The organism is Actinophytocola xanthii (assembly GCF_001921205.1).
In the GTDB taxonomy this organism is placed as follows: Bacteria; Actinomycetota; Actinomycetes; order Mycobacteriales; family Pseudonocardiaceae; genus Actinophytocola; species Actinophytocola xanthii.
Genome location: NZ_MSIE01000041.1, coordinates 1 through 55,822, shown reverse-complemented (window position 1 = coordinate 55,822; position 55,822 = coordinate 1). Strand labels below are relative to the sequence as shown.

53 protein-coding genes and 1 pseudogene (1 of these 54 cut by a window edge) are annotated in these 55,822 nt (G+C 71.4%); 29 read left to right on the top strand and 25 right to left on the bottom strand.

Going from position 1 to position 55,822, the window contains the following annotated elements:
- On the bottom strand, positions 1–100 hold the 5' end (the start) of the coding sequence (locus BU204_RS22065; RefSeq protein WP_075127629.1) for a dihydrofolate reductase family protein. It extends 518 nt beyond the left edge of the window; 100 of the gene's 618 nt are visible here — the first part of the coding sequence; its start codon is at positions 98–100; the stop codon falls past the left edge of the window.
- Between the two features lie 112 nt (positions 101–212).
- Between BU204_RS22065 and BU204_RS22060 the strand changes: the two genes are divergently transcribed.
- Positions 213–1,106 (top strand): LysR family transcriptional regulator, encoded by an 894-nt coding sequence (locus BU204_RS22060; protein WP_075127628.1) that lies wholly within the window; start codon positions 213–215, stop codon positions 1,104–1,106.
- Here the strand turns inward: BU204_RS22060 and BU204_RS22055 are convergent.
- From BU204_RS22055 to BU204_RS22010, 10 genes are all read right to left on the bottom strand, one after another.
- Positions 1,084–2,238: an alkaline phosphatase PhoX gene (locus BU204_RS22055; RefSeq protein WP_075127627.1), complete on the bottom strand. Its 1,155-nt coding sequence runs from the start codon at positions 2,236–2,238 to the stop codon at positions 1,084–1,086. The two genes, BU204_RS22060 and BU204_RS22055, sit on opposite strands and share 23 nt — an antisense overlap.
- A gap of 63 nt (positions 2,239–2,301) precedes the next feature.
- A complete protein-coding gene (locus BU204_RS22050) occupies positions 2,302–3,192 on the bottom strand; it encodes an alpha/beta fold hydrolase (RefSeq protein ID WP_075127626.1) in 891 nt (296 codons plus the stop codon).
- Between the two features lie 28 nt (positions 3,193–3,220).
- Positions 3,221–3,808, bottom strand: coding sequence for a TetR/AcrR family transcriptional regulator (locus BU204_RS22045; protein WP_075127625.1), 588 nt, complete (start codon positions 3,806–3,808; stop codon positions 3,221–3,223).
- 39 nt (positions 3,809–3,847) lie between these two features.
- Complete coding sequence (locus BU204_RS22040; RefSeq protein ID WP_075127624.1) at positions 3,848–4,963, bottom strand: 5-methyltetrahydropteroyltriglutamate--homocysteine S-methyltransferase; 1,116 nt, start codon at positions 4,961–4,963, stop codon at positions 3,848–3,850.
- A complete protein-coding gene (locus BU204_RS22035) occupies positions 4,960–6,150 on the bottom strand; it encodes a 4-hydroxybenzoate 3-monooxygenase (protein WP_075127623.1) in 1,191 nt (396 codons plus the stop codon). The genes BU204_RS22040 and BU204_RS22035 overlap by 4 nt, the downstream gene beginning before the upstream one ends.
- Complete coding sequence (locus BU204_RS22030) at positions 6,150–7,610, bottom strand: aldehyde dehydrogenase family protein (protein ID WP_075127622.1); 1,461 nt, start codon at positions 7,608–7,610, stop codon at positions 6,150–6,152. The genes BU204_RS22035 and BU204_RS22030 overlap by 1 nt, the downstream gene beginning before the upstream one ends.
- Positions 7,607–8,386 carry an ABC transporter ATP-binding protein gene (locus tag BU204_RS22025; protein WP_075127621.1) on the bottom strand — a complete coding sequence of 260 codons (780 nt, stop codon included), beginning with the start codon at positions 8,384–8,386 and terminating at the stop codon, positions 7,607–7,609. The genes BU204_RS22030 and BU204_RS22025 overlap by 4 nt, the downstream gene beginning before the upstream one ends.
- The gene (locus BU204_RS22020) at positions 8,386–9,162 is read right to left on the bottom strand and encodes an ABC transporter permease (protein WP_075127620.1); all 777 of its coding nucleotides are present in this window, start codon (positions 9,160–9,162) and stop codon (positions 8,386–8,388) included. Before BU204_RS22020 ends, BU204_RS22025 begins: the two co-directional genes overlap by 1 nt.
- Positions 9,159–9,923: an ABC transporter permease gene (locus BU204_RS22015; protein WP_075127619.1), complete on the bottom strand. Its 765-nt coding sequence runs from the start codon at positions 9,921–9,923 to the stop codon at positions 9,159–9,161. Before BU204_RS22015 ends, BU204_RS22020 begins: the two co-directional genes overlap by 4 nt.
- Entirely contained in the window at positions 9,920–10,876 is a 957-nt protein-coding gene (locus BU204_RS22010; protein WP_075127618.1) for an ABC transporter substrate-binding protein, read from the bottom strand. The genes BU204_RS22015 and BU204_RS22010 overlap by 4 nt, the downstream gene beginning before the upstream one ends.
- A 165-nt stretch (positions 10,877–11,041) precedes the next feature.
- Between BU204_RS22010 and BU204_RS22005 the strand changes: the two genes are divergently transcribed.
- From BU204_RS22005 to BU204_RS21975, 7 genes are all read left to right on the top strand, one after another.
- Positions 11,042–11,854: a CoA transferase subunit A gene (locus BU204_RS22005; protein ID WP_075127617.1), complete on the top strand. Its 813-nt coding sequence runs from the start codon at positions 11,042–11,044 to the stop codon at positions 11,852–11,854.
- Positions 11,851–12,606 carry a CoA-transferase subunit beta gene (locus tag BU204_RS22000; RefSeq protein WP_075127616.1) on the top strand — a complete coding sequence of 252 codons (756 nt, stop codon included), beginning with the start codon at positions 11,851–11,853 and terminating at the stop codon, positions 12,604–12,606. Before BU204_RS22005 ends, BU204_RS22000 begins: the two co-directional genes overlap by 4 nt.
- The gene (gene pcaH, locus BU204_RS21995) at positions 12,603–13,313 is read left to right on the top strand and encodes a protocatechuate 3,4-dioxygenase subunit beta (protein ID WP_075127615.1); all 711 of its coding nucleotides are present in this window, start codon (positions 12,603–12,605) and stop codon (positions 13,311–13,313) included. Before BU204_RS22000 ends, pcaH begins: the two co-directional genes overlap by 4 nt.
- A complete protein-coding gene (pcaG, locus tag BU204_RS21990; protein WP_075127614.1) occupies positions 13,310–13,861 on the top strand; it encodes a protocatechuate 3,4-dioxygenase subunit alpha in 552 nt (183 codons plus the stop codon). The genes pcaH and pcaG overlap by 4 nt, the downstream gene beginning before the upstream one ends.
- Positions 13,862–13,885: 24 nt before the next feature.
- The gene (locus BU204_RS21985; RefSeq protein ID WP_075127613.1) at positions 13,886–14,668 is read left to right on the top strand and encodes an IclR family transcriptional regulator domain-containing protein; all 783 of its coding nucleotides are present in this window, start codon (positions 13,886–13,888) and stop codon (positions 14,666–14,668) included.
- 95 nt (positions 14,669–14,763) lie between these two features.
- On the top strand, positions 14,764–15,261 hold the full coding sequence (locus BU204_RS21980; protein WP_075127612.1) for a DUF1801 domain-containing protein: 498 nt from the start codon (positions 14,764–14,766) through the stop codon (positions 15,259–15,261).
- Positions 15,262–15,370: 109 nt separating this feature from the next.
- On the top strand, positions 15,371–16,969 hold the full coding sequence (locus BU204_RS21975) for a methyl-accepting chemotaxis protein (RefSeq protein ID WP_075127611.1): 1,599 nt from the start codon (positions 15,371–15,373) through the stop codon (positions 16,967–16,969).
- A 111-nt stretch (positions 16,970–17,080) separates the two neighbouring features.
- Here BU204_RS21975 and BU204_RS21970 read toward each other — a convergent pair whose 3' ends face one another.
- Genes BU204_RS21970 through BU204_RS21960 form a run of 3 tightly spaced genes read right to left on the bottom strand, consistent with a single transcriptional unit; the run spans position 17,081 to position 22,740 of the window.
- Positions 17,081–17,395: a hypothetical protein gene (locus BU204_RS21970; protein ID WP_075127610.1), complete on the bottom strand. Its 315-nt coding sequence runs from the start codon at positions 17,393–17,395 to the stop codon at positions 17,081–17,083.
- 57 nt (positions 17,396–17,452) lie between these two features.
- Positions 17,453–21,775, bottom strand: a complete 4,323-nt coding sequence (locus tag BU204_RS21965) for an AAA domain-containing protein (protein ID WP_075127609.1) — start codon at positions 21,773–21,775, stop codon at positions 17,453–17,455.
- A 23-nt stretch (positions 21,776–21,798) separates the two neighbouring features.
- Positions 21,799–22,740: an MBL fold metallo-hydrolase gene (locus BU204_RS21960; RefSeq protein ID WP_075127608.1), complete on the bottom strand. Its 942-nt coding sequence runs from the start codon at positions 22,738–22,740 to the stop codon at positions 21,799–21,801.
- A 95-nt stretch (positions 22,741–22,835) separates the two neighbouring features.
- Here BU204_RS21960 and BU204_RS21955 point away from each other — a divergent pair, with 95 nt between their 5' ends.
- The 8 genes and pseudogenes from BU204_RS21955 (at position 22,836) to BU204_RS21920 (ending at position 29,547) form a co-directional block, all read left to right on the top strand.
- Entirely contained in the window at positions 22,836–23,750 is a 915-nt protein-coding gene (locus BU204_RS21955) for an ABC transporter ATP-binding protein (protein ID WP_075127607.1), read from the top strand.
- On the top strand, positions 23,747–24,511 hold the full coding sequence (locus BU204_RS21950) for a hypothetical protein (protein ID WP_075127606.1): 765 nt from the start codon (positions 23,747–23,749) through the stop codon (positions 24,509–24,511). The genes BU204_RS21955 and BU204_RS21950 overlap by 4 nt, the downstream gene beginning before the upstream one ends.
- Complete coding sequence (locus tag BU204_RS21945; protein WP_075127605.1) at positions 24,504–25,712, top strand: sensor histidine kinase; 1,209 nt, start codon at positions 24,504–24,506, stop codon at positions 25,710–25,712. Before BU204_RS21950 ends, BU204_RS21945 begins: the two co-directional genes overlap by 8 nt.
- A pseudogene (locus BU204_RS21940) lies at positions 25,709–26,378 on the top strand (response regulator). The gene BU204_RS21945 and the pseudogene BU204_RS21940 overlap by 4 nt, the downstream one beginning before the upstream one ends.
- Positions 26,379–26,511: 133 nt before the next feature.
- Positions 26,512–27,639 (top strand): S1 family peptidase, encoded by a 1,128-nt coding sequence (locus BU204_RS21935; RefSeq protein ID WP_075127604.1) that lies wholly within the window; start codon positions 26,512–26,514, stop codon positions 27,637–27,639.
- 136 nt (positions 27,640–27,775) lie between these two features.
- Positions 27,776–28,681 carry a helix-turn-helix domain-containing protein gene (locus BU204_RS21930; protein WP_083661516.1) on the top strand — a complete coding sequence of 302 codons (906 nt, stop codon included), beginning with the start codon at positions 27,776–27,778 and terminating at the stop codon, positions 28,679–28,681.
- Positions 28,682–28,843: 162 nt separating this feature from the next.
- On the top strand, positions 28,844–29,137 hold the full coding sequence (locus BU204_RS21925; protein WP_408608031.1) for a DUF397 domain-containing protein: 294 nt from the start codon (positions 28,844–28,846) through the stop codon (positions 29,135–29,137).
- A complete protein-coding gene (locus tag BU204_RS21920) occupies positions 29,137–29,547 on the top strand; it encodes a hypothetical protein (protein ID WP_198942954.1) in 411 nt (136 codons plus the stop codon). The genes BU204_RS21925 and BU204_RS21920 overlap by 1 nt, the downstream gene beginning before the upstream one ends.
- A gap of 39 nt (positions 29,548–29,586) precedes the next feature.
- On the opposite strand, the gene BU204_RS21915 is transcribed toward BU204_RS21920, so the two are convergent.
- Together BU204_RS21915 and BU204_RS21910 are read right to left on the bottom strand one after the other, a co-directional pair.
- Positions 29,587–30,003 (bottom strand): YkvA family protein, encoded by a 417-nt coding sequence (locus BU204_RS21915; RefSeq protein WP_075127603.1) that lies wholly within the window; start codon positions 30,001–30,003, stop codon positions 29,587–29,589.
- 94 nt (positions 30,004–30,097) lie between these two features.
- Positions 30,098–30,772, bottom strand: coding sequence for an SDR family NAD(P)-dependent oxidoreductase (locus tag BU204_RS21910; RefSeq protein ID WP_075127602.1), 675 nt, complete (start codon positions 30,770–30,772; stop codon positions 30,098–30,100).
- A gap of 135 nt (positions 30,773–30,907) precedes the next feature.
- On the opposite strand from BU204_RS21910, the gene BU204_RS21905 reads away from it, so the two are divergent.
- The gene (locus BU204_RS21905) at positions 30,908–34,048 is read left to right on the top strand and encodes an ATP-binding protein (RefSeq protein WP_075127601.1); all 3,141 of its coding nucleotides are present in this window, start codon (positions 30,908–30,910) and stop codon (positions 34,046–34,048) included.
- 3 nt (positions 34,049–34,051) lie between these two features.
- Here BU204_RS21905 and BU204_RS21900 read toward each other — a convergent pair whose 3' ends face one another.
- Together BU204_RS21900 and BU204_RS21895 are read right to left on the bottom strand one after the other, a co-directional pair.
- On the bottom strand, positions 34,052–35,047 hold the full coding sequence (locus BU204_RS21900; protein WP_075127600.1) for a HEAT repeat domain-containing protein: 996 nt from the start codon (positions 35,045–35,047) through the stop codon (positions 34,052–34,054).
- A 46-nt stretch (positions 35,048–35,093) separates the two neighbouring features.
- Positions 35,094–36,158 (bottom strand): serine hydrolase domain-containing protein, encoded by a 1,065-nt coding sequence (locus tag BU204_RS21895; protein ID WP_075127599.1) that lies wholly within the window; start codon positions 36,156–36,158, stop codon positions 35,094–35,096.
- 98 nt (positions 36,159–36,256) lie between these two features.
- Between BU204_RS21895 and BU204_RS21890 the strand changes: the two genes are divergently transcribed.
- A complete protein-coding gene (locus BU204_RS21890) occupies positions 36,257–36,694 on the top strand; it encodes a helix-turn-helix domain-containing protein (RefSeq protein WP_143229645.1) in 438 nt (145 codons plus the stop codon).
- Between the two features lie 10 nt (positions 36,695–36,704).
- Here BU204_RS21890 and BU204_RS21885 read toward each other — a convergent pair whose 3' ends face one another.
- A complete protein-coding gene (locus BU204_RS21885) occupies positions 36,705–37,481 on the bottom strand; it encodes a hypothetical protein (RefSeq protein ID WP_075127597.1) in 777 nt (258 codons plus the stop codon).
- Positions 37,482–37,636: 155 nt separating this feature from the next.
- On the opposite strand from BU204_RS21885, the gene BU204_RS21880 reads away from it, so the two are divergent.
- The 4 genes from BU204_RS21880 (at position 37,637) to BU204_RS21865 (ending at position 41,305) form a co-directional block, all read left to right on the top strand.
- Positions 37,637–38,194 (top strand): NADPH-dependent FMN reductase, encoded by a 558-nt coding sequence (locus tag BU204_RS21880; RefSeq protein ID WP_075127596.1) that lies wholly within the window; start codon positions 37,637–37,639, stop codon positions 38,192–38,194.
- A 14-nt stretch (positions 38,195–38,208) separates the two neighbouring features.
- Positions 38,209–39,189: an ATP-binding cassette domain-containing protein gene (locus BU204_RS21875; protein ID WP_075127595.1), complete on the top strand. Its 981-nt coding sequence runs from the start codon at positions 38,209–38,211 to the stop codon at positions 39,187–39,189.
- On the top strand, positions 39,186–40,034 hold the full coding sequence (locus BU204_RS21870; protein WP_075127594.1) for an ABC transporter permease: 849 nt from the start codon (positions 39,186–39,188) through the stop codon (positions 40,032–40,034). The genes BU204_RS21875 and BU204_RS21870 overlap by 4 nt, the downstream gene beginning before the upstream one ends.
- An 80-nt stretch (positions 40,035–40,114) precedes the next feature.
- Positions 40,115–41,305: a helix-turn-helix domain-containing protein gene (locus BU204_RS21865; RefSeq protein ID WP_075127593.1), complete on the top strand. Its 1,191-nt coding sequence runs from the start codon at positions 40,115–40,117 to the stop codon at positions 41,303–41,305.
- Between the two features lie 201 nt (positions 41,306–41,506).
- Here the strand turns inward: BU204_RS21865 and BU204_RS21860 are convergent, their stop codons facing one another.
- A complete protein-coding gene (locus BU204_RS21860; RefSeq protein ID WP_075127592.1) occupies positions 41,507–42,487 on the bottom strand; it encodes a 2-dehydropantoate 2-reductase in 981 nt (326 codons plus the stop codon).
- 271 nt (positions 42,488–42,758) lie between these two features.
- Between BU204_RS21860 and BU204_RS21855 the strand changes: the two genes are divergently transcribed.
- The 6 genes from BU204_RS21855 (at position 42,759) to BU204_RS21830 (ending at position 51,246) form a co-directional block, all read left to right on the top strand.
- Positions 42,759–44,474 carry a thiamine pyrophosphate-binding protein gene (locus BU204_RS21855; RefSeq protein WP_075127591.1) on the top strand — a complete coding sequence of 572 codons (1,716 nt, stop codon included), beginning with the start codon at positions 42,759–42,761 and terminating at the stop codon, positions 44,472–44,474.
- Positions 44,475–44,485: 11 nt separating this feature from the next.
- Positions 44,486–45,715 (top strand): formyl-CoA transferase, encoded by a 1,230-nt coding sequence (frc, locus tag BU204_RS21850; RefSeq protein WP_075127590.1) that lies wholly within the window; start codon positions 44,486–44,488, stop codon positions 45,713–45,715.
- Between the two features lie 4 nt (positions 45,716–45,719).
- On the top strand, positions 45,720–47,858 hold the full coding sequence (locus tag BU204_RS21845) for an acetate--CoA ligase family protein (protein WP_075127589.1): 2,139 nt from the start codon (positions 45,720–45,722) through the stop codon (positions 47,856–47,858).
- Positions 47,859–48,005: 147 nt separating this feature from the next.
- Entirely contained in the window at positions 48,006–49,475 is a 1,470-nt protein-coding gene (locus tag BU204_RS21840) for an Nramp family divalent metal transporter (protein ID WP_233160454.1), read from the top strand.
- A 16-nt stretch (positions 49,476–49,491) separates the two neighbouring features.
- Positions 49,492–50,130 (top strand): hypothetical protein, encoded by a 639-nt coding sequence (locus tag BU204_RS21835; RefSeq protein WP_075127587.1) that lies wholly within the window; start codon positions 49,492–49,494, stop codon positions 50,128–50,130.
- A 108-nt stretch (positions 50,131–50,238) separates the two neighbouring features.
- A complete protein-coding gene (locus BU204_RS21830; RefSeq protein ID WP_075127586.1) occupies positions 50,239–51,246 on the top strand; it encodes a TerC family protein in 1,008 nt (335 codons plus the stop codon).
- Positions 51,247–51,495: 249 nt separating this feature from the next.
- Here BU204_RS21830 and BU204_RS21825 read toward each other — a convergent pair whose 3' ends face one another.
- The 5 genes from BU204_RS21825 to BU204_RS21810 form a co-directional block, all read right to left on the bottom strand.
- A complete protein-coding gene (locus BU204_RS21825; protein ID WP_198942953.1) occupies positions 51,496–52,410 on the bottom strand; it encodes an endonuclease/exonuclease/phosphatase family protein in 915 nt (304 codons plus the stop codon).
- Between the two features lie 48 nt (positions 52,411–52,458).
- Positions 52,459–52,641, bottom strand: coding sequence for a hypothetical protein (locus BU204_RS21820; protein WP_075127585.1), 183 nt, complete (start codon positions 52,639–52,641; stop codon positions 52,459–52,461).
- A gap of 90 nt (positions 52,642–52,731) precedes the next feature.
- Positions 52,732–52,899, bottom strand: a complete 168-nt coding sequence (locus BU204_RS40825; protein ID WP_198942952.1) for a hypothetical protein — start codon at positions 52,897–52,899, stop codon at positions 52,732–52,734.
- 109 nt (positions 52,900–53,008) lie between these two features.
- Positions 53,009–53,755: a GntR family transcriptional regulator gene (locus BU204_RS21815; RefSeq protein WP_075127631.1), complete on the bottom strand. Its 747-nt coding sequence runs from the start codon at positions 53,753–53,755 to the stop codon at positions 53,009–53,011.
- A 344-nt stretch (positions 53,756–54,099) separates the two neighbouring features.
- A complete protein-coding gene (locus tag BU204_RS21810) occupies positions 54,100–55,458 on the bottom strand; it encodes an MFS transporter (protein WP_075127584.1) in 1,359 nt (452 codons plus the stop codon).
- 107 nt (positions 55,459–55,565) lie between these two features.
- On the opposite strand from BU204_RS21810, the gene BU204_RS21805 reads away from it, so the two are divergent.
- On the top strand, positions 55,566–55,822 hold a 257-nt coding region (locus BU204_RS21805; protein WP_198942951.1), incomplete at its 3' end, for an ATP-grasp domain-containing protein.

Genomic DNA, 55,822 nt, shown 5'->3' with positions numbered 1-55,822 from the left:
CGTCGCCGAACGGGCGCTGCTCGGTCTGGTCGAGCCCGGCGGAGTACCCGTCGAGCGAGATCGACAGGTCGCAGGTGACCGTGCCCGTGCGTGTGGTCATGTCGGCTGCCCTCCTCGTGGCGACCTGGTGTCGCCGTCGGAACCAGCCTTCTGTAGTTGGGACATGACGTCTAATGCCAGTTTCGTCGAGAACCCATTGATACTGTTGATGGGTGCTCAGCCTGGTGCACCTGAGGGTTCTGGTCGCGGTGGCCCGACACGTCTCGGTGACCGAGGCGGCGAGGGAGTTGCACTACTCCCAACCGTCGGTGAGCCACCACCTGTCCCGACTCGAGACCGCCACCGGCGTGAAGCTCGTCCAGCGGGTGGGCCGCGGCATCCGGCTGACGCCGGAAGGACAGCTGCTGGCCGACCGGGCCGCCGAGATCCTGGGGCGGGTCGACGCGGCGGCCAACGAGCTGGCGGCTCAGGTCGGCCTGCGGGCGGGACGGGTCCGGCTGGCGGCCAACGCGTCCACACTGAGCACGATCGTGCCCGAGGTGGCCGCCGCGTTGGCCGAGGCGCATCCGGGCCTCCAGCTGAGCCTGGTCGACCGCCACCCGGCCGAGGCGCTCCAGCTGCTGCGACACGGCGAGATCGACGTCGCCATCGTCTTCCACAACGCCGGTGTCCCGTTCGAGGAGCAGGGAGTCCGCCTCCTCCACCTCCGCGACGACCCGCTCTACCTGATCAGCCGGCGGCCGGAGGACAGCCTGGCCAACCACGGCGACTCCGCCTGGATCGGCGGGTGCGCGCGGTGCCGGGACGAGCTGGACGCCGCGTGCCGGCGCGCGGGCTTCACCCCGCGCATCGCCTCGCACAGCGACGACATGGTCGTCGTCCAGGCCCTCGTCGCCGCGGGCGCGGGCGTCGCCCTCCTCCCGGGACTCGCCCTCCAGGCCCATCGCCGTTCCGACATCCACGCGACCGAGCTCGAGGGCCTCCACCGCCGGATCTACGCGGCCACCTACGGGGACCCGCCCGACCCGCCCGGCGTCGCCGCCGTACTGGCCGCGCTCACCGAGCGGGCGGGCGTCCCCGTGCTCAGGTCCGGAATGGACCGGTGACCTCGAAGGTGATGCCGCCGCTCGACGAGCCGCTCGTCCCGCGCTGGGAGGAGAAGTACAGGCGGTTCCCCGCCGGGGTGAACGCGGGTCCGGTGATCTCCGATCCGCTGTGCCCGCTCAGCCGCAGGAACGGGGCCACGATGTCGTCGGGGGTGATCACACAGATCTCCATGTTCCCGCCGTCCTCGGCGATGTAGAGGTCACCGGCCGAGGAGCCCGTCACGTTGTCCACCCCGGTCAGGGGCGGGCTCCCGGGGCTCACCAGCGAGTCGTCGTAGGCCAGTTCGTAGGTGTCGTTCAGCAGGTTCAGCTGCCAGACCCGGTTGTCGCCCTTGGTGGTGAACCACGCCGTGTCGTTGGCGTAGTGCAGGCCCTCCCCGCCGTTGAAGCGCTTCGCCCCCGACACCTGGTCCCGGGTGGGGGTCGGTGAACCGTCGGGGTCGGGAACGGTCGCCCAGGTGAAGCTGCCCGACGTCGCGGTACCGGCGACCAGTACCTGCAGGGTCCCTGCCGACAGGTCCCCCCAGCTGCTCGGCACGAACCGGTAGAAGCAGCCGTTGCTGGTGTCCTCGGTCATGTACACCACCTGGCGGACGGGGTCGGCCGCCGCGGCCTCGTGGACGAACCGGCCCATCGCCGGGCGCTGCACCGAGCTGCCGCCCCAGGGGTTGGTCTCGTACACGAAGCCCCCGGTGACCTCCTCGCACGACAGCCAGGTCGACCACGGCATCGCGCCGCCGGCGCAGTTCTGCCTGGTGTTGCTGAGGATCCGGTAGGCGTCGGTGATGGCGCCCGCAGCGTCGAAGCGGATCGCGCTCGCGCCGCCGCCGGGATTGATCTCGGAGTTGGACACGTAGATCCAGCCGGTCCCGTCGGCGAACACCGCGCCCCCGTCGGGCGCGTTGTGCCAGCGGTAGGTCGTCGGGCCCACCGGCTGGCCGGACCGGGCGACGATCCGGCTGGTGAAGCCGGCGGGCAGCGCCACCCCGTTGGCGTCGGCGGCCAGCAGCGGGCCGTACGGGCTGGGCCCGTTCTGCGCGGGGGCCGCCATCGCCGAGGGGGTGAGGGTGTTGCCGAACGCCGTGACTCCGGTGCCGATCACGGCCGCGCGTAGGAAGTTCCGTCGTTTCACGCTGTGCCTCCGCAGGGTGGTGGGGGACCAGCCTACGAGCGGAGGGTGAACAGGGGAACACGCTCAGCTCGCGGCGGCGCGATCGGCGGCCCCCGCGGTGATGAACGCGACCGCCCGCGCGACGGTGTCCGTGTCGTGCAGCAGCCGCCAGTGGCCGAGGTCGCGCACGGTGTGCAGGGTCGCGCCGGGCCAGGCCTTGGCCAGCGCGACGCTGTCGGCGTACCGGGTCTCCCGGTCGCCCGGGTCGTGCACGGTGAGCAGCGGCGGCGGGGTGATCTCGGCGACCCGGCTGGGGAGGTCGAAGGCCGACCACGGGCTGCCGACCATCCGGGCGACCCGCTCCACCATGCGCGTCCGGATGCGCGTGTCGAACCCCAGCGTGGCACCGAAGATCGCCGTGTACGGCACGGGCTGGGTCATCGGCGCGAGGAACACCAGCCGGTCCGCCCGGACGCCCTCGGTCAGCGCGAGGAACGCGGCGTTGCAGCCGAGCGAGTGGGCGATGACCGCATGCGCCGGCCCGTGCGCCTCGACCACTGCCGCGAAAGCCTCGGCCATCTCGGGAATGCAGGCTCGTCCCGGGCCGAGCCGGCCGGGGTCGGACGCGCCGTGGCTCGGCGCGTCGTAGGTGACGACCCGGTACCCCGCGTCGAGCAGCGGTTCGAGATACGTACGCAGCTGCGAGCCGATCCCGCCCCAGCCGTGCACCAGGTACACCGCGGGGCCACTGCCCCAGGTCCTTCCGTGCACCCGCCGGCCGGCAACGGTCACGGTGAACGGCTCGCCGGGCGGGAACACCGCCGGTCTGGGTCTGCCGCGGTACACCGGCACGGTCAGCCAGCGCCGCGCGGCCCACCGGGCACCCAGTCCAGGTGCGACCCGTTCCAGCAGTCCGAACGCCGCCCGGAGAGCGGTCAGATTGATACGAACGATCGTGCTTTTTTTGGGATACACGTGATTCCTCTTCCCGATGATGGCGTGGCTAACGGGCTTCTCGGACGGAGTCCAGCAGGGTCTCGAACGCGCGACGGGCCCGCGCCTCGGCCGTCTCGTCGCCGAGCAGCCGCTTGAACGAGTGGTAGCTGAACATGATGCCGTCGAGCTCGAAGGCGAACTGCTCGGGATCCGCGTCGGCGCGGAAGTGCCCCTCGGTGCGTCCGGTGTGGAACACGGTGGCGAGCGTGTCCAGCCAGTCGCGCTGGTCACGCACCACGCGGTCGCGCACCGGGCCCGGCCGGTCGTCCAGCTCCATCGCCGAGGAGGTGAAGATGCACCCGCCGGGCTGGGCATTCCACCGCAACTTCGCGTCGAACAGGGCGCGCACCCTCGGCTCGCCGCGCGCCGCGGCCAGGGCCGGGGAGACCACCTCGGCGACGAACCGCCCCTTGGCGTGCTCGAGCACCTGCAGCTGGAGCGCCTCCTTGGAGCGGAAGTGGGCGTAGAGCCCGCTCTTGGACAGCTCCGTGCTCGCGGCGAGCGTTCCGATGGTCATGCCGGACAGGCCGACCGTCCTGGCCAGCCGGCTCGCCGCGTCGAGGATGGTCTCGCGGGTCGCCTCTCCCTTACCCACCGGGAGAGATTAGCACGATCGTTCGGTCCGACCCAGGGGTTATCCCCAGACCTCGCTCGCGACCTCCACGATCAGCGCCAACTTCGCCACCTGCTCGTCGTAGGTCAGGCTGTTGCCGTCCACGGTGGAGGAGAAGCCGCACTGCGGGGACAGACAGAGCTGCTCGAGCGGCACGTACCGCGAGGCCTCCTCGATCCGGCGCTTGAGGTCGTCCTTGGACTCCAGCTCGCCGCGCTTGGTGGTCACCAGCCCCAGCACCACCATCTTCCCCGGCGGCACGAACCGCAGCGGGGCGAACGAGCCCGAGCGCGGGTCGTCGTACTCGAGGAAGAACCCGTCCACGGCCAGCTCGGAGAACAGGGCCTCGGCGACGAAGTCGTAGCCGCCCTCGGCCGCCCAGGACGAGCGGAAGTTGCCCCGGCACATGTGCGTGGTCACCCGCAGCCCGTCCGGGCGCGCGGCCAGCGCGGTGTTGATCTGCCTGATGTAGCGCAGGTGCTGGTGCTCGGCGTCGTCGCCGCGGGCGGCGAGCTCGGCGCGCTGCTGCGGGTCGTTGAGGTAGGCGAGGCTCGTGTCGTCGAGCTGGAGGTAGGTGCAGCCCAGCTCGGCCACCGCGGCGATCTGCTCGGCGTAGGCCTGCGACAGGTCCGCCCAGAACAGCTCCTCGTCCAGGTAGACCGTCGGGTCCAGCGCGGCCGGACCGCCGCGGTAGTGGACCATGCTCGGCGAGGGGATGGTCAGCTTCGGCGTGATCGAGTCCCCGGCGACCTCCCTGAGGAAGGTGAAGTCGTCGGCGAAGATCGTCTCCCGCAGGCGGACCGGACCGTCCACACGCAACGCCGCGGTACTGAACTCGATCACCCCGTCCGCGTTCTCGAACCGGACCTTGATCGACTCGTCCGAGCTGCTGACGCCGCCGAGCCGGTAGATGAAGTCCATGTGCCAGGAGGTGCGGCGGAACTCGCCGTCGGTCGCCGACCGCAGGCCGACCTCCTTCTGCATGGCGACGACCTCGCGGATCGCGGTGTCCTCCGCGGCTCGCAGGTCCTCGCCGGAGATCCGGCCCGCGGCGTGGTCCTCGCGGGCGGTCAGCAGGGCGGCCGGGCGCAGCAGGCTGCCGACGTGGTCGGCGCGGAACGGCGGGAGGTCGGTCATGGGGTGAAGGCTCCTTCCGGGAACGGCAGCCCGACGTAGTTCTCCGCGAACGAGGTCGCGGACGCCGTCGAGCCGGTCAGGTACCGCAGTTGGGCGAGCTGCAGGCGGCGGGCGAACGGGTCCGCCTCGGGGGTGAGGTGCAGCATCGTGGTCATCCACCACGAGAAGTGCTGTACCCGCCAGATCCGGGACAGACACGTGGCCGAGTACGCCTCCAGGCCGCTCTCGTCGCCCTCGGCGAACCAGCGCTCGAGCGCGGCGGCCAGCACGGCGACGTCGACGACGGCGAGGTTCAGCCCCTTCGCGCCGGTCGCCGGCACGATGTGGGCGGCGTCGCCGGTGAGGAACAGCCGGCCGTGGCGCATCGGCTCGGTGACGAAGCTGCGCAGCGCGGTGACCGACCGGTCGATGATCGGTCCCTCGTTGAGCGTGAACCCGGCCGTGCGGCCCAGCCTCGTCCGCAGCTCCGTCCACACGCGAGCGTCGGGCCAGGCCGCGACCTCGTCGGTGGGCGGCACCTGGAGGTAGAGCCGGGTGACGGCGAGGGAGCGCATGCTGTGCAGGGCGAAGCCGCGGTCGTGGGAGGCGTAGATCAGCTCCTCGGCCGAGGGCGCGACCTCGGCGAGCACGCCCAGCCAGGCGAACGGGTAGACGTGCTCGTAGACGGTCAGCGCCTGCGCCACCGCTGGCCGGCAGACGCCGTGGAAGCCGTCGCAGCCGGCCACCACGTCGCAGTGCAGCTCGCGCTCGACACCGTTGTGGGTGTACCGCACGACCGGCGAGCCGGTGACGTCCTCGACCGAGACCGCGGGGGCCTCGAACAGCAGCGGCCGGCCGGTCGCCAGCCGGGCCGCGACCAGGTCCTTGACCAGCTCGTGCTGGCCATAGATGGTCAGCTCCCGGCCGGTCAGCTCGGTCAGCGGGACGCGGTGGCCCTCGCCGTCGAACAGCAGCTCCACCCCGTTGTGCACCAGGCGTTCCCGGTGCAGCCGGTCGGCAAGGCCGGCCCGGGTGAGCAGGTCCACGCTGCCCTGCTCCAGCACCCCGGCCCGGATCCGCTGCTCGACGTACTCGCGCGACTGCCGCTCGAGCACGACCGTGTCGATGCCGCGCAGGTGCAGCAGGTGGGCGAGCAGCAGCCCGGCCGGGCCAGCGCCGACGATGGCGACCTGCGTGCGCTCGGGCATCAGAACGGGTAGGTCGGGATCTCGCCGCGCATCGTGATCCAGCGTTGCTCGGTGAACGCGTCGAGGTTCGCCGAGCCCCCGAAGCGGGCGCCGGTGCCGGAGTCGAGCACACCGCCGAACGGCGCCACTGCCTCGTCGTTCACCGTCTGGTCGTTGATGTGCACGATCCCGGTGGGGATCCGCTCGGCCAGGGCCAGCCCGCGCATCGCGTCGCCGGTGAGGATCGACAGCGACAGGCCGTACTCGCTGCCCGCGGCCAGCGCCGCCGCCTCCTCCACCGAGGAGAACCGGACGACCGGCGCGACCGGGCCGAAGACCTCGTTGGCGTAGGCGGGCATGTCCGTCGACACGTTGTCCAGCACGGTCGGCCGGTAGAACAGGTCCTCGTAGCGCCCGCCGGCGAGCAGCTTCGCCCCGGCGTCGACCGACGCGGTGACCAGGCCGTGCACCTTGTCCCGCTGGCCGGCGTCGATCAGCGGCCCGAGCGCGACCTGCCCCGTGGCCGGGTCGCCGACCGGCAGCGCCTCGGCATGCGCCGCCAGTCCCTCTACATAGGACTCGGCGACGCCCTCGTGGACGAGGTGGCGGCCGGTGGTCATACAGATCTGCCCCTGGTGGAGGTAGGAGCCCCAGGCGGCGGCCGAGACGGCGCGCTCGACGTCGGCGTCGTCCAGCACGATCAGCGCGGAGTTCCCGCCCAGCTCCAGGTGGACCCGCTTGAGGTGGCGCGCGGCCAGCTCACCGACGGCGCGACCGGTCTCGCTCGAGCCGGTGAACGACACGACCCGCACGTGCCGGTCGCTCACCAGGGCGGTCCCGGCCGCGGCGGCGCCGGGCAGCACGTGCAGCACGCCCTCGGGCAGACCGGCCTCGGCGAGCACCCGCGCTATCGCGAACCCGCCGCTGACCGGGGTACGCAGGTCGGGCTTGAGCACCACGGCGTTGCCCAGCGCGAGCGCCGGCGCCACCGAGCGGATGGACAGGATCAGCGGCACGTTGAACGGCGAGATCACACCGACCACCCCGACCGGAACCCGGCGGAGCATGGACAGCCGCGGCTCGGCGGTCGGCAGCAGCTCACCCGGCGGGCGCGAGGCCAGCGCCGCGGCCTCGTAGCACTCCTGCGCGGCGACCGAGACAGCGAACCCCGCGAGGCCGGGCACCGCGCCGGTCTCCCGGACGACCCAGTTCGCGAGCTCGTCGGCGTGCTGCTCGACGAGCGCCCCGGCCCGGCGCAGCACGGCGGCCCGCTCGGCGTAGCTGGCCGCCGCCCACTCGCGCTGGGCGGCAGCGGCCGCGGCGCACGCCGACGCGACGTCCTCGGCGTCGGCCACCCCGGTCGTGCCCAGCTCCTCGCCGGTGGCCGGCGCGACGATCGGCGTCGTCCCACCCCTCGGGGAGACCCACCCTCCACTGAAGACTGTTCCGGCGAACGTGTTCGGGTCCAGTACTGCGGTCATCGGGCCTTCCCTTCGAGCTTGGCCTTCTGGATCTGGGCGTACACCCGTCCGCGCAGCTCCGTGAACCGGGGGTCGCCGCGGGTGGTGAGCTGGTCTCGCTCGTCGGGCAGGTCGATCGTGAGGTCCTCGGCGACCCGGGTCGGCGACGAGGTCAACATGATCACCCGCTGTCCGAGGTAGACAGCCTCGTCGATGTCGTGGGTGACGAACACGAGCGTCACGCCGAGCCGCTGCCAGACCGAGCGGACGAGGTCCTCGAGGTCGGCCCGGGTCTGCGCGTCGACCGCGGCGAACGGCTCGTCCATCAGCAGCACGCGCGGCTGGTAGGCGATCGCGCGGGCGATGGCCACCCGCTGCTGCATGCCGCCGGAGAGCTGCCATGGGTAGGCGCGGTGGGCGTCGCCGAGCCCGACCGCGTCCAGTGCCTCGTCCACCAGCCGGCGCCGCTCCGCCCGGTCGACGCCGGCGGCGCGCAGCGGAAGGTCGACGTTGTCGGCGACCCGTAACCACGGGAACAGGCTCCGGCCGTACTCCTGGAACACCACGGCCAGCCCTTCCGGCGGGCCGGTGACCGGGGATCCGGACAGGGTGACGGTGCCGGAGGTCGGCGGCAACAGGCCGGCGCAGCAGCGCAGCAGCGTGGTCTTGCCGCAGCCGGACGGGCCGACGATGCAGACGAAGCTGCCGGTCTCGACCTCGAAGCTGAGGTCGCCGATCGCCTCCACCCGCCGGCCGTGGCTGGCGTAGACCTTTCCGAGCCCGTCGACGGTGAGCATCATCGCTCCTTCTGTGCGGTACGGCTGCCGTGGTACCAGCTCAGCACCTGGTGCTCGACCACTCGGAACAGCATCGAGAGCAGCACACCGAGCAGCCCGAGCAGGATGACCCCGCTCCACATCTCCGGGATCTGGAAGCCGTCCTTGAACTGGATGACGGTGAAGCCGAGGCCGCTGCTGGCCGCGAACATCTCACTGATGACCATCAGGATGATCCCCACCGAGAGCGCCTGCCGGGCGCCGGTGACGATCTGCGGGCTGGCCGAGCGCAGCACCAGGTGCCGCCAGCGCAGGGTCCCCCGGATCCGGTAGGTCCGGCAGGTGTCCTCGAGCACGCCGTCGACGGCCCGCACCCCCGCCACGGTGTTGAGCAGGATCGGCCAGACGCAGCCCGAGATGATCACCAGGATCTTCATGCCGTTGCCGATGCCGGCGACCAGCATCAGGACCGGCACCAGCACCGGCGGCGGGATCGCCCGCAGGAACTCCAGCACCGGCTCGGTCACCGCGCGGACCCACCGGTTCGACCCGATCAACACGCCCAGCCCGACGCCGAGCACGAGCGCCGCGGCGTACCCGGCGGCGAGGCGGCCCAGGCTCGGCAGGACGTCGTCGACCAGGCGCTCCCCGAACCAGGTCGGCCCGAACACCTCGACGATCGTGCGCAGCGGCGGGAAGAAGAAGTCGGTACTGCCGGCGCTCGCGAACCACCACACCGCGACCAGCACGACCGGCAGTCCCAGGGCCAGGCCGACGCGGGTGAGCACGGCGGTCATGCCGGCACCTCCGCGCGCATCGACGGGTGCCAGTGCAGGGCGCGCCGTTCCGCCGCCCGGGTCACCACGTTGGCCAGGACCCCGAACACCCCGGTCACCACGATCAGCGCGTACATCGCCGGCACCGCGCCGGACTGGCGTGCGGTCGCGATCAGCTGGCCGAGGCCGGGCGAGCCGATCACGAGCTCGCCGGTGATCGTCAGGATCAGCGCCACGGTTGCGGCCAGACGGACGCCGGTGACGACGTAGGGGAGCGCGGTCGGCCAGGTCAGGTAGCGCACGCGTGCCCAGCGGTCGAGCCGGTACGAGCGGGCGGTGTCCCGGGCGACCGGGTCGATGTCGGCCACGCCGTGCAGGACCTGGACGAGCACCTGCCAGAAGGCGGCGTAGACGACGAGGATGAGCGTGGAGGTGATCGTGCTGCCGTGGAGCACGACGACCAGGGGGATCAGGGCGACCGAGGGGATCGGCCGGAGGAACTCGATCGTCGAGGAGGTCGCTGCCCGCACCAGGGGCACCGACCCGATCGCCACCCCGACCACGACCCCGAGCGCGACCGCGATGGCGAGGCCGAGTAACCAGGTCAGCACGGTGTCCCCGACCGCCACCCAGAACGCCCGCTCCCCGACCTGCCCGGCGAGCTCGCCGAGGATCGTGCTGGTCGGGGGGAAGTAACGCTCCGGCACCAGCCCGACCCGGGGGGCGACCTCGAGGAGCAGTCCGAAGCCGAGCAACCCGGCGAGGCCGAGGAGGGCGTTCATGGCAGAAGGTCGCCGACCTTCGCCGGTTCCTTCAGCAGTCCGTCCTCCAGCGCGAGGTCGGCGACCCGCTGCACGGAGTCCCGGTTCACCTCCGCCGGCCACTTCGGCAGGGTGACCCGAGCGACGACGTCGCGGGCGATGTTCGTGTAGGACCCGATGATCGCCCTGGCCTCGTCCGGGTGGCCGTTCGCGTAGGACAGTGACTCCTGCATGGCCTGGGTGAACCGTTTGACCAGCTCGGGGTTCTCGGAGAGTATCCGCTGCGAGGTGAAGTAGGACGCGACGGTCAGATTGGGCGCGGTGTCGACGTAGCTGGACGCGATCGTGCGACCACCCTGGCCGAGCACGGCCTGCTGGAAGGGCTCCACCACGAACACCGCGTCGACCTGGCCGGAGGCCAGCGCGGCGGGCTGCTCGGGGAACGGCAGCGCGGTGAACTTGACCTTCGTCGGGTCGCCGCCGGCCTTGCGGACCGAGGCGCGGACGGCGGTGTCGACGATGTTCTGCAGGGTGTTGGCCGCGACGGTCCTGCCCTCGAGGTCGGCGGCCGTCTCGATTGGACTGTCTGCGGAGACCATGAGCGCGGCGAAGTCCTCGCCGTCCACACCGGTCGAGTTGTTGCCGTTGCTCACCATCTTGACGGGCAGTCCCTCGGAGTGCGCGAGCAGTAGCGACACGATGTTGCTGAAGCCGAACTGGTACTGGCCGGAGACGACCGCCGGCACGATCGCCGCGCCGCCCTCCGCCTGCTCGAGCGTGACGTCGATGTTCCGCTTCTCGAAGAAGCCCTTCTCCACCCCCAGGTAGATCGGGGCGACGTCCAGGATCGGGATCACCCCGACGGTGACCTTGTCCGCCTCTCCCGCGTTCGGCGACTGGCCTTCGTCCGACCCGCACGCGGCGGTCGCGAGGAGGGCTGGCGCTAGCAGGAGCGCGGCGAGGTGACGGCGCATCAGCGGACTCCAGTCGGGGGTAAACAGCGTTGTTCGTAGATCGCACGCTCGTTCTCATCGAGAACGTAGAGGTACGCCCCGGGGGCGTCAACCGTTGACTGGCCAGGACGCGGCTCCCTATTGTGCGTAAAGAGAACGCGCGTTCGTAATGCGAACGGAGATAGTGTGGCCGAACTGGTGACGCTCGCCGACGGCATCGCCGAGCTGGTGCGGGACGGGGACACCGTGGCCCTGGAGGGCTTCACCCACCTCATCCCCTCCCGGGCAGCACTGGAGATCATCCGGCAGCGCCGGCGGGAGCTGACCCTGGTCAGGATGACCCCGGACATTGTCTACGACCAGCTGATCGGCGCCGGCTGCGCCCGCAGGCTGGTGTTCGCCTGGGGCGGGAACCCCGGCGTCGGCTCGCTGCACCGGCTGCGCGACGCGGTGGAGAACGGCTGGCCCGCGCCGCTGGAGATCGAGGAGCACAGCCACGCCGGCATGGCCAACCGCTATGTCGCGGGCGCCTCCGGGCTGCCGTTCGCGGTGCTTCGCGGCTACCAGGGCACCGACCTGGCCAGACACAACGACACGATCAGGACGGTCACCTGCCCGTTCACCGGTGAGGAGCTGGCGGCGGTGTCCGCGGTCCGGCCGGACGTCACGGTGATCCACGCCCAGCGCGCGGACCGGCAGGGCAACGTCCAGCTGTGGGGCCTGGTCGGCGTGCAGAAGGAGGCCGTGCTCGCGGCGAAGCGGTCGCTGGTCACCGTGGAGGAGGTCGTGGACACGCTCGAACCGCGCCCGGACGCCGTCGTACTGCCATCGTGGGTGGTGACCGCGGTGGCCGAGGTCCCCGGCGGCGCGAAACCGTCCTACGCGCAGGGTTACTACGAGCGCGACAACGAGGCCTACCGGGCCTGGGACCAGGTGAGCCGGTCCCGGGAACGGTTCCAGGCGTGGCTGTCCGAGCACGTCCACGCGGGGGCGGCATGAGCTGGACAACCGACGAGATGATGTCGGTCGAGGCCGCACGGTCACTGGTCGGACACGTGTCGTGCTTCGTCGGCATCGGCCTGCCGAGTACCGCGGCCAACCTCGCCCGACGCGTGCACAACCCGGACCTCGTGCTGATCTACGAGTCCGGCGCCGTCGGCGCGAAGCCAACCCGGCTCCCGCTGTCCATCGGGGACGGTGAGCTGGCCGAGACGGCGGACGCGGTCGTGAGCGTCCCGGAGATCTTCAACTACTGGCTCCAGCCGGGCCGGATCGACGTCGGCTTCCTGTCCGCCGCGCAGCTGGACCGCTACGCCAACCTGAACACCACCTTCATCGGCGGGGACTACGCGCACCCCCGGGTGCGGCTGCCGGGCTCGGGCGGCGCCCCGGAGATCGCGGCGTCCTGCCGCGAGGTGTTCATCATGGTGCGGCAGAGCCCGCGGACGTTCGTGGAGCGGCTCGACTTCGTCACCTCGGTCGGCTTCGGCGCCGGCCACGACGCCAGGGAGAAGCTGGGCCTGCGCGGCCGGGGACCGGTGCGGGTGGTAACCGACGTCGGCGTGCTCGAGCCGGACCCGGTCACCCGCGAGCTGACCCTGACCAGGGTGCACCCGGGCGTGGACGTGGCCGACGTCCGCGCGGCGACCGGCTGGGAGCTGAAGGTCGCACCGTCGCTCGAGGTCACCGAGCCGCCCACCGAGGAGGAGCTGACCGTGCTGCGCGGACTCGTCGAAAGGAGCAAGCCGTGACCGATCTCGTCGTGCCCGGCTACCGGCGCGACCCCGGTGGGACGCACCCGCCGCTCGCCTCGCCCGGCTACGGCTCGACGGTGCTGCGTGCCCCGCACCAGGCGCCGGTGCCGCTGCCGCACACGCTGACCGAGATCACCGGCCCGGTTCTGGGGGAGGGGCGGGTGCTGCCCACCGACAGCGACCTGACCCGCCAGCACGACGGTGAGCCGCTGGGCGAGCGGATCATCGTGCACGGCCGGGTACTGGACAGCGACGGGCGCGCGGTCCCGGACACCCTGGTCGAGCTGTGGCAGGCCAACTCCGCCGGTCGCTACGCACATGCCCGCGACCAGCACCCGGCACCGCTTGACCCCAACTTCACCGGCGTGGGGCGCTGCCTGACCGACTCGACGGGCCGGTACCGGTTCGTCACGATCAAGCCCGGGGCCTACCCGTGGCGCAACCACGAGAACGCCTGGCGCGCGACCCACCTCCACTTCTCGTTGTTCGGGCGGGCGTTCGTGCAGCGGCTGGTAACCCAGATGTACTTCCCGGGGGACCCGCTGTTCTTCCAGGACCCCATCTACAACGCGGTTCCCGAGGCGGCCAGGGGCCGGATGATCTCCTCGTTCGACCTGTCCGAGACCGAGCCGGAGTGGGCCCTGGCCTACCGGTTCGACATCGTGCTGCGCGGGCGCGAGCAGACCCCGGTGGAGACGTCGTGAGTTTCGGTCTCACTCCCTCCCAGACGGTCGGCCCGTTCTTCTCCCACGCCCTGACCTGGTTGGACGGTCCGGACGTCGTGCCGGAATCGGAGCCGGGCGCGTTCTGGTTGCGGGGCAGGGTGTTCGACGGCGCGGGGGAACCGGTGCCGGACGCGCTGGTCGAGAGCTGGCAGGCCTCACCGGAAGGCCGGTTCGACCACCCCGACGACCCGCGCGGCGCGGTCTCCGGCTTCCGCGGTTACGGCCGCTCGGCGACCGACGACGAGGGCCGCTGGGGCATCCGGACGGTGCTGCCGGGTCGCGTCCCCGGCGTCGACGGGCGGCTGCAGGCCCCGCACATCGACCTGTCGGTGTTCGCGCGCGGGCTGCTCGACCGTGTGGTGACCCGGGTCTACTTCGCCGGACAGCCCGCGAACGCGGAGGACCCGGTACTGTCGGCCCTTTCGTCCGACCGGCGGGAGACCCTGGTAGCAGCTGTCGCGCAGGACGGATACGTCTTCGACATCCGGCTGCAGGGCGAGCGGGAGACCGTGTTCTTCAGCGTCTAGTTCTCGTGGGACGGGGGTGGGCCGGTGGCCGGGCGGGGCTCGGACTTCGTGCAGTCGCTCGAACGCGGCCTGGCGGTGGTCCGCGCCTTCGACCAGGAGCACCCCGAGCTGACGCTGAGCGAGGTCGCCGCGGTCACCGGCGTCACCCGCGCCGTCGCCCGCCGCTTCCTGCTGACCCTCGAGTCGCTCGGCTACGTTCGCAGCGACGGCCGGTTCTTCTCGCTGACCGCGAAGGTCCTCGAGCTGGGGTACGCGTACCTGTCCAGCCTGACCCTGCCCGAAGTGGCCGAGCCGCACCTGGAGGCGCTGGTCGGCGAGGTGAACGAGTCCTCGTCGGTGTCGGTCCTGGACGGCCACGACGTGGTCTACGTGGCCCGCGTGCCGGTCAGCCGGATCATGACGGTGTCGATCAGCGTCGGCACCCGGTTCCCCGCGTACGCGACGTCGATGGGTCGGGTGCTGCTGGCCGGGTTGCCGGAGGACGCGCTGGTCGAGTACCTGTCGTCGGTGCGCCTCGAGCGGTTGACCGCCCGCACCGTGGCGTCGGTGGCGGCGCTGCGGGCGGAGATCGCCCGGGTGCGGGGGCAGGGGTGGTCGCTGGTCAACCAGGAGCTGGAGGAGGGCCTGCGCGCGCTCGCGGTGCCGATCCGCGACCGGTCCGGTGCCGTGGTGGCCGCGCTGAACGTGTCCGCCCACGCGAGCCGGACGTCGTTGGAGGCCATGCGCCGCGAGCTGCTGCCCCCACTGCTGCGAACGGCGGCGCTGGTGGAGGCCGACCTTCCCGGCCCCCGGGCTCGCCGCGCCTGACGTCGAGCACCTCGTCAGGAATCGAGAAGCGTGCGCCTCGCACCGTGTCTAGCGTGGAGGAAGATCACCTGACCGGAGCAGGAGGAGCATCGACGATGGCTGCATCGAAGGCCGGCGGAAAGACCAGGAGCACGTCCTCCGAGGGCGGGTTCTCCGAGCAGGAACGCGCCGCGATGAAGGAGCGGGCGGCGGAGCTCAAGGCGCAGGCGCGGCGCGGGCGCGGCGCGAACAAGGCGGCAGCCGACGAGGCCGACGTGCTGGCGAAGATCGCGGAGATGCCGGAGTCGGACCGTGTGCTCGCCGAGCGCGTCCACGCGGTCGTGACGACCGCCGCCCCGGAACTGGCGCCGAAGCTGTACTACGGGCAGCCCGCCTACGCCAGGAAGGGGAAGGTGGTGTGCTTCTTCCGCAGCGGGCGGATGGACAAGGAGCGCTACTCGACGTTCGGGTTCAGCGCGGAGGCGAACCTCGACGAGGGGAGCGGGCTGTGGCCCACGTCCTACGCGCTGACCGACCCGGGGGAGGAGGCCTGGGAGAGGCTCGCCGTACTGGTCAAGCAGGCCGTGCGCCCGTCGGGGCAGGAGGCGGGCTGAGGCGGTTCCGCGACACGGACCCTCCGCGACTCCTCAGCTACGGGCCTCACCCGCCGATCCTCCGCGTGGCACTGCTCTGACCCGACGAGTGCCACACCCAGGAGCGACGATGCAACTCTCTAACATGAAGATCAGCCGCAGACTCGGCATCGGGTTCGGCGTTGTCGTTCTCGGCATGGTGGTGCTCACCGGCGTCGGTGTGACCCGCGTCGAGGCGATCAACGACCGGCTGAGCACGATCAACGACAACAACAGCGTGAAGCAGCGGTACGCGATCAACTTCCGTGGCAGCGTGCACGACCGGGCGATCAGCCTCCGTGACGTGGTGCTGGCGACCACGCCTGCCGACGTCCGGACGGAGGTCGACACGATCGCCACGCTGGCCGGCAACTACGCCGACTCGGCGACGAAGATGGACGAGATCTTCGCGGACGCGAGCAAGGTCAACGCCGAGGAGAAGGCCGACCTGGCCGCCATCCAGGCGATCGAGGCGAAGACCTTGCCGTTGATCGACCAGGTCATCAGCCTGCGCGACGCCGGTCGGAACGAGCAGGCGCTCGCGGTGCTGACCGAGCAGGCGAAGCCGCAGTTCATCGCGTGGCTGGCGTCGATCAACAAGCTGATCGACCTCGAAGAGGCGATGAACCAGGAGAACAGCGCGGACGCGCGTTCGATCGCGGATCACTTCCTGATGCTGATGCTGTTGATGTGCGCGCTGGCGGTACTGCTCGGCGTGCTCGTCGCGTGGTGGCTCACCCGGGGCATCACGCGTCCGCTGGCCAAGGCCAGCGAGGTGATGTCCGCGGTCGCGGACGGCGACCTCACCCGGCGTATCGACGGCATGTCCAATGACGAGATCGGGCAGCTCGGTCGGTCGATGAACGGTGCGCTGGCGAGGATCAGCGAGGTGCTGGTCGCGTTCTCGACCAGCGCGGACCGGCTCGGCAAGGCCAGCGAGCGGATCGGCGGGTTGTCCCAGCGGATGGCGGGGACCACCCAGGAGTCCTCCACCCAGGCCGAGGCCGTGGCCACCGCGGCCGGCGAGGTGTCGCGCAACGTGCACGCCGTCGCCACCGGCTCGGAGGAGATGGGCCTGTCGATCCGGCAGATCGCGCAGAACGCGGCCGAGGCGGCCTCCGTCGCCGCGCAGGCCGTCACCGCGATGGAGGGCACCACGATGACCGTGGAGCGCCTCGGCGACTCCAGCCGCACGATCGGCGACGTGGTCAAGGTGATCTCCTCGATCGCGGAGCAGACGAACCTGTTGGCCCTCAACGCGACGATCGAGTCGGCGCGCGCCGGCGAGGCCGGCAAGGGCTTCGCGGTGGTGGCCAACGAGGTCAAGGAGCTGTCGCAGGAGACCGCCAGGGCGACCGAGGACATCTCCGGTCGGATCGAGGCGATCCAGGCCGACACCACCAAGGCGGTGAGCGCGATCAGCGAGGTGGCGAACGTGATCGGGCAGATGAACTCCTACCAGCAGTCGATCGCCGCGGCTGTCGAGGAGCAGACCGCGACCACGTCGGAGATGAACCGCAGCGTGACCGAGGCCGCGACCGGCTCGCAGGACATCGCGGGCAACATCACCGGGGTGGCCGCGGCGGCCCGAGCCGCCAGCGAGGAGGTGGAGGAGTCCCAGCGCGCCGCCGACGAGTTGGCAGCGGTGTCCGGGCAGCTCCAGACACTGGTTGGGCAGTTCCGGTTCTAGTCGCTTCGGACCGGTCAAGGGCCGCGCGGGTTCGGAACCCGTGCGGCCCTGCCGCGTCGTCGTGCCGGCGGGTGCGAGTCCGCCGCTCCGGCCGCTGACGTCGCGTTCGGCTCACGCGGCGTCGGAGCGGCGGACGGTCCACTGGGCGGCCTGGCCGATGATGCCGGGGATGTCCTCGGTGAGCCGGGCGAAGTCCATTGCCTGGGAGAGCAGGCGGTCGGGGTGGTTCTCGATCGCGGCCCAGGCGGCCCTGCGTTCCTGTTCGCTGCGGAACCGGCCGTGGTCGAAGGCCCTGCGTGCCGCCGCCCGCAGCGCGTCCAGGTCGTGGACGACGATCTCGAGGGTGGCGTCGACCCGGTAGCGCCGTGTCGGGTCGTCCGACAACGTGATGGCCCGCAGCTCGGCGCTGGACAGTTCGTGGCTCATACAGCCATGGTGCGTCCGCGTTCCGGACGCGGCCACCCTCTGGGCGGACATGGGTGACTATTCCGGGTCGCCCCTAAGGGGGTGGATGTCCAGCTCGCGCAGCACCGCGGTGAGCCGGGCGAGCACGCCCGCCTCGTCGGCGTAGAACGACGAGGCCCGCACCCGGAAGAACCGCCAGCCGCACCGTTCCAGGTCGCGCTGCCTGGCCAGCTCCCGCACGTAGGCCGCCTCGCCCTGCCAGGTGTCGTCGGCGCAGAGGACGCCCAGCCGCGACCGGCCGCCGACCACCACGAGATCCGGCGACACCGCGTACCCCAGCGCCAGCAGGCGGTTCGCGACGTGCTGGTGCAGCAGCGACGGGAACGGCTCGACCAGCGTCTCCTCCGGCGCCGGCCCGCGCAGGTAGCTCTCCTGCCCGCCGTCGAGGCCGTAGCAGTGGTCGAGCAGTTGGAAGCGCATGTCCTCGGGGTTGGCGAGCGCGCCCGGTGGGATCGAGTGGAACAGCCACATCTGCTCGCGCGCCCGCGACGCCGCGACGTTGTACCGCTGCACGTAGCGGTCCCCGGTCAGCGGAACCTGCGCCGGGCCGGCCGCCACCATCGTCAGGAACACCACGTCGCGCTCCGCGCCCTGGAAGTCGGCGGCGTCCCCGCACCGGAGGTCGCGAGCCACCCAGTCCTCCGGCGCGACCCGCTCCAGCAGGCGCTTCTCCACGGCCTTCGCCTGGGCGGTGCCGAGCAGCGAGATCACGCCGAACGTCATCCCGTCGTAGCGCGGGTCGGCGATGCACTTCTCCAGCTGCTCCACCACCGCCTCGACCTCGACCGGGTTCACCTTGTTCGTCGTGCCCAGCACGTGGCCCTCGGGCAGGTACACCGCCTTCACCGGCTCCAGGCGGTCGGCGCCGTACTGGCGAACGGGCACCAGCCGCACGCCCTCGGGCTCGTAGGCGACCCGGTTCGAGAACGCGATGATCTCCGGCACGCACCGGCGATGCTCGGTCAGCGTGAGCAGGCCGCGGTAACGCATCCTCGCCTCGTCGAACAGGCTGCGCCGCGGGTCCTGCCAGGCCGACCGGTACGGGTCGTCGCCGAGGTACTGCCGGGCGAGGTCACGCAGCTGCTGCTGGTCGACGCCCACCGCCGAGGGCGAGACCTGCTTGTCGTCGCCGATGACGACCATGCGCGGCGCGAGGTACTGCAGGAACGTCGCCTCCAGGCCGGCCTGGGACGCCTCGTCCACGATGACGACGTCGAACATGTCCCGCCCGATCCGCAGCTGTTCCGCGATCCGGTACACGGGCATGATCCACACCGGCACGGCCGGACGGCAGCGGTCCATCGCCTGGCGCACCTCGGCCCGCCGCTGCGGCGCGTAGCGCCCGGTGCCCTTCCCCAGGCGCCGCACCAGGTACGCGTAGTGCTCGAGGTTCGCCCTGGCCTGCCCGGTCAACCGGTCCGGGGAGACGGCGTGCCGCCAGGCCCGCGTCGCGGCCAGCCGCTCGACCTCCCCCCGGATCCGCTCCTCGGTGAGACCGACCTCGGACTGGAGCGCGTTGACGTCGGTCGCGCCCCGGGTGAGCACCCAGGCCCTGGCCGAGGCCCACGACCACGCCCGGTCGAACGAGGCGAGGCGCTCGCCCCACTCCACCGGCGACCGCTCGACGGCGGTGCGCAGCCGAGGCGCGACGGCGCCCAGCCGCCCGCCCAGCTCCTCGCGCCGCGCGGTCAGGTCGCGGACCTCGTGCAGCCGCTCGATGCGGCGGTAGGCGGTGGCGTAGGCGTCCGGGTCGCGGTCGCGAGCGGCGCGGCGCAGTGCCCGCAGGCACGGTGCGGCGTCCGCGTGCGCCGCCGCGGCCGCGAGCGTGCCCTCGATCCGGCGCAGCGGCACCGTCGCGGCGGCGTGCGCCTGCGCCGCGTCCGCGACCTCGACGAGGTCGGCGTAGGCGCGCACGGCGTCCAGGTCGGTCCAGTCCGGACGGGGGAGACCGGCGCCGGTCAGCTCGCGCTGCTCGGCCTCCAGCGCCGCGGACAGGCGCAGTACGCGGTGCAGCTGGTCCAGCTCGGCACCGTGCCACTGGACGCGTTCGTGCACCGAGCCCGCCGGGGCGGCGACACCGTCTGGCCAGGTCCGGTCGAGCGCGGCGAGGACCTTGGCGAGCTCGGCCCAGACGAGGAACGCGCCGACCTGCTCGGCGCTGGTCGGCGGCAGCCCGTCCACCCGGACCTGCCCGAACAGCGCGGCCGCCTGTTTGACCGGTTTCGGTGTCAGCGCGCCGAGCTTCGGCATGCCGTCCGGCTGGGTCCGCAGCGCGCCGCCACGCAGGTGGGCGTGCAGCTGCTGTGCCTGCGCCACAAGCAGAACCGGGTTTCCGTCCACCTCGACTGTCCGTAGTGGACCGAGTTCGGCGGCGAGTCGCTGTGCCTGGGCGGTCAGCGCCGCGAGCTGCTCGGCGCGGGCGTGCCAGGGCCGGCCGCGATCCGAGCGGATGTCGGCCAGCGCGTCGTTCATCCACGCCTCTCGGCGCCGGGCCAGGTGCTCGGCCTCCTCCGCCAGCTCGCGCAGTCGCCGGCGCAGCCGGCCGCGAGCGCCGGGGTCGAGGCCGCGCAGGGCCTCCAGCGCCGGATGCGTGCGGTGCCGCTCGTGCCGCTGCTCCTCCGCCGCGGCCGCCCGCTCCCCGGCGACCAGGTCGGCGAACCCGGGCGGTGGCGGCACGGCGGCGAGGTCCACCAGCCGCCCGGAGGACTCGAGCTCGTCCTCGGCGAGCACCCGGTCGGTCAGCAGCCGGTGCCACTCGAGAACCTCGCCGACCGGCAGCGGCGGCTCCTGGTCGGACCGGACGTCGGCGAGCTCTCCCAGCCAGTCGAACCGGGGTGCCTCGGCGGCGAGCCGGCGGGCGATCGCGGCCAGGGTCCCGCGGTGGCCGGCGTGCTCGTGCTCGCGCACCTCCTCGGCGCGCGCGGCGACAAGCTGGCGCCGCAGCTCCGCCCGCCGTCGGCCGAGCCGCTCGATCATCTCCTGGCACCGCTGCTCGGTGAGCTCGGCCTCGGCGTCGTCGTGCTCGACGGCGGCGGCCCCGATCCGCTCGACGGCGACCTTGAGGTCGGACATGTCCTCCCGCGAGGTACCCACGACCGCGACCGAGAGCGGTTTCACCGCGGCCGGGAGCTTGGCCCGGACCTCCCGCAGCGCGCGGTCGGTGTGCGCGGTGACCAGCACCCGCTTGCCCTGGGCGAGCAGGTGCGACAGCAGCGCCGCCGCGGTGTGGGTCTTGCCGGTGCCTGGCGGGCCCTGGACGAGGGTCTGGGCCTGCCCGTCCACCTGTCGGACGATGCGCAGCTGGGTCTCGTTGACCGGCAGCGGCAGGAAGTCGTCGCCGTCCACGGTGACGAGCGCACCGCCGCCGGGGGTGGCGGTGCCCGACGCGGGTCGGTGGTCGGGGTCGACCAGCGGCAGCAGCCCGTCGGGGACCTCGCCGGCGCCGGTCAGCTGCTCGACGATGGTCTCGTAGATCTCCACCAGCCCCTGCTGGCCGCGCCGGCGCAGGATGACCGCCGGCGCGAACGAGGCGACGGCGTGCTCGGCCCCGGCCGGCGCGGTGTCCGCGTCGTGGTACTCCGCGGCCGGGTCCAGCGTGTGCACCGCCCGGCGCACCAGCGCGCCGGTCTCGGCACGCAGCAGCGGGTGGGTGGCGAGCGCGGCGGCGGCGGTGCGGATCTCGTCGAGGTGACCGGGGTTGGGCACCACCCCGGGGTCGAGCATGTCCAGCTCGAGGTCGGCACCGTCGACCGCGTCCGCGCGCCGCACGGTCAGCCGTCCGGTGTCGTCGTCGAGGTCGACCGCCACCGGGACGGTGAGCAGGTGCCGGCGCACCCGCGGGTGTCCGGCGGGGGACCAGACGAGGCAGCCGACGCCGAGGACGAGCTCCAGCTCCTCGGGGCTTCCGCTCGCCGCGACGTAGGTGGCGAACAGGCGCCCGTAGGCGTCCCGGACCGCCCGGTCGGCGAGCTCCCGGTCCGCCCAGGCGCGCCAGGGGGCGAGCCAGGCGTCGTACCGCTCGCGCAGGACGGGGTCCTCGGGCGGGGGTGGGGTGAGGGCGGGGTCGTCCCAGTGCTCGACGGTGAACCCGGCCGGCTCCGGCGGCTCGACCCGGACGACGCGGTCGAGGGTGAGGATCGGGTCGTCCGGTCCCGGCTCGCCCCGGTGCGCTCCCAGGACGGCGGGATGCTCGGGGAGGTCGCCGAGCCAGTGCACGGCGCGGTACCCGTCCACCTCGCGCGGGGGCGTCGCGCGCAGCTGCTGCACGCGCCCGAGGAACTCGAACAGCCGGACGGCGCGGTCGACCAGCGGATCGCGTGCCGCCCGGCTCACCTCGCCCACGCTCCCACGCTACCGGCCCGGTGTCAGGCGAGGCAGGTCAGCGGGCGTCCGCCGTTGAAGGCGACCATGTCGGTAAGGGCGGCGACGGCGTCGACCGGGGCGCCGCGGGGTGCGCCGGACAGCTCCGCGAAGGCGCGATGCAGGTTGCCGACGAGGCGCTCCGGGTCGGTCAGGTGCGCGTACTCGCCGAGGTCTGTCTCGCGGGCGGCCTCGAGCGGCGACAGGCCCGCGGCGTGTGCCGAGCGGGCCGTCTCGTCGACGAAGCGCAGGTAGCCGAGCACGTCCTGGATCAGCTCGGGCCCCGCGACCGGGCCGTGGCCGGGCACGATCGTCTCCGCGCCAAGCGGCTCGAGCACCTCGGTGAGCACCTGGATCGCGCCGGTGACCGAGCCCTGCAGCAGGAACGGCGTGCCACCGTTGAACAGCAGGTCGCCGCAGAACAGCACCTTGCGGTCGGGCACCCAGACGATCGAGTCGTTCGTGGTGTGCCCCGGCGTTCCGGTATGTCGTACCTCGCAGCGCAGGTCGTCGACCCAGACCGTCACGCCCTCGGTGTAGGTGAGGAACGGGGGCTCGAGCTCGATGTCGCCCCAGTCGACCTCGTTCCAGATCGGCGCGTCGATCGGCTGGCCCCACCGCAGCACGTTGGTCCTGGTCTCCTCGTGCCCGACGACCGTCGCGCCGGAGAACAGGAAGTTGCCGAAGGTGTGGTCGCCGTGGTGGTGGGTGTTGACCAGGGTGCGCACCGGCTGCGGGGTGACCCGGCCGATCGCGTCGAGGTAGGCGCGGGTCCGGCGGACCGTCGAGCAGGAGTCGACGCTCACCACCCCGCGCCGGCCGACGAGGAAGCCGGTGTTGTTGATGAACCACGTGCCGTCCGGTTGCACGTAGGCGAACACGCCCTCACCCACCTCCTCGACGCGGGGCGGGGCGGGGCTGTCCACCTCGTGCGCGGAGCTGCTCATCCGGCAATCGTATGACCTGAGGCAGAGGACTCGGGCCCGGAAACCGGTCTCGCGGCAGACGCGGCGCCGGCCGGTGCTCCGTAGCGTCGACAGGCATGATCGAGATAAGGGCACTCACGAAGAGATACCGCGGGAAGACGGCTGTCGACGGCCTGTCCTTCGACGTCGTTCCCGGCCGGGTCACCGGCTTCCTCGGCCCGAACGGGTCGGGCAAGTCGACGACGATGCGGGTGGTCGTGGGGCTCGCCAGGGCCACGGCGGGCACGGCGCGGATCAACGGTCGCCGCTATGCCGACCTCCCCGACCCGCTGCGCCAGGTCGGGGTCGTGCTGGACCTGCCGCCCCTGCAGCGGGGCCGCACGGCCGCGGCGCACCTGCTCGCGTTCGCCCGCAGCCACCGCCTGCCGAGGTCCCGGGTGGAGGAGGTGCTCGGGGTCACCGGCCTGCAGCCGGTAGCCGGGCGGTCGACCGGCGGCTTCTCCCTGGGCATGCGCCAGCGGCTGGGCATCGCGACGGCGCTGTTGGGAGACCCCGGTGTGCTGATCCTGGACGAGCCGACCAACGGCCTGGACCCGGACGGCGTGCTGTGGCTGCGAACCCTGCTGACCGGTCTGGCCGCCGCCGGTCGCACCGTTCTGGTGTCCAGCCATCTGATGAGCGAGATGGCGCTGACCGCCCAGCAGTTGGTGATCATCGGCCGGGGCCGTTTGGTGGCCGACACCTCGGTCGAGGAGCTGACCTCCCGCGCCGGTGGCGACCACGTCCTGGTGCGGTCGAACCAGCCGGAACGGCTGCGCGAGCTGCTGGCCGGCCGCGGCGCGACCGTCGTCGGCGAGGAGCCGGGCGCGATGGTCGTGGGCGGGATGGCGGCGGAGGAGATCAGCTCGGTGGTCGTGGGGCACGGGCTGTCGCTGCGCGAGCTGACACCGCGGCGTGCCTCGCTCGAGGAGGCGTACATGGACATCACGCGGGACGCGGTGGAGTTCTCTGGAACGGAGGCGGGTAGATGAGCGAGTACCGGCTGAGCTTCGGCAGCGTGCTGCGGTTCGAGTGGACCAAGCTGCTGTCGCTGCGGTCGAGCTGGGTGGTGCTCGGCGGCGTACCGATCCTGTTCGTCGGGCTGTCCGCGGTCATCGGGCTCAACAACCGCGGACGGGTCGACCCGCCGACGGTCAGCGAGGCGGTCGGCGGCGGCTTCCTGGCGTTCGCCCTCGCGATCGGCGTCTTCGGCGTGCTGGCGATGAGCGGTGAGTACCACTCCGGCCTCGTTCGCGCGACGCTGGTCGCCGTGCCGCGCCGGCTGCCGGTGCTCTGGGCCAAGGCCGTCGTGCTGGTCACCGTCACGGCGCCGACGATGCTCGCCGCCCAACTCGGCTCGTTCCTGGCCAACCAGGCCTTCGTCGGCTCCTCGGCCCGGGTCTCGCTCGGCGACCCGGGCGTTCTGCGGGCGCTCGTCGGCGCGGCCGGTGCGACGGTGGCGGCGGGCCTGCTGGGGCTGGCCATCGGCACCGTCGTGCGCGGCACCGCGGCGGCGATCGTGACGTTCGTCGTGGGCCTCGTGCTCGTGCCGCAGGTACTGCTCGGGGTGCTGCCCGCGTCCGTGCAGGACGACGCGCTGCCGTTCCTGCCGACGTTCGCCCTGCAGTCGCTGTTCGACCTGAGCGGCACCTCGCCGGTCCTGGACCCGGACGCCGGTGCGGGCGTGGTCGCGGCCTGGGTCGTCCTCCTGCTGGCCGGCGGGGCGTGGTCCCTGTGGAGACGCGATGCCTGACCAGGCCCGGCGAGCGGCCCTGGAACGGCTGCTGGCCCGCCGTCCACAACTGGTGGACGGCGGGCTCGCGGTCCTGGCCGCCGCGGTGGCGCTGCCGGCGACCGTGGGCGGGCACTCGGCGCCGGGTGTGCTCGAGCCGGGCACCGGTGTGACCGGCGCGGGCTGGCTCTGGTTCGTCGTCGTGCACGTTCCGCTGGTCTGGCGGCGGCGTTCCCCCGACGGCGTGTTCTGGCTGGTGCTCTGCCTGTCCGTCGCGTCGGTCCTCAGTGGAGTGACCGGCGTCTTCCTGGTGTCCGTGCCGCTGTGCGCGCTCTACGCGGTCGCGCGGTACCTCCCGCCCGTGCGGCTGCTGCCCGTGGCGGTGGCGTTCGTGCTCGTCGTCGGCCTGGGGTGGCTGCGCGACCGTCCGGCGCCGGCGACGCTGATCGGGATTGGTTCGCTGGCGACGGCCATCGCGGTGACCGGGATACTCGTCCGGCAGAGGCTGGCCTATCTCGACGAACGCGACCGCCGCCTGCGCGCGGAGCTCGACCACCGGGCGATGACGACCGTCGCCGCCGAACGCGCACAGATCGCCAGGGAGGTGCACGACATCGTGGCGCACAACCTGGCGGTCATGGTCGCCCTGACCGAGGGAGCCGCGCACACCGCCTGGAACGACCCGCGCCGGACCGTCGAGATGGTGGACCAGGCGTCGGCGGCCGGCCGGGCGGCGCTGGGTGACATGCGGCGGCTCGTCGGGCTGTTGCGGGACGGCGGCGCGTGGACCGGGGACCAGGCGCGGGAGGTCGACCTGGCCCCCCAGCCGGGCCTCGCCGACCTCGACGAGCTGGTGGGTCAGGTGCGGGCCGCGGGACTGCGGGTGGCGTTCACCCGGGAGGGGCCGGTCGGGGTGCGCGGGTCGGGCCTCGGCCTCGCCGTCTACCGGGTGGTCCAGGAGGCGCTGACGAACATCCTCAAGCACGCCGGCCCGAACGCCCGGGCCGAGGTGCGACTGCGGTCCACCGCGGAGGGTCTCGAGCTGGAGGTCGTCGACGACGGCGGGGACCGACCGGCTCCAGCCACGTCCTCCGGCGGCAACGGGCTCGTCGGCATCGCCGAGCGCGCCGCCGCCTACGGCGGGACGGTCGAGACGGGTCCCGCCGATCAGGGCTGGCGCGTTCGGGTCCGGTTCACGGGCGGTCCCGGGGACCCGCCGTGATCCGCGTCCTGCTGGTCGACGACCAACCGCTGGTCCGGCTCGGTTTCCGCGCGGTACTCGACGGCCAACCCGACCTCGAGGTACTGGGGGAAGCCGGGGACGGGGCGGAGGCGGTCGCCAGGACGGAAGCGCTGCGACCCGACGTCGTACTGATGGACGTGCGGATGCCGAGGATGGACGGGATCGAGGCCACCCGCCGCATCGTCGGCTCGGGAGCGGCGGCGCGCGTGCTCATCCTGACCACGTTCGACCTCGACGAGTACGTGTTCGCCGCAACTGCGCTCGGGGGCCTCGGGATTTCTCACCAAGGACGCGCTGCCGGCGGATCTGACCAACGGCATCCGGGTGGTGGCGGCGGGCGAGGCGGTGGTGGCCCCGACGGCGACCCGCCGGCTGATCGAGCGGTTCGCCTCGTACCTGCCGGACCGGCCGCCGCGCACCGACCCGAGGCTGGACACGCTGACCCGCCGGGAGCGGGAGGTTCTCGTCGAGCTGGCGCGCGGCAGCTCCAACGGCGAGATCGCGCAGCGGCTCTCGGTGTCCGCGGGCACGGTGAAGGTGCACGTCGGCCACCTCCTGGCCAAGCTCGGCCTGCGCGACCGAGCCCAGCTGATCGTGTTCGCCTACGAGAACGGGGTCGTCCGGCCGGGTCGATCCGTCGAATGAGCGTCTCCCGCCGCCGAATTTGGTCTAGACCTTGACGACGGACACGAGTCCACGCCACCGTAGGGATGAGAGCGCTCTCACGGTCTCCGCCGGACTTCGGTCCGGCTCCCCTGCGAGGCAAGTGAGGGCAGACATGACACGAGCACGACTGCTCGGGGCGATGGGCGCGTGCGCGCTCGTCGCACTGGGCCTGACCGCGACACCGATCGCGACGACGACCGCGGCCGCGGCCCCGGAGGTCTCACCGGGACTGGTCGCGGCCATGAGCCGCGACCTCGGGCTGACCGAGGCGCAGGCCGCCGCGCGGGTCCGGCAGGAGTCGGCGGCGATCCGGACCGAGCCGACGGCGAAGGCCGCGGCCGGTGAGGACTTCGGCGGTTCCTGGTTCGATCCGGCGTCCGGCTCGCTCGTCGTGGGGCTCGTCGACCGGGACCACGCCGGGGCGGTGCTGGCCACCGGGGCGCGGGTCGCCGACGTGGAGCGCACCCAGGCCGAACTCGACGCGGACAAGGCACGGCTGGACCGGGCGGCGGCGCCGCGCGAGGTCCTGAGCTGGCACGCCGACCCGCGCTCGGGCGGCGTCGTCGTCACCGTGCTCGCCGGCTCGGCGGACAAGGGTGCCGTTCGGGCCTTCCTCGGCCTGGTGAAGGACGTGACCGTGGTCGAGGCGGCCGAGCGGCCCGTTCCGTTCGCGGCCGGCACCGTCGGCGGCGACCCCTTCTACATCAACGGCAACACGCGCTGCTCGATCGGCTTCTCCGTGCACGGCGGCTTCGTCACCGCCGGCCACTGCGGTGGCGTCGGCGCGTCGGTCGCCGGCTGGGACGGCAGCGCGATGGGCTCGTTCGCGGGTTCCTCGTTCCCTGGGAACGACTACGCGTTCGTCCGGATCGGGAACGGGTGGTGGACGGCGCCGGTCGTGCTCGGCTGGGGCACCGTGCCCGACCAGTTGGTGCGCGGCTCGGGCGAGGCCCCGGTCGGCTCCTCGATCTGCCGCTCCGGCTCGACCACGCGATGGCACTGCGGTCGGGTGCTCGCCAAGAACGAGACGGTCAACTACGCCCAGGGGGCGGTGCACCAGATGACCAAGACGAGCGTCTGCGCCCAGCCTGGTGACTCCGGTGGCTCGTTCATCACCGGTGACCAGGCCCAGGGCGTGACGTCCGGCGGCTGGGGCAACTGCTCCAGCGGTGGGGAGACGTGGTATCAGCCGGTGAACGAGATCCTGGCCGTCTACGGCCTGGGCCTGGTCACGGCCTGATCGACGCACCGCCGTCCTCCCGTGTTGTCGCCCGTACGGGCGCACGGGAGAACGGCGGTGCTACTCCCGGTGCGGCCCCGATGCGCGTACTCTGAGTTGTCTGACGGTGACTGCGAAGACGACGATGGAGGCGGAGATGACCGCGGACGGGCTACGCGGTGACTCGAACGACTCTGCCAAGGCTGGTGGCGAGCTGAGCGGCGCGCCGACCGCGCGACGTATCGTGCTGGGCGCCCAGCTGCGGCGGCTGCGCGAGGCCGCGGAGATCTCGCGCGCGGAGGCCGGCTACGCGATCCGCGGCTCGGACTCGAAGATCAGTCGGATGGAGCTTGGGCGCGTCGGCTTCAAGGAGCGCGACGTCGCCGACCTGCTGACCATGTACGGGGTGCACGACGCCACCGAGCGGGCGCAGTTCCTCGACATGGTGCGCATGTCGAACGAGCGGGGCTGGTGGCACCGGTACACCGATCTGATGCCGGACTGGTTCCAGGACTTCGTCGGCCTGGAGGAGTCGGCCTCGCTCATCCAGAACTACGAGCTCCAGTTCGTGCCCGGCCTGTTGCAGACCGAGGAGTACATCCGAGCTGTCGCGAGCCACGGCCGGCCCGAGCACATCGACGAGCCGACCGAGCGGCGGGTGCGGTTGCGCCTGCAGCGACAGAAGGTGCTCACCCGGCAGAACGCTCCCCGGCTGTGGGCGGTGATCGACGAGTCGGTCCTGCACCGCCCGATCGGCGGCCCGGCCGTGCTGCGCCGCCAGATCGAGCACCTGCTGGAGATGACCCGGCAGCCGAACATCACCTTGCAGATGGTGGCGTACGGCATGAGCGGGTACGCGGCCGAAGGCGCGTTCAGCATGCTGCGCTTCGCCGAGCCCACGCTGCCGGACGTGGTGTACGTGGAGCACCTCGGCGGTGCGCTCTACCTCGACCGACCCAGCGAGATCGAGCTGTACGGCCGGGTGATCGACCGCCTCGCTGTCGACGCCGAGACGCCGGACCAGACCCGGCAGACCCTCTCGAAGCTGCGCGCCGGGCTCTGACGAGCCGATACTGAGAGCCGCCCGGCCGTTTCCCGGGCGGTGAGTTCGACCTGTGCCCCGCCAGGGAGTTCGTGGCCGAAGTCTGCGCTTGGGCAGATGCACGTGCATTTACCACTGCAACCGCAAGTGTTATCGTCCAGGGGACTGCAACTGCACGTGCAGATGCACCCACTGCGGGTGGTGATCGGGGAGATGGGCGATATGGCGGACGAGGTGCGCAACGGGATGCCGGCGACTCGGATCGATGCGGCCGACTGGCGCAAGAGCAGCCGCAGCGGAGCCGTCGGCAACTGTGTGGAGCTGTGCTGGCCGGCTCGCGACGTGGTCGCGATCCGCAACTCACGCGATCCGCGGGGGCCGGTGCTGGTCTACCCGCGGACGCGCCTCGCGGGTTTCCTGGCCGGCCTGCGTGCCGATGGCGGAGCAGGCGCGGGTCTCGCCGGGGAGCAGGCCTGATGGCCCCCGGCGGAGCTCCTGCCGCGGTGTCCGCGCGGCCCGTCTCGGCCGGACCGGCAGCCAGCGTCGACAGCCTCCTGCGTGCCCTGGTCGCGCGCGGGTTCCGGTTCATCGACCCGCGTGACGAGCACGGCGAAGTGGTCGCGGTCGTCGGCATCCGCGCGCACCACAGCGTGGTCGACGTCGTCGAGCTTCACGGCGAGGACGAGGCCCTCGCCTGCCGCATGCCCGCGAACGAGGACGTCCTGGCGCCCCGCCGCGTGTTCTGGCGCGAGGCCGGACCGGCCAACGAGGTACTCGCGATGATGCTCGCCACCCCTGACGAGCACCTCGGCGACCTCGTGCCGAGGCCGGCCACCCCACCTGCCCGACGGCGACGGGGGGCCGCCGTCGGGCTCCAAACTCACTGATCGCCACCGACCGACCGACATCTCCCGGCGCCGGCTTCGTCACCGCTCTCCGAGGCCGGTGAGCCTGACGACGGTCGCGAAGCCGTCGTCGGTGCCCGGCCAGTGCGCGCGAACCGCCTCGAGGCCCGCGCGCCGGACGACCCCGCGCAGGACGAGCGCGACGACGATGGCGTCGTCGGCGTAGCCCAGAACCGGGATGATGTCAGGGATCAGGTCGATCGGGACGGCGAGGTAGGCCAGGAGGAACCCGAGCCTGACCCGGACACCGCGGGGCAGCGTCGTGTCGCCGGCGAGCCGGCGGACGAGGCGGAGGAGGTCGGGCAGCACCCGCAGCGCCTCGCGCAGCAGCCCACCGCGCGGTCGGGCGACGAGCAGGACGAGGACGAGGACGAGCCAGGTCAGCAGGAGCGCGGCGGTCACGCCGATGAGCAGGTCCCACCAGAACGAGCCGGTCACGGCTGGCCGGGCTCGGCCCTGGGGTCGGGGACGGCGTTCACTTCGGCGGTCACTTCGGCGGTCACTTCCTGCTCGTCGCGCGTGCCCGATCAGGCTAGTAGGTGGCCCGGCCGCCGCTGATGTCGTAGACCGCGCCGGTGGAGAAGGTGCACCGGTCGGAGGCCAGCCAGGTCGCGAGCTCGGCGACCTCGTCGGGCTGGCCGAGGCGGCCCATGGGGATGAGGCCGGCCAGCCGCGCGATGACCTCCGGCGGCGAGCCGGCGCTCATCGGGGTCTCGATCACCGCCGGCGCGATCGCGTTCACCAGGACGCCGGTCGTCGCGAGCTCCTTGCCCAGGGCCTTGGTCAGCCCGATGACCGCCGCCTTCGTGGCCGAGTACACCGCCAGGCCCGGGTTGCCCTCCTTCCCGGCGATGCTCGCCAGGTTCACCACCCGTCCCCAGCCCCGCTCGACCATGCCGGGGGTGAGCGCGCGACACAGGTGGAAGGTCCCGGTCACGTTGACCGCGAACGTGTGGGCCCACTCGGCGTCGTTCACCGAGGCCAGCGGCCCGGCGGGACCGAGCACGCCGGCGCTGTTCACCAGCACGTCGACCGGGCCCAGCTCGGCCACCGCCGCCCCGACCTCCGCCGAGGACGTGACGTCGAGCCGGAGGTCGGCGCCGACGAGGTCGGCGGTCACCACCCGCAGGCCGTCGGCGGCGAGACGCTTCGCGCAGGCCAGGCCGATCCCGCTGGCTCCGCCGGTCACCAGGGCGGTCCGGGCCATGGCACCTCCCAGAAGTAGAACGTGTTCTAGCTAGAGGGTACTGGTTGATCGGCGACGGGCGGCGTTGTCGGTGGCGCCGCCTACTATCGGAGCCTCCCAACCGCTCGAAAACCACACGGAGACGGCGTAACGGACATGGCAGTCGCTGAGCTCATCGGACGGGCCCACCCCGCGGCGTTGCTGCGCGCGGAGATCGAGCGCGTCGTGGCGAGTCACGGCGGGCTGGTGCTGGTCACCGGCGAGGCGGGGATCGGCAAGACCACGCTCGTCACCGCCGCCATGGACACGGCCCGGCGGGACGGCGCGCTCGTGCTGTCCGGCTCCTGCTGGGACTCGGCCGCCGCGCCGGGGTACTGGCCGTGGGTCCAGGTGATCCGCGCGCTGCGTCGGCACAGCGCGCCGGAGGAGTGGGCAGCCGTCGAGGCCGCGGCCGGCGCACCGCTGACCTTCCTGCTGGGCGACACGCACACCACCGAGCCGGTGGCCGGGTTCCAGCTCTACGACGCGGTCACCAACGCGCTGGTGGCCCTCGCTCAGCGGCGCCCGGTCGTCGTCGTGCTCGACGACCTGCACTGGGCCGACCCGGAGTCGGTACGGCTGCTGGAGTTCGTCGCCCAGCACACCTGGTTCGAGCGGCTGCTGCTGGTGGGCACCTACCGCGACGTCGAGGTGGAGGCCAGCGACCACCCGCTGGCGCCGCTGATGCTGCCCCTGCTGTCCCGGGCGAGCACGGTGACGCTCGGCGGGCTGGACGAGGCCGAGGTGGGGGCGCTGATCACGCGCACGACCGGTGTCGAGCCGGCCGCGGAGCTGGTCGGCGAGGTGCACCGGCGCACCGGGGGAAATCCGTTCTTCGTCGAGCAGACCGCCCGGCTGTGGCACAGCGGGGGAGCGCTGACCACGGTGGCGCCGGGGGTGCGCGACGCGGTGCGCCGGCGGTTGTCCCTGTTGGCGCCGGCGGTGTCCGCGCTGCTGGCCAGCGCGGCCGTGTTGGGCAGGGAGTTCGACCGCCGCGTGCTGGCTGCCGTCGTGGCGGCGCCGGTGCCGCAGGTCGCGCGGCTGCTCGACGAGGCGGTCGCGGCCCGCCTGGTGCTGCCGGTGGGCGATGGCCGGTTCGCGTTCGCGCACGACCTGGTGCGGGAGACGCTGTACGAGTCGCTGGACGTCGCGCGGGCCCGTTCCGGGCACGCCGCCGTGGTCCGGGCGCTGGAGAGCTCCTCGGCGCTGGCCGAGCGGGTCTTCCCGGCCGACCTCGCCCGGCACGCCTACCTGGCCGGCGCGGAGCTGCCGGCGGTCCGCGTGGTCGACCATCTGGTCGCCGCGGCCAAGGACGCCCGCCGGCGGATGGCGTTCGAGGAGGCGGGTGGGCACTACCGCCGGGCGCTCGAGCTGCTCGGTCCGCGCGAGCCACGCCGGGCCCGGGTTTGCCTCCAGCTCGCCAACCTGCTCTACCAGTTCGGCCCGACGCAGGACGCGCCGCCGATCTTCCAGGAGGCCGCCGAGGTCGCCCTGACCTGCGACGACCCGGAGCTGCTTGCCAGGGTGGCGCTGACCCTCTTCAGCGTCGGCGACGGCTGGACGCTCGGCTCGGTGAACCGGGCCGAGCTGCTCCGGGCCGCACACGACAAGCTCATCGACGGCGGCGAGGTCGACCGGCCCGGCGGGAAGTCCCTCGACCACCTGGCGCAGGAGCTGATCCTCCACCTCGTGGCGTCGGCGCGCGACGGCAACGACGACGACCAGCTCGGCTTCGGCCTGTGGACGATGCACGACACGCTCTGGGGCCCGGGCAACGCCGCGGAACGGCAGCGCCTGACCGACGAGCTGGTCACGATCGCCCGGCGCACCGGCGACCGGGAGATGGAGCAGTGGGCGCGGTCGCTGGGCTGGGTGGCGGCGTTGGAGCTGGGGGAGCCCGCGTACCACGACCGGTTCACCGAGTTCGTGCGCCTGTCCGAGGACGCGTCGGTCCCGTCGATGGCCATCGCGTCGAACATCGACCAGAGCATCATCGCCGCGCTGCACGGTCGGTTCGCCGAGGCTGAGGCCTTCCTGGGGGTCGCGGTCGAGATCACCGGCGACGAGCACGAGCACCCGCACTTCGGGTACACCATCCACCACCTCCGGTGGGCGCTGGCGGTGCTGCGGGGCGACTGGACGGAGGTGGAGGTCCTGCGGGAGCGGGTGGTGGCGGCGAAGCACCCGTATCCCGAGCTCCTGGAGGGCATCGCCGCCGCGCTCCGCGGTGACGTGGATACCGCGGCGCGCTGCCTCGCGACGGCGGACGCACGCACCGAGCCGATCCGCGAGGCGTTCCTGCCGCTGCTGTTCCGCCTGCGGGCGCATGTCGCGTCGCTGGTGCGGGACTCCGCCGTCTGCGAGCGGGCGCGAGCCGAGCTGACCCCGTACGCGGACTTCTGGCTGGTGTCGCTCTACGGCTGCGACATCGGCGGCCCGGTCCGCCTGTGGCTGGCGATGATCGACGCCGCCCGCGAACGCTGGTCCGCGGCCGTGGAGGGCTTCACCGCGGCGCTGCGCTCGGCCGAGCTGCTGGGTGCCCGTCCCTGGGTCGTCGAGGCCAAGCTGGCCCTGGCGTCGGCCCTGCGTGGCCGCGCCGACCCGGCCGACGCCCCGACCGCGGCCCGGCTCCTGGCGGAGGCCACCCACGAGGCAGGCGAGCTGGGTATCGGCCACCGCGCGTCGGTCACCGCGCCGGTCCCGGTGGCCCCCGCCAACGAGTTCCGCCGCACCGGCGCCGTGTGGACCCTCACGATGGCCGGCCGAACCGTCCACATGCCCGACGCGAAGGGCCTGCGCGACCTGCACGTCCTGCTCTCCGCACCCGGCACGGAGATCCCGGCCACCCGGCTGCTCAACCCCGGCGGCGGCGAGGAGGTGGCCGCCGCCGCCCGCCTGGGCGGCGACGACGTACTCGACGCCCAGGCCAAGGCGGCCTACCGCCGGCGCCTGACCCACCTCGACGAGCGCATTGCCGCCGCTACCGACGCGGGCGCCGACCGCCAGGCAGCCGACCTGGACCGCGAACGCGAAGCCCTCCTGACCGAGCTCCGCACCGCCGCCGGCCTGGCCGGCCGCCCCCGCCGCCTCGGCGACGAGGCGGAACGTGCCCGCAAGGCGGTGACGGCCAGGATCCGGGACACCCTGCGCAAGCTCGACGCCCGCCACCCGGAGTTGGCGACCCACCTCCGGGGTTCGGTGTCGACCGGCACCACGTGTTCCTACGCCCCGTCCATGCCCACCAGTTGGCGGCTGTAGGGCTCAGGGGCCGGCGCGATCGATGTGCTCCGGGACGCCCATGGTCCGCAACGCGGCGCGTGCGGCGGTGGACAGTTCGAGGTCGGGCCAGGTGGCCAGTTCGCGCAGCGCGGGAACGGCCGCCGCGAGGCCGAGCCGGGCAACGGCCCGGGCAGCGCGCGGGTCGTGCGCAAGATAGATCAGCAACACGTCCTCGGCCACGCGGCGTTCCCGCTCGGTCAGCCCGGCCACGATCTCGACAGGGTATTCCGGGCCGTTGGGGTCCGGACGCTGACCGTGGTAAAGGTCGCTGGTGACCGCGTCGGTGAACGTGCGCAGCGGCCCGTCCGGTTCCGGCTCCCACAGCAGCCCCAGGTCCGCCGGGGAGGCCCCTCGGTCGAGCGCGGCGAGAATCTCCCGCAGCTCGTTCGCGGCCGGCCCCCGCAGCGCCGTCAGGTGCGACACGAGTCGGCTGGCGATACTGGACAGCGTCTCACCCGTGCGCTCCTGGTTCGGCTCGGTGAGACCGGTGTTCGCGTAGAGCGCGTCCGTCGCCGACGAGCGGACCAGCCTGCTCGGGTCGTGCTCCGCCGCGACCAGCAGGGCCTCGCGGTCGGCGTCGGGGAACTCGCGCATCAGCGCGGCGGCCCGTGACCGGTCGATTTCGGACACTCCCAGGTCGCCGAGCAGGGCCGGCCCGACCTCACGTCCGGACTCGTCGCCGAGCTCGTGTAGGGCGCGGGCGGCGAAGACACGCATGATGTGCGGGGTGTCGGGGCCGATGCGGTCGCGAAGGGCGGGGATCGCCCGGGTGACGCAGAGGCGCGCGAGCGCGGACGCGGCGCGTCCGTCGTTGACCGCGAGCCGGGTGATGAGCAGGTCCTCGGCCGCGCGGCGCAGGTTGCCGGTCAGCAGGTGCACCGCGCCGACGTTCGGGATCTCGTCGACGGCGTCGCGGGTGAGGCGGAGAGGGTCGTACAGGCCCGCGCGGAAGCTCTCGAACAGCTCGGACTCGGTCATGGGGCAGCCACGCTGGGCACTGTACTGGCGCCGTCGGGGGTCTACCTCAGGCGCGACGCAGGATGCCTCTGGTCAGGTCGAGCTCCAGGTCCTCGAGGTTCCAGTCCTCGCCGTAGGCCTGGTTGCTGACCCAGAACGTCGTCGCGCCGTCGGGGAGGGCGCGCGCGTAGTTCGCCAGCGACCAGGAGTTGCCGCCGTTGTGCCAGGCGACCTTGCCCTGTTCCGTCTCCAGGATGGCCCAGCCGTAGGCGTACCACTCGTCCCTGCCGGGGATCCGCGTGTGCGGGGTGAACAGCTTCCGCTTGGCGGCGGGGGACAGGACCACGTCGCCGGCCAGTGCGTGGTGCCAGCGGAACATGTCCCGCGCGGTGGACAACATGCCGCCGTTGCCGCGCAGGTTCCAGTACGGACCGTCGGCCGCCCACGGATGCTCGTAGGGTCGGCCCTGGCTCACCCCGGCCTCGTCGTACTCGACCGCGACCTGCTCTGGCGACCAGCGCGGCAGGACGTAACCGGTCCGGCGCATGCCGGCCGGGGTGAACAGGTACCGCGCGAGGAACCTCTCGTAGCCGAGCCCCGAGACCTTCTCGACGATCGCGGCCAGGACGCTGTAGCCGACGTTCGAGTAGTGGAACTCCGCACCGGGGGTCGAGACGAGCCTCGACGCAAGCGTTTCCGCAAGCAGGTCCTCCCGCGACATCACGTCGTAGTCGTCGCCGAGCCCCTCGACCAGACCGGAGGTGTGGGCGAGCAGGTGGTGCACGGTGATCGCCGCCTTGTCCGCGGGCACCGGCCCGAGGTGGACGCTGATCGGGTCCGAGACGCGCAGCCTCCCCATCATCTCGAGCTTCAGGACCGCCGCCGCGGTGAACTGCTTGGTGATCGACATGACGTCGTACACCGTGTCGCAGGTCGTGGGGACGCCGGCGGCCCGGTCTGCCAGCCCGACGCCCTCGCAGTAGGTGATGTCGCCGTCGCGTCCGGCGAGGACGGTGCCGCCGAACCCCTCCGGCAGCGTGCGTTCGAGGTAGTCGCCCACCGAATCGGGCGGAGGGGGCACCGGCGAACACGCCAGCGCTCCCACCAGGACGACGAGCAGAACGGGAACCATGTGACCTCCTGGGTTTTATCGAGGGGTCACACGCTCACCGAGAGGATCCGGGGCGATCAACACGTTTGGCGTTCGACTTCGTGCGGAACAGGAGCGACATGACCGCCACGCCCCCGCCCTCGCCGGCGACGGCCATCGACGACGCCGCGCTCGTGGCGCAGCTGCGCCGGCTCAAGGCCTGGTCCGGCCTGAGCTTCCGGCAGCTGGAACGCCGGGCGGCCGGCGCCGGCGACACCCTTCCCTACTCCACGGCCGCGACGATGCTCGGCAAGAGCCGCCTGCCGCGCGAGGACGTCGTGGCGGCGTTCGTCAGGGCCTGCGGCGTTGCCGACGTGCGCCCGTGGCTGGTCGCCCGGGCCCGCATCGCGGACCGCGACGCCGCCCCGCCGGTCCCGGCCGCACCTCGGCCGCCCGCGCGGTGGCGCCGTGCGGTCGCCGCCGCGGCGGCCCTCGCGGCCGCCTTCGCCGGCGGAGCGGTGTTCGACGCGGTCGCGACGAGCGAGGCCGAGGTGGAGGTCCAGGTCATCGCGCCCTAAGGGCACGTCCTCAGCGGTCGGTCGGTATCGCGATCTCGCCGTCCTCGGCGATCAGGCGGTCGAGGACGTCGTCGGGGAGCCAGACCCGCTGGGGGTAGCTCGTTCCCCAGGAGTTGAGGATCGGGACCGCGCCGAGCTGGTCGGCGCGCTTGTTGTCCAGGGTCTGGTGGACCTCCTCGACGGTCGTCGCCCAGCGGTAGGTGGTGAGTCCGTCGGTGGAGTCGGGCTTGTACTCGGCCCTGGCGACGTGGTCGTGGCCGGAGAGGGAGTCGGACCAGTCGACGTGGCCCGAGTCGACCAGGATCTGGGCGGCCGCGCGGACGGAGGTACCGTCGCTGTCCCCGGGGTTGGTCTCGGGCCACTCGTCGATCTCCTTGGCCCGGTCCCACAGCCAGCGCGCTGAGTACAGCTGGTCGTTGAGGATCGTCATGCACCGCGACCAGCCGAAGCCGACGCACGCCCCTTCCCGGCCCTGGTCGTAGAACCCGTGCCAGGCCTCGCGGTCCGGCTCGCCGCCGGGTTCGAGGCACACGCAGTGGCCACCCCGGATCGTCGTCAGTGACCCGGCGCCGCCCTTGGCGATGAAGAACTCGCCGCTGGTCCCGTCCTGTTCCGGGTTGTCCATCTCGCGGTACCAGTTCACCCCGATCACCACCGGCCGCCGGACCGGCCGCTCGGCCGGCGACAGCTCCGTGATCGGAAAGTGCTCGACGTGGCTCCAGTCGTTCGGGACGTACCGGCCCAGTCGCTGGTCCTCGGGCTCTGTGTTGGTCGGGCGGTAACGCATTCCAGGCTCCCCTCCGTGCGCGCCGATGTACAGCTCTCGGTCGACGGGCCGGAACAGTTACGGGCTGTCGCGGATTTCGATTTGACAGACGAGCCCGCGCGGTCGCTAGATCTGATCTGGCGGCCGGTCTCGCGCCTCCTGGACGAGGAGGCGAGATGGACGCACGGCTACGGGTCGCGGTGATCATCGGCAGCACCAGGGACGGTCGGGTCGGGGGCTCGATCGGCCGGTGGTTCGTCGGCTGTGCGGCGCGTCGTGCCGACATCGAGCTGGAGGTGGTCGACCTGGTCGGGTTCGACTTCCCGAGTTGCTACCCCGAGGAGATGACCGAGTCCATGCGTGAGTTCGGGCGGGTGATCGGGAGCGCGGACGCGTTCGTCGTCGTCACGCCCGAGTACAACCGCAGCTTTCCCGCCTCGCTGAAGCAGGCCATCGACTTCGCCTACGACGAGTGGCACGCGAAGCCCGTCGGCTTCGTCTCCTACGGGTGCCGCAGCCGCGGCCACTACGCGGTCGAGGCCCTGCGGGTCGTGTTCGCGGAGTTGCACGTGATGGCGGTCCGCGACGAGGTGGCCATCGACCTCATGACGCTGGGGGAGGACGGCATCCCGCCGGACTCCGCCGACGTCGCCGTGACGACCATGCTCGACCAGCTGGCCTGGTGGGCGCTCGCGCTCCGCGACGCGCGAGCCAACCGGCCTTACATTGCGTGAAGGGACATACGGAGATGACCGAACTGGCCATCGAGACATCGGGCCTCGTCAAGACGTTCGGCAAGACCAGGGCCGTGGACGGGGTGGACCTGGCGGTTCCGGCCGGCACCGTGTACGGGGTGCTCGGTCCGAACGGCGCGGGCAAGACCACCGCGGTGAAGATGTTGGCCACCCTGCTGCGGCCGGACGGAGGTGAGGCGAGGGTCTTCGGCCACGACGTGGTCCACGAGGCGGACGCGGTGCGGGCGAGGGTCAGCCTCACCGGGCAGTACGCCTCCGTCGACGAGGACCTCACCGGCCTGGAGAACCTCGTCCTGGTCGGGCGGTTGCTCGGGTACCGCAAAGCCAGGGCCAGGGAACGGGCGGGCCAGCTGCTGGACGCCTTCGGCCTCTCCGACGCCGCGGACCGGCAGGTCAAGAACTACTCCGGCGGCATGCGCCGCCGGATCGACATCGCGGCGTCCATCCTCACCACCCCGGACGTGCTGTTCCTCGACGAGCCGACGACCGGGCTCGACCCGCGCAGCCGCAACCAGGTCTGGGACATCGTGCGGATCATCGTCGCGCAGGGCACGACGGTCATGCTCACCACCCAGTACCTGGACGAGGCCGACCAGCTGGCGTCCAGGATCGCGGTCATCGACCGGGGCAAGGTCATCGCGGAGGGCACGCCGGGCGAGCTCAAGGCCTCCGTGGGTGCCGGCTCGGTGCACGTCCGGCTGCGGGACGCGGCGCAGCGGGAGGACGCGCTGCGGGTGCTGACCGCCGTGCTCGGCTCGTCGGTGCAACTGGACGCCGACCCGGTCGCGCTGACCGCCCAGCTCTCCGGGGAGGACACCGACCGGGAGGCCGCCGAGCAGGCCTCGCGCGCGCTGGCCGAGCTGGCCGCTGCCGGGATCACCGTCGACAACTTCGCCCTGGGCCAGCCGACCCTCGACGAGGTGTTCCTCGCCCTGACCGACCACCCCGCCACCACCGAGGAGGTTGCGGCATGAGTACCGCCACCACTGAACCCACCGTCTCCAGCTACACCCCGGCGGCGGACAGCCTCGCCGCCGTGCTCGACGGCGCCGAGCGGCCGCCCCGGCCGTCCGCCTGGTCCGCGGCCGTCACCTTCGGCTGGCGCGCGATGCTGAAGATCAAGCACGTGCCGGAGCAGATGTTCGACGTCACCGCGTTCCCGATCATGATGGTGCTGATGTTCACCTACCTGTTCGGGGGTGCGCTGGCCGGCTCGGTGACCGAGTACCTGCAGTACCTGCTGCCGGGCATCATGGTCACCAGCGTCGTGATGATCACCATGTACACCGGCACCGGCGTGAACGTCGACATCGAGAAGGGCGTGTTCGACCGCTTCCGCACCCTGCCCATCTGGCGCCCCGCCGCGCTGGTCGGCGCGCTGTTCGGCGACGTGTTCCGCTACGTCACCGCGGCGACGGTCATCCTCGTGGTCGGCCTGATCCTCGGCTTCCGTCCCCAGGGCGGCCCGACCGGGGTGGTCCTCGGGATAGCGCTGCTGGTGCTGTTCTCGTTCGCCTTCTCGTGGGTGTGGACGATGTTCGGCCTGCTGCTCCGCTCGGAGAAGTCTGTCATGGGCGTCAGCATGATGGTCCTGTTCCCCCTGACGTTCCTCTCCAACGTCTTCGTCGAACCGACCACCATGCCCGGCTGGCTGCGGGTGTTCACCGAGGTCAACCCGGTGACCCACCTGGTCGCCGCGGTCCGCGGCCTCATGCAGGGCAGGCCGGACGCGGGTGAGATCACCTGGGTGCTGGTCGCCGGCGCCGTCATCGTGGCGATCTTCGGCACCCTGACCATGCGGCTGTACAACCGGAAGTGAGCCCCTGGCGGCGGGCGCGCCCAGCGCGCCCGCCGCGTTGGCCTCGCGCAGCGAGGGCCTACCGCGAAGAGGTGGACGGTATGGAACTGGGCGCCCGGATCCGGCAGCTGCGCGGAACGCTGCTTACCCAGCGGGAGCTGGCCGAACGAGCTGGGGTCAGCGTGGACCTCGTCCGCAAGCTCGAACAGGGCCAGCGCCAGACCGCGGCAGTCGGCAGCCTGCAACGCATCGCGCGTGCGCTCGACGTTTCCCTGGCCGAACTGCTCGACAAGCCAAGGGGCGTCCCGTCCGCCGACCCCGACGCTGGTGTTGTGGCGATCCGCCGTGCCCTCACCCCGGTCGACGACCTGACCGACGGCGATGGCCCGGACATCGAGCCACTCACCCTCGAGGAGGCCGAACGCACGGCCACCTACCTGTGGGGCGCCTACTGGTCCGGCCGCTACGAGCTGTTGTCGGCGACGCTGCCGAACGCCTTGATGCAGCTACGTGCCACCGCGCGAGCCGTGGCGTCGGAGCAGCGCCCCGGCGCCGCTCGCGCTCTCGCCCGGGCCTACCAGGCCGCCGGCGACACCCTCGTGCATCTCGGGCATCCCGACGCGGCATTCCTGGCCATTCGCGAGGCGTTGCGGGCCGCGGAAGGCGGCGGCGACCCGATGCTGGACTCGGCGCTGCGGATGTCGGTGTCCTGGCAGCTGCTCGTGCAGGGCCGGTACGAGGAGTCCGAACGGGTCGCCGTGGTCGCCGCGAACGACATCGAGCCACGCGGCGACGCCAGCGAACCGGAGCTGGCGGCCTACGGCATCCTCACGGTCACCGGCGCGACGGCGGCGGCCAGAGCAAACCGCGGCGCCGCGGCCGCCGAACTGCTCGACGCCGCCGGGGAGATGGCCATCCGGCTGGGCCACGACCGCGACGTCCACCAGACCACGTTCGGCCCGGCCAAGCTGGCGATGATGCGGGTCGATGTGTACGTAGCCCAGGACGAGTTCTCGGCCGCGCTGACCGCCGCATCGGCTCTGCCGGACGACGCGGCCCTGCCGCTCGCCAGCCGCGCCAGACATCTGGCTGACGTGGCCCTGGCGCAGCTGCGCCTCGGCCGGGACGCCGCGGCGGCGAACACCCTGCTGTCGATGGAGCAGTTCGCCCCGGACTGGATCAGGTTCCAGACGCTGCCCCGCCAGGTGCTGGCCGAACTCGTCGAACGGAAGCGCCGCGCGAGCGGCCCGGTTCGGGACCTCGCGGTTCGGCTGGGCGTCATCGCCGGATAGGCCACCCCGATCGGGTAGTGGGACACACCGTCCTACCTGATCAGTCGGCGGTGTTCGTAGCGTCGGCTCATGCATGGACTGCGGGAGGCGGAAACCCTCCAGGCGAACCTCGTCGACCTGGTTGGCGCCTACCTGGGGTGATCCGGCGGAAAGAAACTGCGGCGGGCGCTCAGCGCGCCCGCCGCACCACACTCACCCCACTCAGCTCGCCTGAGCGCTCACCTGCTCGTTCAGCAGGTCGGCCAGCGCGCTGACCACCCGCACCGTCGGCGCCTCCGCACCGGTCAGGTCCGCCAGCTCGACGACTGCCTTGAGGATCACGTCCAGCTCGAGCGGTTTGCCCTTCTCGAGGTCCTGCAGTGTCGACGTCTTGTGCTCGCCGGTCCGCTCGGCACCGGCCATCCGCCGCTCGATGGAGATCTCCGGGTACGAGTCCAGCCGCGCGGCGACGTCGAGGGTCTCGCGCATCATCTGGATGACCACCTCGCGGGTGTCCGCGTGTCGACACATGCCGGCGATCGTCGCTCTGGTCAGGGCGCTGATGGGGTTGAAGGCGATGTTGCCCATCAGCTTCAGCCAGATGTCCTTGCGCAGGTCCGGCTCCACCGGGCACTTGAGACCGCCGGCGATCATCGCTTCGGAGAACTCCGTGCAGCGGCTCGAGATCTCGCCGGTCGGCTCGCCGATGGAGAAACGGGTGCCTTCCAGGTGGCGGATCACGCCGGGGGAGGCGATCTCCGTCGCCGCGTAGACGACGCAGCCGATCGCTCGCTCGACCGGCAGCACGGCGCTGACCGCACCACCGGGGTCGACGCTGTTGATCCGGTAACCGGCGTACCTGCCCGGCACGCCGTGGAAGTACCACCAGGGGATCCCGTTCTGCGCCGCGATGATCGTGGTGGTGTCGTGCAGCAACGGCTTGATCATCGGGCCGGCCTCGGCGTACCGGTTGGCCTTCAGGCCGAGGAAGACATGGTCGACCGGGCCAACCTCGGCCGGGTCGTCAGTTGCATGGGGACGGGCTTCGAAGTCGCCCCGGGGGCTGAGCACCCGGACGCCGTCGGCACGGATCTTCTCCAGATGGGGACCTCTGGCTATGAGATGCACCTGGGCTCCTGCCCGGTGCAGGGCGGCACCGACGTACGCGCCGATGGCGCCGGCCCCAAGAACAGCAACTTTCACCGCGTAAGCTCCGTTCTTGTGTTCATTTGGTATGCAGCATACAGTATGAGATGTTGGCCAAAACGAGAAGAGTGAACACGGATCGGCTGGTCAGGGCGCTGCAAGGCGGCTCGAAGGGCTCGCCGATGCCAGCGTGAGTGGGATCAGGCAACAGCTTCGACAGGCGCGGACGACAAAACGTAGACCGGGACGCTGGCCCTCATTAGAGTCATACGGTATGCAGTATGCGCCACACCTCGACACACGATGACATGAGGAGATGACGAGTCACATGGCTTCAACCGTCCGGGAGACGCCGGGCAGCGACGGTCAGGAGAACCCGGAGACGATCTCCGGTGGTCATCTGGTGGCCAAGGCGCTCAAGGCCGAGGGCGTGGACGTGATCTTCACGCTCTGCGGTGGACACATCATCGACATCTACGACGGATGTGTCGACGAGGGGATCGACGTCATCGACGTGCGCCACGAGCAGGTCGCCGCGCACGCGGCCGACGGCTACGCGCGGATCACCGGCAAGCCCGGCTGCGCCGTGGTGACCGCCGGCCCTGGCACGACCGACGCGGTCACCGGTGTCGCCAACGCCTTGCGCGCGGAGAGCCCCATGCTGCTGATCGGCGGCCAGGGTGCGCTCAGCCAGCACAAGATGGGGTCCCTGCAGGACCTCCCGCACGTCGACATGATGACCCCGATCACCAAGTTCGCCGCCACCGTGCCCAGCACCGAGCGCGCGGCCGACCTGGTGTCGATGGCCTTCCGCGAGTGCTTCCACGGCGCCCCCGGACCCTCCTTCCTGGAGATCCCGCGCGACGTGCTGGACGCCTCCGTGCCGCTTGCGAAGGCACGCATCCCGAAGGCCGGCGGCTACCGCGCCTCGACGAAGACCTCGGGTGACCCCGCGGCCGTCGAGCGCCTCGCCGACCTCGTGGTCAGCGCCGAGAAGCCGTGCGTGCTGCTCGGCAGCCAGGTATGGACCACCCGGGGCACCGACGCCGCCATCGAGTTCGTCCGCGCGCTCAACGTGCCGGCGTTCATGAACGGCTCCGGCCGCGGCACGCTCCCCCCGGGCGACCCGCACCACCTCCAGCTCGCCCGCCGCTACGCCTTCCAGAACGCCGACCTGATCATCATCGTCGGCACCCCGTTCGACTTCCGGATGGGCTACGGCAAGCGGCTCTCCCAGCAGGCGACCGTGGTCCAGATCGACCTCGACTACCGCACCGTCGGCAAGAACCGCGACGTCGACCTGGGCATCGTGGGCGACGCCGGCGCCGTTCTGGCAGCTGTCACCCAGGCCGCCTCCGGCCGGGTGGACAACGGCGCCGTTGGCCGGAAGGCGTGGCTGGAGGAGCTGCGTGCGGTGGAGACCCAGGCCTACGAGAAGCGCCTGCCGCGCCAGCTGTCCGACTCGACGCCGATCGACCCGTACCGGCTCGTCCACGAGATCAACGAGTTCCTCACCGAGGACTCGATCTACATCGGCGACGGCGGCGACATCGTCACGTTCTCCGGCCAGGTCGTGCAGCCCAAGTCCCCGGGGCACTGGATGGACCCGGGTCCCCTTGGCACCCTCGGCGTGGGCGTCCCGTTCGTGATGGCGGCCAAGTACGCGCGGCCGGACAAGGAGGTCGTCGCACTGTTCGGTGACGGCGCCTTCAGCCTCACCGGCTTCGACTTCGAGACGCTGGTCCGCTTCAACCTGCCGTTCGTGGGCATCGTCGGCAACAACTCCTCGATGAACCAGATCCGCTACGGGCAGATCCAGAAGTACGGCGCCGACCGCGGCCGGGTGGGCAACACCCTGGGCGACGTGCGCTACGACGAGTTCGCCCGGATGCTCGGCGGCTACGGCGAGGAGGTCCGCGACCCCAAGGACATCCGCCCGGCGCTCGAGCGTGCGCGGGAGAGCGGCCTGCCCTCGCTGATCAACGTCTGGGTCGACCCCGAGGTGTACGCCCCGGGGACGATGAACCAGACCATGTACAAGTAAAGGGGCCTGGCATGCGAAAGGCACTCGAGGGCGTTCGGGTCCTCGACATGACCCACGTCCAAAGTGGACCCTCCTGTACGCAGATCCTGGCGTGGCTCGGTGCGGACGTGGTCAAGATCGAGGCTCCGACCGGTGACATCACGCGCAAGCAGCTGCGCGATCTGCCCGATGTGGACAGCCTCTACTTCACGATGCTGAACTGCAACAAGCGCAGTATCACGCTGAACATGAAGTCCGCGCGGGGCAAGGAGCTGTTCACCGAGATGGTGAAGAAGTTCGACATCCTCGCCGAGAACTTCGGGCCCGGCGCGGTCGACCGGATGGGCTTCAGCTGGGAGAAGCTCCAGGAGCTGAACCCCCGGCTGATCTACGCCTCGATCAAGGGCTTCGGCGACGGCCCCTACACCCACTTCAAGGCCTACGAGGTGGTCGCGCAGGCAATGGGTGGCTCGATGTCCACCACCGGCTTCGAGGACGGACCGCCGCTGGCCACCGGCGCGCAGATCGGCGACTCCGGCACCGGTATGCACACCGTGGCCGGCATCCTGGCCGCCCTGTACCAGCGTGAGCACACCGGTCGCGGGCAGCGGGTGACCGTCGCGATGCAGCACGCGGTGCTCAACCTGTGCCGGGTGAAGCTGCGTGACCAGCAGCGGCTCGCGCACGGCCCGCTCAAGGAGTACCCCAACGCCGAGTTCGGCGACGAGGTGCCCCGCTCGGGCAACGCCTCCGGCGGCGGTCAGCCCGGCTGGGCCGTCAAGTGCGCGCCGGGTGGGCCGAACGACTACATCTACGTGATCGTTCAGCCGGTCGGCTGGGAGCCGATCGCCAAGCTGATCGGCCGGCCCGAGCTGGCCGACGACCCCGAGTGGTCGACGCCGGAGGCTCGCCTCAACAAGCTGGACAAGATGTTCCAGCTGATCGAGGACTGGACCTCCGGGCACAACAAGTGGGAGGTGTTGGCGAAGCTCAACGCCCACAACGTGCCGTGCGGGCCGATCCTGTCCACCAAGGAGATCATCGAGGACACCTCGCTGGCGGAGAACGAGATCGTGGTCAAGGTGGACCACCCCGAGCGAGGCGAGTTCACCACCGTCGGTATGCCGATCAAGCTGTCCGACTCGCCGACCACCGTGGAGCGCTCGCCGCTCCTCGGGGAGCACAACCAGGAAATCTACGGCTCCGAGCTCGGCCTGCCCGAGCAGGAGCTCGCCGAGCTCAAGGCGAATGGAGTGATCTGAGGCAATGTCCGAAGTAGACAAGGCGTCCGTCCGCGAGGTCCTGGACAAGGTCCGGGCCGAGGGACGGGACTCGCTCACGGCCCCCGAGGGCAAGCGGGTCTGCGACGCGTACGGGATCCCCACCCCGCGTGAGGGTCTCGCCACGACGGCGGACGAGGCAGCGAGCCTCGCCGAGGAGATCGGCAAGCCGGTGGCCGCGAAGATCGTCTCCCCGGACATCCTGCACAAGACCGAGGCCGGCGGCGTCATCATCGGTGTGGACGGCGCGGACGCCGCCCGCGCGGCGTTCGACAAGATCATTGCCAACGCCAAGGCATACAAGGAGAACGCCTCGATCTCCGGGGTGCAGATCCAGGAGATGGTCGGCGGCGGCCAGGAGGTCATCGTCGGCGCCACCACCGACGGCACGTTCGGCAAGGTCGTCGCGTTCGGCCTCGGCGGCGTGCTGGTGGAGGTGCTCAAGGACGTCACCTTCCGCCTGGCCCCGCTGGACCAGGCCGAGGCGAGGTCCATGGTCACCGGCATCCAGGCCGCCGAGGTGCTTCAGGGCGCCCGCGGTGCCGAGCCGGCCGACCTCGACGCGATCGCCGACGTGATCCAGAAGGTGTCCCAGCTGGTCACCGACTTCCCGGAGATCAGCGAGTTCGACCTCAACCCGGTGTTCGCCTCGGCGAGCGGCGCGACGGCGGCCGACGTGCGGATCCTGCTGGAGACCGAGAAGCGGTCCGAACCGGTGCGGCACAGCCAGGAGGACATCCTCACGGCGATGAACCGGCTGATGAACCCGCGTTCGGTCGCCGTCATCGGTGCCTCCGACCAGGCCGGCAAGATCGGCAACTCGGTGATGAAGAACCTGATCAACGGCGGCTACGCGGGGGAGATCTACCCGATCAACCCCAAGGCCGAGCAGATCCAGGGGCGCACCGCGTACAGGACGATCGCCGACGTGCCGGGTGAGGTGGACGTCGCGGTGTTCGCGGTCCCGGCGAAGTTCGTGCCGGCGGCGCTGACCGAGTGCGGCAAGAAGGGCGTCACCGCGGCCGTGATGATCCCGTCCGGGTTCGCCGAGACCGGCAACCAGGAGCTCCAGGACGAGATCGTCGGCATCGCCACCGAGTACGGCGTCCGCATGCTAGGCCCGAACATCTACGGCTACTACTACACACCGCAGAACCTGTGCGCGACGTTCTGCACGCCCTACGACGTGAAGGGCGGCGTCGCGCTCACCTCGCAGTCCGGTGGTATCGGCATGGCCATCCTCGGCTTCGCCCGGACCACCAAGATGGGCGTCTCGGCCATCGTCGGCCTCGGCAACAAGTCCGACGTGGACGAGGACGACCTGTTGACGTTCTTCGAGAACGACGACAACACGCAGTGTGTCGCCATGCACCTCGAGGACCTGAAGGACGGTCGTGCGTTCGTGGAGACCGCGCAGCGCATGACCAAGAAGAAGCCTGTTGTCGTGCTCAAGGCGGGCCGTACGGACATGGGTGCGCGGGCAGCCAGCTCGCATACCGGTGCCCTGGCCGGCGACGACAAGGTGTACGACGACATCCTCCGCCAGGCCGGCGTGGTTCGGGCGCCGGGGCTGAACGAGATGCTGGAGTACGCCCGGGGTCTGCCGTTGCTTCCGACCCCGAAGGGCGAGAACGTCGTCATCATCACCGGCGCCGGCGGCTCGGGAGTGCTCCTCTCGGACGCCTGTGTCGCGGAGGGTCTGTCCCTGATGGACATCCCACCGGACCTCGACGAGGCGTTCCGCGCGTTCATCCCGCCGTTCGGCGCGGCGGGCAACCCGATCGACATCACCGGTGGCGAGCCGCCGTCGACGTACGAGGCGACCATCCGCCTTGGCCTCGAGGACCCGCGCATCCACGCGCTGATCCTGGGCTACTGGCACACGATCGTCACGCCGCCGATGGTGTTCGCCGAGCTGACCGCGAAGGTGCTCGCCGAGGCGCGTGCCAAGGGGATCGACAAGCCGGTGGTGGCGTCCCTGGCCGGCGACACCGAGGTCGAGCAGGCCTGCGACTACCTCTTCGAGCATCGGGTGATCGCGTATCCCTACACGACCGAGCGACCGGTCGCGGTCCTCGGCGCGAAGTACCGGTGGGCGCGGGCCGCCGGCCTGATCGACGGCTGAGAAGTCGCCGACCAGAACCAAGTTCAGAAGGTGGGGTGGCCGCCGGGACGGAAAACGGCGGCCACCCGGCAGGGGTCGACAGGCAGGCAGGCGGTAGTTACACCGAACACTGGAGGTCCAATGGTGGATTCTCACAATCCTCCCGCCGTGGGCAGTGGTGAGGCCACTGTCGCGGGCGAGGAACGGGTATGGCGAGCCGGGGGGCTCGAACCCATGCCCATTCGCCCGCTGCCAGACGCGCCGCCCTCCATCCACCTGCTGGGCCCGACCGTGTTCCTGGTCGCGCTCGGCGTGGGTATGGGCGAGTCGTACATGTGGCCACGTCTGGTGCTGGTCTTCGGGCCGGAGATCAGGTGGCTGTTCCTGATCGGTGTCACCCTGCAGGCAGTGGTGATGCTGGAGATGGCGCGGTACGCGATGGCGACGGGGGAGAGCATCTTCTCCGGCGCGGCCCGCGTGTTCAAACCGTTGATGTGGTTCTTCTTCGTGACAGCGATCCTGGTCTACATCTGGCCGGGTCACCTCTCGGCGGGCGCCGCGGCGTTCGAGGAGATAACCGGGATTCCGTGGGTCGTGACGGCCTGCGTCGCCCTGGTGCTGGTCGGGATCCTGTTCAGCCTGGCCAGCGTGATCTACAACTTGCTGGAGAACGTGCTCGCCATCCTCATCGGCACGCTGGTCATCGGCACGGCGATCATCGCGTCGATCGTCGGTAGCTGGGGTGACCTCGGCTCGACGCTGGGCGGCATGTTCGCCTTCGGGTACATGCCCTCGGAGATGTTCACCGAGGCGTGGTTCCCGGTCATCGTGGGCTCGATCGCGTTCGCGGGCCCGTCCGGCATGCAGCAGATGTGGTACACGCTCCACCTCCGGGACTCCGGGGCCGGCATGGGCGCGCACGTGCCCAAGATCCGCGGTCTCCGGGCGGCCAAGGACGAGGAGGAGATGCCCGCCCGCGGGTTCATGTTCGACACGGACAACCCGCAGGAGATGGAGAAGTGGCGCGGCTGGCGCAAGTGGGTCACCTTCGACGCGTTCCTGCTGTTCTGGGGCGTCACGATGCTCGTGACGATCTCGTTCACCGTGCTCGCCCAGTCGGCGGCCAGGGAGAACCCGAACGTCAAGGAGCTGATCGAGGGCGGCGACCGGGACGCGGCGCTCGCGGCGATGTCCGACGCGTTCGCGGCGGCGGGCTCACCGGTGCTCGGGTCGGTGTTCTTCGGGTTCATCGCGCTGATCGGGTTGAACGCCACGCTGGGTCTGTTCGACTCGTTCTCCCGCGGCCAGGCGGACATGACCTACTTCCACGTGCCCGGCGCACGGCGGTTCCGGCTGTCCCACCTGTACGCGGGCTTCCTGTGGGGTGTCATCACCTTCGGCATCCTGATCCTGCTGTTCGGGCCCGCGGACGGTCCGGCGGGCGTACTCGACATCCTGGCGTTCCTCTCCGCGTTCGCCATGGGTGCCTACTGCGTCACGTTGTTGCTGGTGAACAACAAGATGTTGCCGAAGCCGATTCGGCCGAAGTGGTGGTCGAACGCCATCATCGGCTTCGGTGCGGTGTTCTACCTCGGCATGCTGTTCTACAGCCTGTTCAGGTACGGCGTTGTTCTGTGACCAAGGGATGACTGCGATGCGCCTCTACCGTTTGGCCGAGCTCACCCTCCCCGGGCTCGCCGTTGGGTTCATCGCCGGTGTCCTCGCCGGCGGGCTGGCCGGATTCGTCGGCCAGCCCGTCGGCTGGGCGCTGGTGACGGGCCTGGCGCTGGGCATTCCGCTGGCCCTGCTCGGCGCCGGCTACACGATGCTGCTCGTGCAGAACAAGGTGCGCCTCGGCGGGTTCGCTCCCGCGGCGCTCTACTGGCTGATCGCCTTCCCGGCGGCCCGTCTGCTGCACGAGGTGCTCACCTCGTGGATCCTGGGTGGGTCGCCGTCGCTGCCCCCCGACCCGCTCGGTTTCCTCGCCTACCAGGGAATCGTCAGTGCGGGCTTCTCCATCGGTTTCCTCTGGCTGCACGAGCGCGTGGCGCCCCAGTACTGGCAGCGGATCTCCGGGCGCAACCCCCGCGCCCGCGAGGTGTACCTGCGCTACGCCGAGCACGCGAGGATCCTGTTCGAGGCCAAGGAGCGGCGCAAGGCGATGCGCGACCAGGTCAGGGCGGCCCGTCGTCGGGGCGGTCGTCCGGAAACCCCGGCCCGCGGTGCCGACCGCCCGCCCGCGCGTCCGGGGAAGGCGACCGCCGTGAAGAAGGCGGCGTCCCCGACACCCTGACGCCGACCTCGAAGTAGATCAAGTCCCCGCGAGGAGCTCGTCGGTGCGCCGTAGTGTTGGACTCGGCGCATCGACGAGTCGTGCCCGCGCGCGGGCGAAAGGGAGCCGATGAACGTTCCACTGTGGCTGTGGCTGGTCACCGGCGTTGGCCTCATCGCCATCATCTGCCTGGACTTCTATTTCATCTCGCGCAACCCGCGCGACCCGTCGCTCAAGGAATGCACTCTCTGGATCTCGGGCTACGTGACGCTGTCGATCCTGTTCGGACTGGGCATCCTGGCCTTCGAGGGCCCGCAGTACGGCGGTGAGTTCTTCGCCGGGTGGATCACCGAGTACTCACTCTCGGTCGACAACCTGTTCGTCTTCGTGATCATCATGTCGTCCTTCGCGGTACCCCGGCAGTTCCGCCAGAAGGTGTTGTCGATCGGCATCGTGCTGGCGCTGCTCATGCGCGGCGCGTTCATCCTGATCGGGTACCAGGCGATCACCCGCTTCGACTGGCTCTTCTACTTCTTTGGCGCGTTCCTCGTCTACACGGCTTACAAGCTGATGATGCACAAGGACGACGAGGAGGAGGAGTTCAAGGAGAACGCGATGCTGCGGGCGGTGAAGAAGGTGCTGCCCGCGACGAACACCTACGAAGGCGCCCGGATCACCACGAAGGTGAACGGGAAGCGCATGGTCACCCCGATGCTGATCGTGATGGTCGCGATCGGCACGACCGACCTGCTGTTCGCCCTCGACTCGATCCCGGCGATCTTCGGGCTCACCAAGGAGCCCTACCTGGTGTTCACCGCCAACGCGTTCGCCCTGATGGGGCTGCGCCAGCTGTTCTTCCTCATCGGCGGGCTGCTGGACAAGCTCGTGTACCTGAGCATCGGCCTGTCCGTGGTGCTCGGCTTCATCGGCGTCAAGCTGGTGCTGGAGGCACTGCACCACGACGGCGTCTCCTGGGCACCGGAGATCCCCATCCTCGTGTCGCTGGCGATCATCGTCGGCACCCTGGCCGTCACCACCGTGGCGAGCCTGCTCAAGGTCCGCCGCGACCGGCGTCGAGAGGTCGACACCGCCGTCACCACCCCGGTGCCACGGGAAAGCCCCGCCGAGATCGACTGAGTTACGGGGAGGCGGACCACTGATTTTCCACAGCTCGGTGGGCTGGGCCGTACGGACCGCGGCCCAGTCCGCTGGTCCGACTCCCCGGAATTCAGTGTGTTGGTCGCCTTGGGAGGCGCGGGCTCGGCCCGGGTGCGTACTTGTGGCTGGCCTGCGTCACGTTCCCCTGAGCTTCTGTTCCGAACGTCGATCGACCCCCGGAACTCGGTGGGCTGGGCCGTACGGACCGCGGCCCAGTCCACCGGCCCGTTAGTGGCGTACGCCGGTCAGGTCCAGGTCGGCGAGTACGCCGAAGTGGTCGCTGAGCCAGACGCCGTCGACCGGGTGGTTCGCGACCAGCGTCGCCGACCTGACTCGGGCTTCGCGGCCGGCGAGGACGTAGTCGATGCGGCGGCGGTGGGTCGGGTCGCCGATCAGCCGGGCGATCTCCGCCGCGGCCAGGGGATTGTCCACGGTCCAGGTGTGGCCGGCGCCCTGTCCGGCTGTGGCCCACGCGTCGCGCAGGTGCGCTGTCAGGTGGCGGATGCTGGCGGAGTCCGGGGCGGCGTTCAGGTCGCCGGCGACGACCGGCGGCAACGGGGTGGGGTGCCGGGCGATCAACGCGACCAGCTCCCGCGCCTGGTGCTCCCGGGCCCACTCCGCGCTCGGTTCCCAGGGCGTCGAGCCGGTGACGAACAACAGGTCGCCGCGGGCGGGCACGGTGACGGTGACCGCGAGCAGCCACCAGTGGGCGTTGTTCTCGCGGCGTTCCATCGAGTCGACGACCCGGTGCGGCCAGCGGGTGGCGACCACGCTTCCGCCGACGTCGGTCGTGCGGATCAGCGCGCTCTGGTGGGTCGTGTGTCTCAGGTCGGTGCCGGCCAGCAGCACCGGCAGTTGGTGCTCGCGGACCTCCTGCAGCGCGACGAGGTGCGGGCGCAGCCGGCGCAGCTCGCGGTTCAGCAGGGGCAGCCGCCGCTGGTCGCCGGCGTCGTGCTGGATGTTGAGGGTGAGAACCCGCAGGGCCTGTGCCGGCGGGCCCGGTCGTTGGGCCTGCTGCTCCAGCGGGTCGACGGTGAGACGGACGACCGGCCTCGTGGTGGGCTCGACGCGGCCGGTCCCCTCGAGGCGACCCAGGTCCGAGACCAGGACGTCCTCGGCATACGCGTCGGTGGACTGGGCCACACGGACCGTGGCCCAGCCCACCGAGATCGCGTCTACCCCCACGCGGCGTTACGCCGCGGCCTTCACCTGCTCGGCGGGAACGTCGCGCAGGTAGTCCTCCACCTCGTGGGTGGCGTCGCGGCGCTGCCGCTCCATCGCCGTCGCCAGGCCGAGGCCCAGGCGCCGGCCGTCGGCGGCGAAGCCGCGGGGCGGGGCGGTCAGGGCGGTGAGGATCTCTCGCCAGCTACGCATGGTCTTTCACCTCCTGTGGAGACGGGCCGTACGGACCACGGCCCGGTGTTCCACCTGTTCCAACAACCGGGGTACCCCGACAAGTCCAGATCACGCCGAGGTGGTCGTCACAGGACGGTCCTCGGCGTTGCGCCGCAGGTACTCCTCCACGTCGTGGGTGGCCTGCTCGCGCTGCCGCTCCATGGCGACGGCGAGGCCGAGGCCGAGCGCGCGCCCGTCGGCGTTGAAGCCCTTGAACCTGGTCAGCCAGTTGCGCATGTTCGTTCACCTCCTCACGGGCATCACGAGTAAGCCTTGGGTCGCGACAGCGCGAGCCCAGGGCCTTACCGGCGACCGTCGTGGTCGCCAAGGGTGGGGTGGGAGCGGGTCAGGCCTTGGCGGCCTTGCGGCGACGGCGGGTCGGCAGCGCGATCAGCTGCTGGTCGTCCTCGCCGTCCTCCACTCGCTGCTCGAGGTAGGACTTCCGCGTCCGTTCGGTGTGCTCCTTCATGATGCGGGCGGCGGCGTCCGCATCACGGTTCTCGATCGCGTCGATCAGCTTGGCGTGCTCCTGCCAGGACTGCTCGCCGCGCTGGCGCGCGATCGGGGTGTAGTACCAGCGGACCCTGCGGTCCACCTGGGTGGCGAAGTCCAGCAGGACCTTGTTGCCGGACAGCTCGGTGACACAGCGGTGCACGGCCGCGTTGAGTGCCACCGCGGTGTCCACGTCGTCGCTCGCCAGGGCCTCGATGCCCTGTCGGTTGAGGTCGCGCAGCCGGGCGATGCCCTCGGCGTCCGCGTGCACCGCTGCCAGTCGGGCCGACTCGCTCTCCAGCAGCGAGCGCACCGCGAGCAGCTGGTCGGCCTCGTCCTGGGTGGGGGCGTGGACGAAGGCGCCGTAGCCGGGCCGCAGGTCCACCCACCCCTCGTTGTTGAGCCACTGCAGGGCCTCGCGCACGGGCTGCCGGGACACCCCCAGCATCTGCGCCAACTCGCTCTCCACCAGGTGTTGACCGGGCGCGAGACGGCGCGAGATGATCAGCTCCTGCATCGCCTGGTAGACGTGCTCACGCAGGGGAACAGGCCGGTCGATCCGGCGAGCCGCCAGTTCCTTCGGCAACTCGTTCGACTGCATGGTGGACTCCAACAGGTCGATGTGGAGAAGCTGTATGCCCCAGTGGCATTTCCCAGCCGCATCTCTGCGTGCTGTCTACAGCATACAGCTTAACGTTCTCCGTTACCTGCCTCGTGAGCACCTTCACAGTGCGTGACGGACGCCACTACTCCATTAGTGAATTCCCCGGTCAGACCGGGTGTACAGGGGGGTTTGGGACGCCGCCGGCGACGGTCGGCGGGAAGGCCTCGAGCCGTTCTCCATCCCGCTCCCAGGCGATTTCTCGCTCCCGCGGACGGCTGGGCTCACCCCGAGGGAGAACCAACCCGTCGGGTGAGCCCGGTGCCGATGAGCCCTGCGGTCGGCTACGGAACGACCTGGCGCGGCGGGAGACCGGGTAGGAACCGGCCTGGCTGACGCAGCTTGAGACACAGCGCTCCGGAGGTCGTCGCCAGGACCGTCGCCAGCATGAACAGGGCCGGGTAGCCCCAGGCCGGCACGGCCGCGGCGGCGAGGCCGACACCGAGCACGCCGCCGAACGCCTTGGCGCTGTACACGGCGGCGTGCGTCTGCCGCGAGCCAGCGCTCTGGTCGCCAAAGAACTCGCGGGCAAGGCTCGCGAACAGCGGATAGAAGGCGCCGCCGCCGGTACCGGCGAGCAGGGCGGCCAGCAGCAGCATCGACACCGAGCCCGTGGTCGCCGCGCTGGCGAGGCAGAGCTGGCCGACACCGAGCAGCGCGAGTACCCAGCCGAGTGTGCGGGTCCGGCCGACCCGTTCGGAGACGCGGATCGCCAGGGAGCGGCCGGCGCCGTTGGTACCGAGCAGAACCGCCGTTCCGATCGCGACGGCGACCAGCGTCAGGTCCAGCTCGGCGCCGAGGGTGGCCAGGAACGTGATGTCGAACAGCGAGACCGCGCTCGCGCAGAACAGGATCAGGTACATCAACGGGGCGACCCCGGTGCGCATGGCCTCGCGCGGGGAGTACTGGCGCACGGCGTTGACCGGGCTCTGCCGGCGGTCCAGTGCCCACACCCGCGGGTCGACCGTCGGCGGCCACCAGTGTGCCGGCGGGTCCCGCAGGAGCAGCCCGGCGCCGAGCACGACGACGAACATGACCGCTGCCGTCGCGTCGAGCATGCCGACGAGCCTGCCCGCGTCCGCGGCGAACAGGAACGCGACGGCGAACGGCACCGACCCGTAGGCGAAGGCTCCGGTCGCCAGGCTGACCTTGGCGGCGGTGCGCTCCGGGTACCACTTGGCCACCGTCGACGAGCAGGTGGCGTAGATCAGCCCGGCGCCGGTGCCGCTGAGCACCGAGTAGCCGATCACCGCGACCAGCAGCGAGCCGTGGGCGAGCGCGAGCGGGCCGAGCGCGAGCAACACGGCGCCGCCGGCCATCGCGCTACGCGGGCCGATCCGCCCCCGCTCCCGCAGGAACGCGACGGGGAACCCGGCGCCGGCCTGGAAGACCGTCCACAGCGCCAGCAGCCAGAAGACGTCGACCGGCGCCCAGCCGCGGGCCACCAGGGAGGGCACCAGCGAACCGAAGCCGTACTGGAGCACGCCGACCGCGGCCATGGCCGCCCACGGCAGCCAGAGCATCCACTCCCGGCGCCGTCCGAGCAGGCTCTCGGCAGTGGGACCGACGGCGTAGCGCCGGCCGAGAAAGTCGAGCGTCTCGCTGGCCGCGGGGGGTGCCGCTGGCTCGGCTGAGGTCCTCATCACTGGCCTCCGGGTCGCTGTTCCCTGGACAAGTGCGGTCCATACTGCATACAGTCTACAACACATCGTGGCCCCGGTCACAGCCCATGAATTGGAGGGTCGGGCGCGTGGACCTGTACGAGTACCAAGCAAAGGACCTGTTCGCGCGGCACGGCGTGCCGGTCGGAGCAGGGCAGCGAGTCGTGGAGGACGCCGCCGCCGCGGGAGACGCCGCGGCGGAGTTCGGTATGCCAGTGGTGATCAAGGCGCAGGTGAAGGTAGGTGGTCGGGGCAAGGCCGGCGGGGTGAAGCTCGCCGAGGGCCGCGAGGACGCGGTCCGCAAGGCCGAGAACATCCTCGGGCTGGACATCAAGGGTCACGTCGT

What these genes read in the sequence shown, in the direction of transcription:
- BU204_RS21855 (WP_075127591.1), top strand. Translation starts at nt 42,759, where the DNA reads ATGGCTTCAACCGTCCGGGAGACGCCGGGCAGCGACGGTCAGGAGAAC.
- BU204_RS21885 (WP_075127597.1), bottom strand. Translation starts at nt 37,481, where the DNA reads ATGCGTTACCGCCCGACCAACACAGAGCCCGAGGACCAGCGACTGGGC.
- BU204_RS21845 (WP_075127589.1), top strand. Translation starts at nt 45,720, where the DNA reads ATGTCCGAAGTAGACAAGGCGTCCGTCCGCGAGGTCCTGGACAAGGTC.
- BU204_RS22020 (WP_075127620.1), bottom strand. Translation starts at nt 9,162, where the DNA reads ATGACCGCCGTGCTCACCCGCGTCGGCCTGGCCCTGGGACTGCCGGTC.
- BU204_RS21930 (WP_083661516.1), top strand. Translation starts at nt 27,776, where the DNA reads ATGACCGCGGACGGGCTACGCGGTGACTCGAACGACTCTGCCAAGGCT.
- BU204_RS21880 (WP_075127596.1), top strand. Translation starts at nt 37,637, where the DNA reads ATGGACGCACGGCTACGGGTCGCGGTGATCATCGGCAGCACCAGGGAC.
- BU204_RS21870 (WP_075127594.1), top strand. Translation starts at nt 39,186, where the DNA reads ATGAGTACCGCCACCACTGAACCCACCGTCTCCAGCTACACCCCGGCG.
- BU204_RS21980 (WP_075127612.1), top strand. Translation starts at nt 14,764, where the DNA reads ATGGCTGCATCGAAGGCCGGCGGAAAGACCAGGAGCACGTCCTCCGAG.
- BU204_RS21810 (WP_075127584.1), bottom strand. Translation starts at nt 55,458, where the DNA reads ATGAGGACCTCAGCCGAGCCAGCGGCACCCCCCGCGGCCAGCGAGACG.
- BU204_RS21960 (WP_075127608.1), bottom strand. Translation starts at nt 22,740, where the DNA reads ATGAGCAGCTCCGCGCACGAGGTGGACAGCCCCGCCCCGCCCCGCGTC.
- BU204_RS21950 (WP_075127606.1), top strand. Translation starts at nt 23,747, where the DNA reads ATGAGCGAGTACCGGCTGAGCTTCGGCAGCGTGCTGCGGTTCGAGTGG.
- BU204_RS21975 (WP_075127611.1), top strand. Translation starts at nt 15,371, where the DNA reads ATGCAACTCTCTAACATGAAGATCAGCCGCAGACTCGGCATCGGGTTC.
- BU204_RS22040 (WP_075127624.1), bottom strand. Translation starts at nt 4,963, where the DNA reads ATGACCGACCTCCCGCCGTTCCGCGCCGACCACGTCGGCAGCCTGCTG.
- BU204_RS21945 (WP_075127605.1), top strand. Translation starts at nt 24,504, where the DNA reads ATGCCTGACCAGGCCCGGCGAGCGGCCCTGGAACGGCTGCTGGCCCGC.
- BU204_RS21910 (WP_075127602.1), bottom strand. Translation starts at nt 30,772, where the DNA reads ATGGCCCGGACCGCCCTGGTGACCGGCGGAGCCAGCGGGATCGGCCTG.
- BU204_RS21865 (WP_075127593.1), top strand. Translation starts at nt 40,115, where the DNA reads ATGGAACTGGGCGCCCGGATCCGGCAGCTGCGCGGAACGCTGCTTACC.
- BU204_RS21935 (WP_075127604.1), top strand. Translation starts at nt 26,512, where the DNA reads ATGACACGAGCACGACTGCTCGGGGCGATGGGCGCGTGCGCGCTCGTC.
- BU204_RS21920 (WP_198942954.1), top strand. Translation starts at nt 29,137, where the DNA reads ATGGCCCCCGGCGGAGCTCCTGCCGCGGTGTCCGCGCGGCCCGTCTCG.
- BU204_RS21890 (WP_143229645.1), top strand. Translation starts at nt 36,257, where the DNA reads ATGACCGCCACGCCCCCGCCCTCGCCGGCGACGGCCATCGACGACGCC.
- BU204_RS21970 (WP_075127610.1), bottom strand. Translation starts at nt 17,395, where the DNA reads ATGAGCCACGAACTGTCCAGCGCCGAGCTGCGGGCCATCACGTTGTCG.
- BU204_RS21875 (WP_075127595.1), top strand. Translation starts at nt 38,209, where the DNA reads ATGACCGAACTGGCCATCGAGACATCGGGCCTCGTCAAGACGTTCGGC.
- frc (WP_075127590.1), top strand. Translation starts at nt 44,486, where the DNA reads ATGCGAAAGGCACTCGAGGGCGTTCGGGTCCTCGACATGACCCACGTC.
- BU204_RS22000 (WP_075127616.1), top strand. Translation starts at nt 11,851, where the DNA reads ATGAGCTGGACAACCGACGAGATGATGTCGGTCGAGGCCGCACGGTCA.
- BU204_RS40825 (WP_198942952.1), bottom strand. Translation starts at nt 52,899, where the DNA reads ATGCGCAACTGGCTGACCAGGTTCAAGGGCTTCAACGCCGACGGGCGC.
- BU204_RS21955 (WP_075127607.1), top strand. Translation starts at nt 22,836, where the DNA reads ATGATCGAGATAAGGGCACTCACGAAGAGATACCGCGGGAAGACGGCT.
- BU204_RS22035 (WP_075127623.1), bottom strand. Translation starts at nt 6,150, where the DNA reads ATGCCCGAGCGCACGCAGGTCGCCATCGTCGGCGCTGGCCCGGCCGGG.
- BU204_RS22025 (WP_075127621.1), bottom strand. Translation starts at nt 8,386, where the DNA reads ATGCTCACCGTCGACGGGCTCGGAAAGGTCTACGCCAGCCACGGCCGG.
- BU204_RS21895 (WP_075127599.1), bottom strand. Translation starts at nt 36,158, where the DNA reads ATGGTTCCCGTTCTGCTCGTCGTCCTGGTGGGAGCGCTGGCGTGTTCG.
- BU204_RS21830 (WP_075127586.1), top strand. Translation starts at nt 50,239, where the DNA reads ATGAACGTTCCACTGTGGCTGTGGCTGGTCACCGGCGTTGGCCTCATC.
- BU204_RS21835 (WP_075127587.1), top strand. Translation starts at nt 49,492, where the DNA reads ATGCGCCTCTACCGTTTGGCCGAGCTCACCCTCCCCGGGCTCGCCGTT.
- BU204_RS22010 (WP_075127618.1), bottom strand. Translation starts at nt 10,876, where the DNA reads ATGCGCCGTCACCTCGCCGCGCTCCTGCTAGCGCCAGCCCTCCTCGCG.
- BU204_RS21820 (WP_075127585.1), bottom strand. Translation starts at nt 52,641, where the DNA reads ATGCGTAGCTGGCGAGAGATCCTCACCGCCCTGACCGCCCCGCCCCGC.
- BU204_RS21900 (WP_075127600.1), bottom strand. Translation starts at nt 35,047, where the DNA reads ATGACCGAGTCCGAGCTGTTCGAGAGCTTCCGCGCGGGCCTGTACGAC.
- BU204_RS21905 (WP_075127601.1), top strand. Translation starts at nt 30,908, where the DNA reads ATGGCAGTCGCTGAGCTCATCGGACGGGCCCACCCCGCGGCGTTGCTG.
- BU204_RS21925 (WP_408608031.1), top strand. Translation starts at nt 28,844, where the DNA reads ATGCACCCACTGCGGGTGGTGATCGGGGAGATGGGCGATATGGCGGAC.
- BU204_RS22030 (WP_075127622.1), bottom strand. Translation starts at nt 7,610, where the DNA reads ATGACCGCAGTACTGGACCCGAACACGTTCGCCGGAACAGTCTTCAGT.
- BU204_RS22015 (WP_075127619.1), bottom strand. Translation starts at nt 9,923, where the DNA reads ATGAACGCCCTCCTCGGCCTCGCCGGGTTGCTCGGCTTCGGACTGCTC.
- BU204_RS21815 (WP_075127631.1), bottom strand. Translation starts at nt 53,755, where the DNA reads ATGCAGTCGAACGAGTTGCCGAAGGAACTGGCGGCTCGCCGGATCGAC.